Genomic DNA, 55,593 nt, shown 5'->3' with positions numbered 1-55,593 from the left:
CCTCTTGGCCGGGCGGGATTGCGACCTCGATCGAACGGACCGTACCCGCGGTTCAAGCAGCTGATCACCGTGCATGAGATGCATCTGTGGGAGACAAGACCGCACGGACCCCACTTCGTGATCACGCGCGAAGAACTCGTGCGGCTGTTGCCGCGTCACGGGCTGCCGCCGCCCACAGCCTCGTCGTCCTCGGCCTCGGCGCGCGAGCGCGTCCGCGGTGGCGCGGGTGAAGGCGTCCGCGTTCTCCAGCATGATGTTGTGTCCGCAGGCCGGGATCGGCGCCACGGCCACCCCCCGCCTCGGTGAGCGCGTCGGCGCCGGGGAGCGGCCCGTCGGCCTCCGGCAGCAGGTAGGTACGGGGAATCCTCAGGCCCAACAGGAGTTCACGCACGCTGATCCACCATGGATTACGGGACAGCCCTTACCGAGCGGCGACCACCCCCGACTTTCCGCTCCGCCTGTGGGCCGTTCCAGAAAACCAGCCAATTCGTACTGATCGGCGCGGCGAGGGAGGCTACCCTCGGGCTCGGGCTGTGCCCGGGGTGAGGTCGGGTGAGGTCAGGCCTGTGTGGAGGCGGCAGGAAGAGTGAGCGTCACTGAGAGCAACCACCCATCGTCGTACGTGGGTTCGAGCGTGCCGCCCATCGCCTCGGTGAGGTCTTGGGAGAGTCGCAGCGTCAGGCTGTCGGCGCGCGGGGCGCCGTCGGGGCCGCTGGTGAGGCGGATACGAAGCCTGCCGTCGAAGGCTTCGGCGGTCAGTGTCGGGGGCTGCCCGGCTGGGCTGTGGCATAGGGCGTCGGCCGCGAGGGCTGTCAGGACCCGGGTGAGCTGGGCGCCATCGGCGATCACGTCGGGCTCCTGCTCCGGTAGTCGGACCTGGATGGTGCGGCCACCGGGGCCCAGGTCGTCCAGCACCGCGGTCAGCACCTCGTCCAGGCCGACGGGGCGCAGGTAGAGGTCGAGGGCCCCGCCCTGGAGCCGGTCGAGGTCGGCGAGGTCGGTGACGACCTGGGCAGCGCGCCGGACCGCCGCCCAAGCCGCATCCGTGTCCTGGCGGGCGAGGGCTTGTTCCGCCTCGCGCAGCCGTTCCCGCAGGTCGCGATCAGCTGCTCGGATGAGGGAGGCGCGGGTGCGTTCGGCGGCGGTGAAGGTGTCCGTCTCGGCGGCATGCCGGGCGAGCTTGCCGTGCAGGTAGGCCATGCCGAGTTGGGCCGCGCACACGCTCAGAACCCGCTGGTCGTCGGTGGCCAGGACGCCACGGGCCGCCAGCGTGAGGGTGTCGCCGACCGGACTTTCGACATCGGCTGCGTACGGCTGCTCCGGCGGGTGCGCACCGGCGCTGGCGACCACGTACCAGCGTGGTGCCGGTGTTGCCTCGGGAGCGCGTTCGAGCAGGCTGACGGCGGTCAGGCCAAAACTCTCCCGTACCTGTTCGACAAGGCTGGGCAGGTCCTGGCCGTGCATCATGGCGGTCGCCAGCCGGCTCAGCACCCGCGCCTCCCATGTCGCGTGTACGGCCTGCCGGGTGCGCCGGGCGGCTGCGTCGGCGGCCCCTCCCACCACGGTGGCGGCGATGACGAAGCCCGCCAGCGCGAGGATGTCGCCGCCGTGCTCGACCCGCAGTGAGTGGACGGGCGCGACGAAGTAGTAGTCGGCGAGCAGCGCCGCCGCGAGGGCCGCGCCCAATGCGGGAACCAGCCCGCCGGCCAGGGCGACGCCCACGGCGGCGAGCAGGTAGACCACCAGCACCCCGGACAGGGTGAGCCGTGGGGCGGGCGCGGCCAGGAGCAGGGTCAGAACCGGCAGGAACAGTGCGGCACCCACCGTCGCCGACCACAAGCGGCGTGGCCCGGTGCCATGGCCGGGGCGTGGCCGCCGCGTCGTGAGGGCGGAGCTGGCGGCCGCCTCGTGGGTGACCACATGGACGTCGATGGGGCCCGAGCCGAGGATCGTGCGATGTCCCACCCCGGCGTCCAGCAGCAGTGACAGTCGGCCACGGCGGCTGGCGCCGAGCACGATCTGGGTGACGTTCTCGGCCCGGGCGAACTGCAGCAGTGCCCCGACCGCCGACTCGCCCGTCGTCTGGTGGTAGGTCCCGCCCAGGGACTCCACCAGGGTGCGCTGGGCTGCGAGGGCCGTCGGATCGGCGTGGGTGAGCCCGTCGGTCGGTACGACGTGGAGCGCCAGCAGTTCGCTGCCCGGAGTACGCGCGGCGATCCGGGCAGCGCGGCGGATCAGTGTCTCGCCTTCCGGACCGCCGGTCAGCCCCACCATGATCCGCTCACGGGTCTCCCAGGGGATGGCGATGCCGTGCTCCGCGCGGTAGCGCTGCAGTCCCTCCTCCACCCGGTCGGCGAGCCACAACAGCGCCAGCTCGCGCAGCGCGATGAGATTGCCCACCCGGAAGTAGTGGGTGAGAGCCGCCTCGATCCGATCCGGCGGGTAGATGTCGCCGTGCGCCAAGCGGCGGCGCAGCACCTCCGGCGGCAGATCGACCAGCTCGATCTGATCGGCTCGGCGGGCCACTTCGTCTGGCAGCGTCTCGCGCTGGAGCACCCCCGTGATCTGCCGGACGACATCGTTCAGGGACTCCAGGTGCTGGACGTTGAGTGTGGTGATGACATCGATCCCCGCCCCCAGCAGCTCCTCCACGTCCTGCCACCGCTTGGCGTTGCGAGTTCCCCTGCCGGGGGTATTGGTGTGGGCGAGCTCGTCCACCAGCGCGACCTGCGGGCGGCGGGCCAACACCGCGTCGAGGTCCATCTCGGTGACGCCGCTCCTCGGTGGGATACCGCGCGCCGCGGCACCGTCTCCAGACCCTCGGCCACGGCAGCGGTCGGCCGCCGACCGTGCGGCTCGATGAAACCCGCGACCACGTCGGCTCCGGCGGCACGCAGACGCTGGCCCTCTTCGAGCATGGTGTACGTCTTCCCCACACCCGGGGCTGCCCCCAGGTAGATCTGCAGCCGTCCACGCGCCATCCCCGGGCTCCCGTCGGCTCGTCGCACCGATCGCCGCGCACCTCCCTCCATGGTGTACCCGGAGGGACGGAGCGCAGCGAGGCACCACCTGCCCAGGTGACGGCGCAACAGCCCATACGGTGCGGTCTCCCGTTCTGGCCGGGGAGCGGAACCCGGTCCGGCACGTCTGTGGCGTCGCGGCAGCCGGTGTCATGCCCCGGTCTGCTCAGGGCGCAGAATCGGCACCCGGATCACCGCTGCCTGTTGTTCTGGCGGCGATGCACACCGCATCCGAGACGCGCTCCGGCCGCGCCTCGGATGCGGGTCGGGGCGACCGGCATAAAGATGGAGTACAGGCTCAGGACGTCCAGGAGGCGACGCGATGCCGGGGGGGCGTCCACGGATGGCCACCCCGAGAAGACGACCACCGGGGAACGCGCCGAGGAAAGAGCGTTCCCAGCGGAGAACCGTTCGGCGACCGCGGGCACGGACATCAAGCTGGTGCCGGAGGCGATGGAGGACTACCAGATCCATCGGCTGCCCATCGTCGACGAGGAAGAGTGACTGGTCGACATCACCAGCGAAGCCGAACCGGCATGTGTCCCCCACAGGGAGGGGGCCAACGGGGCTTGAGTACACCCGGGAAGGGAGCGGTGACATGCGGCATCACATGGTCGAAGATGTCATGACCACAGCCGTTGTGAGTGCGCGGCCGGATGCAGGCTTCAAGGACATCGCCCGGCACCTCGCGGAGCATGACATCACGGCGATGCCGGTCGTCGACGGCCAAGGCCGCCCAATCGGCGTGGTGTCGGAGGCGGACCTGCTACGCAAACAGGAGAGCCAGGCGGATCCGGGCGGACACCTGACCATCACCTACCAGCAGCCCGCGGAACGCGCCAAGGCGCACGCACTGACCGCCGAGGGGGTGATGACCAGCCCAGCCGTCACGGCGCGACTGCGGTGGTCGGTCGTAGAGGCGGCCCGTGCCATGGCTCGCCACCACGTCAAGCGGCTGCCCGTGGTGGACGACGCCGGCAGGCTGGTGGGCATCGTGAGCCGTGGTGACCTGCTGCGTGTCTTCCTGCGGCGCGACCCGGCGATCCGCGAGGAGATCGCGACGGATGTCCTGACCCGGACCCTCGGCGTGGCTCCCGGCGCGGTCACCGTCCAGGTCACCGACGGACGGGTGACGCTCAGCGGCACCATGCCGCAGAGCAGCCTCATCCCCATCGCCGTACGCCTGTGCCAGAGCGTCGACGGTGTCGTCGACGTCACCCACCACCTCCGCGCGGAGCCTGACACCGCAGTCGGCACACCGCCGCAGTGACCGGTCTTACGACCTGGGAGCAATAGGGGGTGGATCAGCGAGCGGCGTCATGCGGCTTCGAATCCAAGGCGGAGGAGGGAGGCGACGCGGCGCGTCGGTGACCGACGACAACGCGGGAGGCGGAGTCGCAGGGCGCCGGGAGCCCGCTCCCTATTGCTCCCCAGGTCGTTACTCCTGGCCATCGTCCACCTTCCGGCCCGGAGGGTTGCCGCCGGAGCATCGACGTCCCGCGCTGACCTGATCCGAGCGGGTCGCTGTGTCAGCGCCCTTACACGGCGGTGGGGCGAACGTTCACTGCCGTCGCCACCCGATGTCGGCCATCAGCCGAACCCGCGGGCCCAGCCGTCTCCGTGGGTGTGCGCCTGAGCAAACTGCAGCCTGCGGTCACTCACTGGTCTGCCGGCCCGATGCGGCGGCCGGTGAGGCGCGTGGGCTGGATGCATATCCACATCCCGCGCCCGCCCCCGGCCCACGGCTCGGTATGGGCTCGATCGGCCAGCCGCCGCATGGCGCCGGGCTCCGAAACGACGCGGGCCGGGCCGACGACGAGCACGCTCCAGCCCTGGCTCATGGCCTCGTCGATGTGGTCGACTTCGAAGGCGACGTTCGTTCCCACGGCTGCGGCGGGGGCTGAGCCAGGAGCGGTACGGAAGACGACAGCGTCGTCGACGACCTCGTAATTCACCGGGATGATCGCCGGGCCGTCCGGGGTGGGCACCGCGACGCGCCCCACGCCGTGAGTGGAGAGGCGGACGCGGCACTCGTCGCGGCTGAGAGCCTGCAGTCGGGGGTGGAGGAGCGCCTGCCCCTGGCCGGGCGGTGCCTCGATGCCGACTCCGCGCAGCGACGCGACGGTCGTGCCCAGGGCGTCGGCCAGCCTGATGAGCGTCGCCAGGCTCGGATCGGCCGGCCGTTCTTCGAGGTAGGCGAGGTATTCGCGCGCCATGCCGGCCCGGTCGGCGATTTCCTCGCGGGACAGTCCTTGCCGTGTACGTTCGGCGACCACGCGTCGGCCGATGTCACCAGGACTGGCGGTGCTGTCGGGCGGGGGCGCGGCGGATATGGCACTGGCCTCGTCCACACCAGGCCGGGAAGGCGCCTGGCGTCCGCCGGGCTCATGCGCGAGGTGACGGACGTGCGCGTCGGGCCCGGGGAACACGAGCGTCACCTCGCCCGTTTCCGACCAGCGCACGTCGTAGGGAGGTGTGCCGTCCTCATGGTGGAGTCCGATGATCTCGCCGTCGCGCCTGACAGCACCGGTCGCCGGGCTTTCGATCACGAGTTGGTCGCCGAGGTGCGCTTGCATGGTCACCACCGTCTCCTGCCGATGCCGCTGTAGCCAACATGTCACGTGTGGTGTGCCGCCGCATCGGATGTCGCCCGGGATCTGTGGCCATACGGACGTGGAGGCTCGCGCACCGGTGCCCCTCACGATCGCGCACCTCGGCCGACACAGGCACCATCCTGTCCCTGGGCCTCCGCTCGGACCGGTGCCCCGGACCGCCATCCCGCACACACGCCGCCCCGTCGCCGTCGTCCCGCACGGCCGAGCCCGGTCACCTGCGGATGGCCCGCCTCATCCGGCCCCGTGTCCTGGTGGGCCGGGAAGCTCTTCCAGGACGCTCCAGGCGATGGGGCCGCCGAGCAGGTCGGCCATCCGGCGGAAGACGTCCATGAGCATGTCGTCAACGGTCAGGACCCCGATGACCTGCTGTTCGTCAAGGACAGGCAGGCGGCGCACACCGCACCGGCGGAGGGTCCGGTACGCCTCCTGCGCCCCGTCGTTCACATCCACCGTGATCACCGGGCTCGACATCGCACCGCTCACAGGAGACTCCGGGTTCAGACCGCCGACCAGGACGCGCAGAGCGAGGTCGCGGTCGGTGACGATCCCGGCGGGGTACCCGCTCTCCGTCATCACCACGGCACCGACGCCGTACGTGTCCATCAACCGGCCCACATTCCGCAGAGACGTTGCAGGAGCGGCGGTCACCGCCGGCGAGCTCCGTTCTTCAGGGTGCCGCTGATCGCGCCTTTGTCGTTGACGTCGACCGTCTGCACCTGGCTGGTGCCGACCTTGCCGACGAAGTCGCTGTAGGACAGTGAGGCCGGATGTGGTCCGGAGCGGGCGCGGGCGAGCAGCAGGACGATGATGAGCGTCATCAGGATCCACCAGAAGAGCCACCGTCCGCCGACCGGCTGCGGTTGCCGGGGCCGGGGCGTGGGCGGCTCGCGCGGCGGCCCGGGTTTGGCGGGCGGTGTCAGGTGCCTGCGCGGCATCCGCACTCGTGTGATCACTGATCCCACGCCCTTCCGTCGGCATGAACCCCGCGAACGGCCCTGAGGGGGTCGTCCGGCAGAGTCCGCCCGGGCTCACGGCCGCCAGTCGGCGACCAGGCACCGATCGACAGACGTACACGCATCTCGCAGTCACATCAACACAGCGCGCTGCCGCGAGAGCGGGCACCCCTCTCGACGACTTCCTTCAGCCGATTTTCCAGCGAGGCGGTCGGCGCGCGGCACGGTCATCTCATATGCCCTTGTGCGGCCTTCTGGCGTCGTCGGTCCGATAGGCGATGTGCTCGTGCACGGACACCACGCCGTCAACGCTCTGGCACAGGCGTTCGATGATCGGAATCAGGCTCTTGAGCTCGACGCTTCCGCTGAGAGCCACCTCTCCCTGCCTGACCTCGGCCGTTACTGCCGACGGAGCGAGCCCCATCGTTTCTTGCAGTACGTCCCGGTGGATCTCTTCCTGGATGGCCTCGTCCCGGCGGAGGAAGATCCGCAGGAGGTCGCTGCGGCTGACGATGCCCAGCAGTTTGTCGGTCTGGTCCACGACGGGCAGGCGTTTCACGTTCTGTGCCTCCATGAGGCGGGCTGCCTCGACCACGGTCCATTCCGGACGCGCGCACACGGCGGGGGCCGACATCAGCTCCTCCGCCCTGGCCCCCTCCGCCTTGGCCCTTTCCCACGCCTTCAGATGCGGGACCGGGACCAGGCCGGACGGGTCGGCCCGGTCGGCGGACTTGCGCAACAGATCGGCCTCGGACACCACGCCGATGGGCCGGTCCTGATCGTCCACCACGGGCACCGCGGTGACATCATTCGCTGCCAGCAGCCTGGCGATCTCCTTGAACGGCAGATCGTGCCGCGCCCGGACGACATCGTGGGTCATGAGCTCTGCAACCGTGCGATGACGCATTTGACTTTCCCTTCCGGGCGTCTTGAACGCTGAGGCGGCGCCGCCTCGTCGGAAGCAGGAGACGGAATGACAAAGGGGCCCTGACGCCGAAATGGCCCCTCAGCACGTCGGCGCGGCGGTCGTTCAGCTGGTTCACCGCGCGACTGACGCCGGACAGCGACAGGGCTCTGTCGGTCAGCACGCCGTCGCCGACCGCCGGGCCGATGTCGTGCAGGCAGTGTCATCGCGGTTCGCCTCCGCGGAGCAGGGTTTTGAGGTCACTATCCATGGTGCGCGTCGCGCCGGAATCAGGCGACCGCTTCCCTGGGGGCTGCCCCGCCGGGTGGACGCGGCCGCGGAGGCGAGGGCCGCCGAGGGAAAGGAGGACATCGATGAAGCCGCTCACCCGTACGGCGGTCATCGGGATCGGGAACGAGTTCCGCCGCGACGACGGGGTGGGGTGGGCCGTGGTCGCGTTGCTGGGAGAGCAGAGCACGAGGCTGCCGTTGCCCGTGGACACCGTCCTCGCACAGTCCGACGGCGAACCGGGCCGATTGATCGCGCTGTGGGAGAACGTCGGTCTCGCGGTCGTCGTCGATGCCTGTTTTCCCCCTTCGGCCCGTCCCGGGCGGACGCACCGATGGTGCGACGACCCGGCCGGTGTTCTGCGTGCCGCCGCCGGACGGCACAGCACCCACGGACTCGGCCTCGCCGAAGCCCTGCGGCTCGGTGAGAGCCTCGGGAGCCTTCCGGACCGTCTCGTCCTGTACGCGGTGGAGGGAGCGGACCACTCACCGGGCCTCGGACTGACCCCGGAGGTGGCGCACGCGGTACCCCGTCTGGCCAGGCGGATCACGGTCGACATCGAGGAGCGCGGCAGACCGCCGTCGCGCGGCCACCGCGCCGGCTGAGTGGCGCACCGGCCGTTCGGGCGTGGGAGTACACCGGCCGACCGGACACGCCGTCCAGGTCCGGACCCGGATCACGGCCGCCTGACACGCTGTCCATGGACAGCCACACCCCGTGCGGCGACGCGATCGGGTCATGGTGGGCCCCGTCCCTTCGGCGAACGGCACGGTGACGCGGAGGCGCGGAGACGGAGACGAGGGACAGGCGGATGAACGACCTCGAAGACGACCGAGCGGACTCCGGCGACCGGGCGGAGGCGGTGCTCGACCGCGGCGGACTCGACGCGCTCGTGCGTGCCCTCAAGCGGCGCGGGCGTACCGTGATCGGCCCGACCGTGCGCGACGGGGCGATCGTCCTGGACGAACTGGCTTCCGCGGACGAGCTGCCCCACGGCTGGGGGGTCGAACTGGAGGCGGGGCAGTACCGGATCCGCCGCCGTCCGGACGGGGCGGCCTTCGCGCACAGCGCGGGGCCGCAGTCGTGGAAGACGTACCTGCACCCCGAACGGGTCCGGCAGTGGACCGTGGACCGCGATGCCGTGAACGGACCGGTCGTGCGCGCCGAGGAACCGAGGAGCGTCTCCTATGCGTTCCTCGGTGTACGGCCGTGCGATCTGCGGGCCATCCGAATTCTGGACCGGGTCATGGGCGGTGGCCGCTACCGGGACCCCGACTACCTGTCCCGGCGGACGGGCGCCTTCCTGGTCGCGGTCGAGTGCACCGAGCCGGGAGCCACCTGCTTCTGCGTGTCCATGGGAGCGGGACCGGGCGTGGACGCCGGGTACGATCTCGCGCTCACCGAGCTCGTGGACGCGTCCGGCCACCGCTTCCTGTGCCGCAGTGGGAGCGAGGAGGGCACCGAGTTGCTCGCGGAACTCCCGCGCCGTAGCACCGACGAGGCCGTGCGGGCGGCCGCGGCCGGGGCCGTGCGTGAGGCCGCGGAGCACATGGGCCGGTCCATGCCCCCGGTGGACCTGCGTTCCCTGATGCGGGACAGTCTCGAGGCGGAACGCTGGGACGACGTGACTTCCCGGTGCCTGAGCTGCGGCAACTGCACCATGGTCTGTCCCACCTGCTTCTGCACCACCACCGAGGACGTCACCGACCTCACGGGCGACCACGCCGAGCGGTGGCGCCGCTGGGACTCCTGTTACGACCTGGACTTCTCGTTCCTGCACGGCGGCCCGGTGCGGGCCACGCCGCGCAGCCGCTACCGCCAGTGGCTCACGCACAAACTGGGGACCTGGCACGACCAGTTCGACAGCTCCGGCTGTGTCGGCTGCGGTCGCTGCATCGTCTGGTGTCCCACCGGCATCGACCTCACCGAGGAGGCCGGTGCCCTGCACCGGGAGGCGTCGCGGAAGGAGGCCGCGCCGTGATCCGGACGGCCGGCGACGTCCCCGGCTCGGGCATGCTCGCCGCGCTGCCCGCGGAGCACCGCGGGCCCATGATGGACCTCGCCCGCGGCGCCACGTTCCCCGGTGCCACGCGGATCTTCGAGGAGGGCGGCAGGGCCGACCACTTCTGGATCATCCGTTCCGGCACGGTCGCGCTCGACATCCACGTGCCCGGTCGCGGACGCGCGGTCGTCGAGACCATCGGCGCGGGCGATCTGCTCGGCTGGTCATGGCTGTGCCCGCCCCGGCAGTGGCACCTCGGTGCCGAGGCCAGGGACCCCGTTCTGGCCTGGGAGTTCGACGCCTCCTCGGTACGCGCGCTGTGCGCCGAACGCCCGGCGCTGGGCCTGGCACTGGTCACCCTTGTCGCCGAGACCATCGGGGACCGGCTCCGCGCCACCCGCACCCGGCTGCTCGACCTGTACGGGCCGCACGAGTGCGGACCGGCGCCATGTCCCTGATCCCCCGTCCCTACCGGGTGGTGGACCGCCGGGAGGAAACCCACGACACGGTCACACTCGTGCTGGATCCCGCCGGGGAGCCGCTGGAACTCTTCGCACCGGGCCAGTTCGCGATGCTGTACGCGTTCGGCGTCGGCGAGATTCCCGTGTCCCTGTCCAGGGCCCCGGGCGGCCACCGGCTCATGCACACGGTACGCGCCGTCGGAGCCGTCTCGCGCGCCCTGTGCGGGCTCATGGCCGGCGCGTTCGTCGGAGTGCGCGGACCCTTCGGTACGCCTTGGGACATCGAGGCCGCCCGCGGCCGCGACCTGCTCGCCATCGGCGGCGGCATCGGCCTGGCACCCCTGCGGCCCCTGGTCGACACGGTTCTGGCCCAGCCGCACCGGTTCGGGCGGCTGAACGTCCTCGCCGGCGCCCGGACGCCCGGCGACCTTCTGTACCAGGACGAGTTCCCCGCCTGGGGGAAGCCGTTCAGCGCCGTCACCGTCGACCGGCCGTCCGGCGACTGGGGCGGCCGGGTCGGAGTCGTCACGACGCTCCTGCGTGAGGCCCGGTTCCGGCCGGGAAGGACCATTGCCTTCCTCTGCGGCCCGGAGGTCATGATCCGTGCGACCGCCCGCGAGCTGATCCACCGAGGCGTGCGCCCGGGCCATGTACAGGTCTCCCTCGAACGCACCATGCACTGCGCCACCGGCCACTGCGGACACTGCCAGCTCGGGCCCCTGCTGCTCTGCCGGGACGGCCCGGTCGTCGGCTACGACCTGGCCGAACCCCTGCTCACCGTGAGGGAACTGTGAGATGAGCGCTTCCACCGCCACATCCCGACCGCCGTCCCGCCCCCGGCTCGGCGTGTTCAAGTTCGCCTCGTGCGACGGCTGCCAGCTCACCCTCCTCGACTGCGAGGACGAACTGCTCGGCCTCGGGCACGAGTGGGAGATCGCCCACTTCCTGGAGGCATCCAGCGCGGTCGCCTCCGGCCCGTACGACCTGTCCCTCGTCGAGGGATCGGTCAGCACGCCCGAACACCTGGAACGCGTGCGGCGCGTCCGCGCCGAATCCCGGTACCTCGTCACCATCGGCGCCTGCGCCACCGCAGGCGGTGTGCAGGCACTGCGCAACTACGCCGGAATCGAGGAATACCTCGCGACCGTCTACGCCCGCCCCGACTACATCCAGAGCCTCGCGACCTCCACGCCCATCGCCGCACACGTGCCCGTCGACTTCGAGCTGCAGGGCTGCCCCATCGACCGCGGCCAGCTCCTGGAGGTCATCACAGCCTTCCTCGCCGGCCGGAAACCCGGAATCCCGAACCACTCCGTCTGCTTCTCCTGCAAGCGGCGGGGCAATGTCTGCGTCACCGTCGCCCACGGGGTGCCCTGCCTCGGGCCCGTCACCCACGCGGGTTGCGGAGCCCTGTGCCCGACCTACGGACGTGGTTGCTACGGCTGTTTCGGACCGGCCGACACCACGAACCTCCCCGCGCTCGTCCCACTGATGCACCGCGACGGCATGGACGACACGGACATCGCCAGGTACCTGCACACCTTCAACGTGACCGCCTTCACCGCCGTGGAGGAGGAGGGACCCGGATGAACCAGCTCTCGGACCGCTCCCGGATCCTGCGCGTTCCCGCGCTCACGCGTGTCGAGGGAGAAACCGCGCTGCGCCTGCGGGTCCACGACGGGACCGTCACCGAGGCCCGGCTCGGCATCTACGAGGCCCCCCGGTTCTTCGAAGCCCTTCTCCGGGGCCGGGCCCACACCGAACCCCCCGACCTCACCTCCCGCATCTGCGGTATCTGCCCGGTCGCCTACCAGCTGAGCGCCTGCCGGGCCGTCGAGGACGCGTGCGGTGTCGGCGTCGACGGCCCGCTCGCCTCCCTGAGACGCCTGCTGTACTGCGGAGAATGGATCGAGAGCCAGACGCTTCACATCTACCTGCTGCACGCGCCCGACTTCCTCGGCCACGACGACGTGATCGGCATGTCCCGCTCCCACCCGGCCCACGTCAGGCGCGGACTGCGGCTGAAGCAGACCGGTAACGCCGTCATCGAGCTGCTCGGGGGACGCGCCGTCCACCCCGTCGGCGTGCGCCTCGGCGGCTTCCACCGCGCCCCCACCCGCACCGAACTCCGCCCCCTGGCGGAGCGACTGCGCCTGGCTCTCGACGATGCCTGGGAGACCGTCCACTGGGTCGCGGGTTTCGACTTCCCCGAGACCGAGTGCGAGGCCGACCTGCTCGCCCTGGCCGAGCCGGGCACCTACGCCATCGAGTCCGGTGTGCCCACCGTCGTCCCGTACGACGCCACACGCCCGTCATGGAGCTTCCCCCTCCGGACCTTCTCCGACCACGTCACGGAAGCGCAGGTGCCCCATTCCACCGCTCTCCACTCCCGTCTCGACGGACGACGGCACCTCACCGGCGCCCTTGCCCGCTACGCCGTGAGCGGACACCTGCTCTCCCCGACCGCGCTCGAAGCGGCAGCGGCGGCCGGACTGGACAATCCGCCGCTGCGTGCGGTCACCGACGGCACCGGCCCGGGTGCGGTCTGCAGGAACCCCTTCCGGAGCATCCTGGTCCGCGCCGTAGAGGTCTTCTACGCCGTGGAAGAAGCCCTCCGAATCATCGCGGAGTACGAACGGCCGACCCGCCCGTACGTGCCCGTGCCTGCCCGCAGCGGCATCGGCCACGGCGCCACCGAGGCACCCCGGGGCCTGCTCTACCACCGCTACGCACTCGACGACGAGGGCCGCGTCACCGACGCCCGCATCGTTCCACCGACCGCGCAGAATCAGGGGGCCATCGAGGAGGACCTGCGCCGGAGCGTCCAGGCCGCACTCGCTCGCGGGCAGGATTCCGAGGCGGAGCTCACCCGGCTGTGCGAACGCGTCATCCGCAACCACGACCCGTGCATCTCGTGCTCGGCCCACTTCCTGGACCTGGAGATCGAGTGCCCACACATGACAGGCCATGCATGACACGCATGGCCCCACACCGGACCGGCCTTCTGGTCTTCCGCCCCCCGACGGCGCCCTCCTCGTCGCGGTGACGCTCACCGGCGTTCCGCCGCCCGTCCGTGTCCGGGGACGGTCCTGCGGTCCGGTGTCACGCCGGACTGCGGGACGGTCGCGCCTTCGTCGCCGTTCGTGTGCGATTCAGCGGCGTACACGTGCTGCTTCACCGCGGCGAAGCTGTCCGGTGCCACCGAGATCGAGTCGATGCCGGTCCGCACCAGGAACTCGGTGAACGAGGGGTCGTCGCTGGGGCGCTGGCCGCACAGGCCGACCGGCCGCCCGGCGGAGTGGGCACGGGCGATGAGTGACCGGACGCTGCGCGCGACCGCGGGATCGGTCTCGTCGAAGACATGGGCGAGCAGTTCGGAGTCGCGGTCGACGCCCAGGGTGAGCTGGGTGAGATCGTTGCTCCCGATCGAGAAGCCGTCGAACCGCTCGGCGAAGTCCTCGGCCAGAATGATGTTGGAGGGAATCTCCGCCATCACGTACACCTTCAGACCGTGCTCGCCCCTGCGCAGCCCCTGTTCCGCCATGCCGTCGAGAACGCGGTCCGCCTCTTCGATGGTCCGGCAGAAGGGGATCATCACGATCACGTTCGTCAGCCCCATCTCGTTACGCACCCGGTGCAGCGCCCTACACTCCAGCGCGAAGCCCTCGCGGTATCCGTCGCTGTAGTAGCGGCTCGCGCCGCGCCAGCCGATCATGGGATTCGCCTCGGCCGGTTCGAAGGGCCGGCCGCCCAGCAGGCGCGCGTACTCGTTGGTCTTGAAGTCGCTGGTGCGCACGACCACCGGTTCGGGCCAGCGGGACGCCGCGATGCGTGCCACGCCGAAGGCCAGCCTGTCGACGAAGTACTGGCCGCGGTCCGGGTATCCCTCGGTGAGCTGCTCGACGGCGCAACGGTCGTGCCGGTCCAGCCGCTCGGGGTGAAGCAGTGCCATCGGGTGGATCTTGACCTGGTGGGCGACGATGAACTCCAGGCGTGCGAGTCCGACGCCGTCGGCGGGCAGGCGCCACCAGCGGAAGGAGGCGGACGGGTCGGCCAGGTTGAGCATCACGCGCGTCCGGGTGGCGGGAAGCCCGGAGAGGTCGGTCTCCTCTTCCTCGTAGGGCAGTAGCCCCGCGTAGACGTGGCCGCGGGCGCCCTCGGCGCACGACACCGTCGCATCGACGCCGTCGTACAGGGCTTCGGTGGCCCGCCCCGTGCCGACGACCGCCGGGACGCCCAGTTCGCGGCTGACGATGGCGGCGCGCGAGGTCCGGCCGCCGTGGTCGGTGACGACCGCGGCGGCCCGTTTCATGAGGGGTTCCCAGTCCGGGTCGGTGATGCCGGTGACGAGCACTCCGCCGGTCGGGAACCGGTCGAGTTCCACGGGCGAGTCGAGGACGACTGCCGGACCCTCGCCAATGGCCTCGCCGACCGCGATGCCCTCGACGAGACTCCGTCCGGGAGTGGCCGTGAGACGGCAACGGCGGAGCGTCGTCGCACGGCGCCGGGACTGCACGGTCTCGGGACGTGCCTGGACCAGCGCCAGTTCACCGGTCACGCCGTCCTTGGCCCATTCCAGGTCCATGGGGTACCCGTAGTGCTCCTCGACGGCCGCCGCCCATGCGGCGAGCAGGCGGACCTCTGTGTCCGAGAGGACCCTGTGGGCGCGTTCGGCCGTGGTGGTGTCGACGGTCCTGGTGAGTTCGTGTTCGCCGTAGACGGCCTTCTGCCGCTTCGCTCCGATCCGGACGTCGATCACGGGGTCGAGTGCCGGATCTTTCAGACTCGGTTTGAAGACCGTGTACTCGTCGGGGTCGGTCCGGCCGCTGACGACCGTCTCTCCCAGTCCCCATGCCGCGCTGACCACGACGACCCCGGGAAAGCCACTCTCCGGGTCGAGGGTGAAGATCACGCCGGCCCCCGCGAGGTCCGAACGGACCATGACCTGAACGCCGATGGAGAGCGCGACCGCGAGGTGGTCGAAGCCCATGCGTTCCCGGTAGTCGATCGCCCTGTCGGTGAAGAGGGAGGCGTAGCACCGGTGGCAGCACTCCAGCAGCCGGGCCGCTCCGCGCACGTTCAGGTAGGTCTCCTGCTGCCCGGCGAAACTCGCCTCGGGGAGGTCTTCCGCGGTGGCGCTGCTGCGCACGGCGACGTCGGGGTCCTCGCGGCTCTGCTCGTGCGCGAGCCGTTCGTAGGCGGCGACGACTTCGGTGCGCAGTCCGTTCGGCAGCGGTTCCGCCATGATCATCGTGCGGACGGCCGCCCCCACCTCGTCCAGCGCCGCCCCGTCGTGCAGGCGTGCGATCTGTTCCTCGATGCGTTCCCGCAGGCCGTGCCCGGCCAGCAGTTCCCAGTACGCGTCCGCGGTCGTCGCGAACCCGGGCGGTACCCGCACTCCGGCCGACGTCAGATGCGCGGTCATCTCCCCCAGGGAGGCGTTCTTCCCCCCGACGAGGGGGACGTCTTCGCGGCGGATCTCTCCGAACGGCAGGATGCGTGGCGTGGTGGGCATGCTGTCCTCCGCTGTGCGCACGGGATGGGCGGGTTCAGTAGGGCACCGGGTGGCCGGAAGGGGTGCGCAGGTCCGGCGGGAAGGGCTTGCGGGGTTTCGGTGGCCTGATCCGGATCCGTACGGACCACATCGCTCTCTCCTCTTCTAGGGGGCGGGCCTCTCCAGAGCTCTGGGAAAGCGTGGGCTCCCGGTGTGCCGAGTGGACCCTGTGCGGAGGGCCGAAATCGGCTCCTGCCGATCGCCGGCGCTGGAATCGCCGTCAGGTGCCCTGGTAGAGACGTTCGAGATCGACGAGCATGACCTCACCTCGCGCTTGGGCGGAGTGCAGTTCCGGGCTGAATCCGGAGGCGCCGTAGAGCGTCAGGCGGACGGGGCCGACTCTGTCGCGGGGATCGAGGCGGTCCAGGATGCGTCGTAGGTGCCGCAGATGGTGCGTGTCCATTCCGGTGTCCCGGCGGGCGAGGCCCAACGACACCAGCGGCCCGCTCAGGAGACCGTCCGTTCGCCGGACCACCACTTCGGCGTCGAGACCGGGCTTCGCCGAGGGATCGGTGAGGGAACCCTGCGATGCGGTGACGCGCTCGGCCCCCAGGCCCCAGTCGGCGAAGGAGACGGCCCAGTCCCGGCAGACCTGGGCGAATCCGCGCCCGGCGACCAGCGTGTCGAAGTCGGGGCGTGCCTCCTCCCACACGGTCCGAACGTCGCTCTGTTCCAGAGCGGCCCTGCGCGGGCGTGCCACGACGTGTTCGAAGGAGAGGAGCGGGTCGGCGATGTGGTGGCGCGTGATTCCCGGCTGCAGCCCGTCCGGCTGGGACCGGAGCAGACCACGGTCGCGGAGCACGGCCAGGGCACGTGAGGTGTCGGTGAGTTGCTGTCCGAGGAAGCCGGCTATCTCCCCGTGGGTCGTGCGGCCTGTGGCCAGCGCGGTGAGCACGGAGTGGAGGACACCGCGGTTCCACGGTCCGGTCTCCTCGTCGAGCAGACGGCGGGCCTCGTAGTACAGGGGCGTGCGTGGGTTCAGGACGGTGCGGCATACCCAGGCGTCGAAGTCGTCCCGGTCGGCCGGGACGTCGTCATTCACGTAGTCGTGCCGGTAGGCGGGGGTGCCCCCGACCACCGTGTGGACGAGGAGGGCCAGCCCGGGGTCGTCGAGCCCCCACAGGCGCGCCGCTCCCCGGAAGTCCACGGGTTGCACGTCGAGTATCAGCCCGGTGCGGGCACGCAGAGGTGAGGACGAGGCGAACAGCCGGGTCATCACGGGGGCGGTCTCGCCTCCGAGCAGCAGCCGCGCGCGGTTGTCCGGAGGCGGCCGGTCGAGGCGCCGCAGGGCCCCGTGGATGATGGACGGCAGGGCCGGGCTCGCCGCGACGAGGTCGGGGAACGAGTCGATGACGACGGGCACGGGGCGCTCGTCTCCCAACGCCAGCAGTGCGTCGAGACACTCCTTCCAGCCGCGCCAGCGAACGGGCCGTGCGAGTCGTCGATGGCGCGCGTATTCTTCCCCCGCCCTGCGCAGGGCTTCGGCCTCGGTGGCTTGCTGACCGCAGAAATAGAATCCGCCCGTCGCCTGTGCCAGCGATTCCAGTAGGAGCGTCTTGCCCTGGCGGTGACGTCCCATGACGACGCCCAGATCCGTCCCCGGGTGCGGGTCGCCGGCGAAGGTCCCGAGGGCCGCCCATTCGCTTTCCCTGTCGAAGAGGCGGTCGGGTTTGGCCAGGCATCCGGGTGCCACGACCGCGGTCGGGTGCTGTCCGTGTATGGCATTCACGCCGGGCACCTCCGGACATCTCTGAGGGCGTATCCATTCTCGGACGGGCGGGCGGCGGGCGCCCGTCGACCGGTCGTCCCGTCGCGGGCACCGCTTCGGATCTTCCGCATGTCCGGGCCCGGGGCGGAGAGTCTGTCGGGGCTGTCCGGGCCGGACGGCCGATTCGTGCCGGCCGGCCATCCGCGCCACTCTGAAGAAGTCGGCGCTGTCCGAAGACGTCAGCACGCCGCACCGCGTGGGATGCCGCATGCCGCACCGCGCGGTGGCGAATCGTCCAGGGCGCGGATCCCCGGCCGCGCGCATCCAGTGCCGTGACCGGCACGAGGCGGGCGGCACCCGAGCATGAAAGGCGGTGGGGGTGATGGGGCTCCCGATCGTCGTGGGAGTGGACGGATCCGAGGGCAGTCTGCGTGCCCTCGACTGGGCGGCGGGGGAAGCCTCCCGTTCGTCGCTTCCCTTGCGCGTCGTCCACGCGTCGCTGTGGGAACTCTACGAGGGAGTACGCCCCACTTTCGACACCGGTCGTCCCGCCGAGCAGGTCCTCGCCGAACATCTCACCGCGTCCGCAGAGGAGCGCGCACGCCTCCTCCACGCGACGGTGCGCGTGGCCGCGGAGGTCGTGCCCGAGAGCGCGGTGAGCGCCCTGGAACGCGAGAGTGGTCGGGCGGCCATGGTCGTTCTCGGTTCAAGGGGACGGGGCCGGATCGCGGGGATGCTCCTGGGATCGGTCAGCCTCGGCCTCGCAGGCCGGTCGCACTGCCCGGTCGTCGTGATCCCGGCGGCCGGGCCGGGTGTTCGGCCGGAACCGGGGCGTGTGGTCGTGGGCATCGGCGACTTCGGGAGGCCCACCGCGGCCGCCAGGTTCGCGTTCGCCCGGGTGACGGCGCGCGGTGGTGAACTCGTCGCCGTACGAGCCTGGCGCTGCCCGGCCCGCGAAACCTCGGGCCGTCGGCGCTCGATGGAGTCCCCGGTCGCCGCACACCGTCGACGGGCTGAACGCCACCTCGACGACGTCTTGGCGGTCCTGGAAGCGACCGGCTCCGGTCCCGTCGTCAGCCGCCACGTGGTGCAGGGTCCCGCACATCAGGTGCTCATCGAAGCGGCGACCGGGGCGGAGCTCCTGGTCGTCGGAGCGCACCGGAGCGACGGGCGCCCCGGCCCGCATCTGGGGCCCGTGAATCACGCTGTGCTGCACTATGCCTCGTGCCCGGTGGCCGTGGTCCCGGACACCCGCTGAGCAGAGCCGCAGCTCTCGGGACCGTCACACGCCGGGATTTGCTGCGTCTCTTCCTGCACCCGACGCGGAGATACGTCGAGGACGTGCTCGAAGACACCATGGGCATCGGATCCGCCGCGGTCACCATCCATGTGGTGGACGGCATCGTCACCCATGTCGCTCACGGTGCCCTCGTCGTGACTTCCGCGGAGCCCCCGGCGGGCCACACACGCCCACGGTAATGGGCGCACGCCGAGCGGCACCACGTGGACCGCAATCGGCTCAGCCCATACAGTCGGGCGTTTCCTCCAGACCGGTGACCACAGTCCGCAGGCAGTCGGGATCGGTCATCCCGTCACGGTCCACCAGCCGGCCTTCGACGAGATCGCTCGGTGGCAAGGCGGATCTCCAGGTCAGTCACGGGAGGAGCTTTCGGTGATCAGCCCGGCAGCCACTGGATGAGCCGCGAAGAGGCATGCCTCGGTGCGGGCCGATCGGCCCAGTCCAAGGCGACAGCGGCCCCGCAGCCATGGAGACTGTAGAGGGGACGCGGCTTGAGGAGCTTTCGTGACGGCGTTCCGGGACTTCCTGATGCGGTTCCGTCCGGCCGGTTCGCCGGGCCCGGCGGCCACAATGGGTGTGCCCGCAGATCGTTCAGCGGACCTCGCGGCCGAACTGGACCCAGTGCTCTCGTGCTTGGAACAGGCCGAGACAGAGGCACAGCAGATCCGCGAAGCGGCCGCTCAGTTGGCGGAACAGAACCGACGGGCCGCTGCCGACAAAGCCGCGGAGATCGTGGGGCTGGCCCGGACCCGCGCACGTGAGGTGCGGATGGAGAGCGCCGCGAATACCTACGGCCTGGCCAAGACCGAGGCAGCGGAGTGTCTTGCGGAGTCGGAGCGCAAAGCTGTCCTGCTGAAGCGCCGAGCGCAGCACCGCATGGCTTCCCTCGTTGAGCACGCGCTGGCGGACATCGGACAGATCAGCGCCTCGGCGGTGCACGCAGGGGAACACGCCGAGGGGAGGTCTCGGTGGGAGCGCAATGGGTCGCGGGGGTGACCCGGGCCAGAGCCATGGCGTCGCACCGTCCGGGAATCCGCGCGGCCCGTGAAGTGGCGGCCGCAGCCACGCTCGATGATGCCCTCGGACAGCTGGCAGCTACGCCGTACCGGCGCATGCTCGACACAGAGGCCGGGCTGGCGGCCGCACAGCGGTCCGTAGCAGCGACCCTGCTGTGGCATCTGCGGGTGGTCGCGGGTTGGCTGCCGCGTCAAGGGGCAGGCACGGTCCGCCTCCTGGCGGCGGGCTTCGAGATCTCCAACGTGGAGGAGCACCTGCGGGTGCTGTCAGGCGCGGCCGCCGACAGGCCGTGCCCGTACAGGCTCGGCGGGTTGGCGACGGCCTGGCCTCGGTTGGCCGAAAGCCGGTCCCCGGCCGAACTCCGGGCCGCGTTGGCCTCCTGCGCATGGGGGGATCCGGGGGACGAATCGGCGGCTGCGGTGGGCATCGGCATGCGGGTCTCTGCCACCACCCGCACAGCGGGGGCCGTGCCGGAGGCAGTGTCCTGGGCAGCAGGACGTCTTGCCCTGCTGGTCGCCCGTGAGCTGTTCGTTCACGGGCGTCGGCTGACGGAACCGTCGGGTCGGCGCGCTGCCCGGGTCCTCGGCCCCGGAGTCCTGCGCGCCGCCTCCTTCGTCGACTTCCGTCGGCAGCTGCCGGGCACGGCGCGCTGGGCGGTGGACGGCATCGACGAGTCGGCCGACCTCTGGCGAGCCGAGGCGCGCTGGTGGAATCGGGTCGAAAAGGAAGGCTCCGAGCTGCTGCGCGGCTCGCGCCTGGACGCCGCCCCGGTCGTCGGTGCTGTCGCATTGCTCTCGACGGACGCCTGGCGGGTACGGGCGGCGCTGGAGTCGGCCTCACGGGGCGGCACGCTGGAGGCATTCGATGCGCTGGGCTGAGGCCATGACACCGGTCCGCATGCAGCGGGTGGCGATCGTCGCGCCGCGTGAGGCACTCCGGGAGACGCTGGTGCGGCTCGCGGACGCCGGATGCGTCGAGATCGACCGGACCGAAGGCCCCGGGCAGGGCGAGCGTGGACCGGCAGCGCGTCGGTTGAAGCTTCTGCGCGCCGAGCCGCCGAGAGCGATGCTCTCCGCCGATCCTCCCGACCTCGACGCCCTCGAACGCGAGGGCCACGCGAGTTTGCTGGCGGGCGAGGCACAGCTTGAGGAGCGTTCCGCCAGCGCTGTGCGGCGCGGAAGCGTGGTGGCGCTGGCCGGCTGGTGCCCAGCCGACGAGGTACCGGCGACGGCCGGGCGGGTGGCCGAACTCGGCGGCGCGCTCGTGGCGTTGAAAGCGCCGCGGGGTGTCGACCCGCCGACTCTGTTGCGCAGCACCGGACCGGTGCACCGTTCGTTCACTTCGCTGGTGCGCACCTACGGGACAGTGCCGTACGTCGATGTCGACCCGACGTGGCCCTCCGGGATCGCGTACGTGGTGATGTTCGGCATGATGTTCGGCGACGCGGGGCACGGCGCACTGCTGCTCCTGATGGCGCTCCTGCTGCGGACCGGCCGCCCCCGCAGGCTGGTACGGCTCCGTGCGATGTGGCCCTTCTTCGCAGGCGCTGGGGGCACAAGCATTGCGTTCGGCTTCGCCTACGGCGAGTTCTTGGGTCCTACGAAGGTCCTCCCCGTACTGTGGCTGGCCCCTCTGGACCACCCCGAACGGCTGCTCGCGGCCGCCGGCGGAGTCGGCGTAGTGCTGCTCGCGTGGGCATATGGCGCAGGCATCGTCAATCGCTGGCGGGAGGGCGGCCCGGCGCGGGCTTTGTATGCGGTCTCCGGCATCGCGGGTTCAGCCCTGTTCGTCGGCTTCGTCGGCCTCGCCGCAGGTGGGTATCTGCACGACACGTACCTCACCCTCACGGGAGCCGGGATCGCGGCCAGCGGTCTCATGTTGGCCGCCTCGGGACTGTTCACCGCTTCGGGGGGCGGTGTCGCCGGGGTGATGCAGACCGCGGTTCAGCTCTTCGACTCGGTGGTACGGATCTTCTCGAACACCGTCTCCTTCGCACGGCTGGCCGCCTTCGGGCTGACGCACGCAGCGCTCGGCGCTGTCGTGTGGAGGGGAACGACCGCACTTGCGCACATGGGTCCGGGCGGGCTGATAGCAGCGGCGGCGGTCTTCACCATCGGTAATACCTTGGCGTTCTCACTGGAGGCGCTGGTCGCCGGGGTACAGGCCCTGCGGCTGGAGTTCTACGAGCTGTTCTCCCGGGTCTTCGAAACCTGGGGCCGTCCCTTCCACCCCTGGCATGTACCCACGCAACACACGGAGGTGGCACCGTGATCGCCTGGCTCATCGCCCTTCCCTCCCTCGCGGTCATCTTTGCTGTCACCCGCCAGTTGGCACGTCGGCACGGACGAGCCGCCCTCCGGTTGATCATCGCGGCTGACGTCCTGCTGCTCGGCGGCGCGCTCGCTGTGCTGATCGTCGCGCTCAGTGGCGGCGCGGCGCGGGCGGCATCCAGCACGGCCGCTGCCGGGTCCGGTGCCGGGTCCGCCGCTCTGATCGGCGCCGCGATCGCGGTGGCAGGGGCCTCGATCGGTGCGTCGATCGCCGTCGCCTACACCGGGGCTGCGGCACTGGCCGCCATGAGCGAGCGTCCCGAGCTGTTCGGCAGGGCGATGGTCATCGTCGGACTCGCCGAAGGAATCGCCATCTACGGGCTGGTCGTCGCGGTCCTGTTGCTGGGGAAGGCCTGATCATGGGACGGGTGGTGGCCATCGGCGCACGGGAACGGGTGGCCGGGCTGTCGCTGGCGGGGGTGGGCGTCCTCGTCGCAGAAGACCCCGAGGCGGTATGCCGGGCCTGGCAGAGCGTGTCGGACGAGGTCACGCTGGTGATCGTCACCCCGGCAGCGGCCGAGGTGCTCAGCCAGACGCAGTTGCAGGGCACGCGGCCCCTGGTCGCGGTGATGCCGGAATGACGACACCGGGCGCTGACCGGACAGACACCCTCGCGGCGGTACGGGCCGAATTGCTGCGCTCGGCCCGGGCCGACGCCGAAGCACTGATCGTCCAGGCTGCATGCGATGCCGAGGCGGTGCTCGAACGCGCCAGGAACGAGGCCGAGGAGATCGTGGAACAGGCCCGTCGCGAGGGTGTGGCAGAGGGCACTGCCGCCGGAGCGGCGGAGCTGCTGCGGGCCCGCCGCACTGCCAGGGCCCGCGAGCAGGCCGCCCGCCTGGAAGCTTACGAGGAGCTCCGGCGCCAGGTGACGGAACGCTTCCGGGCCCTGCGGTGCACGGCGGACTACCCCGGCCTGCGAGACAGGTTGGAACGGCGGGCGCGGCAGCTCCTCGGTCCCGACGCCACCGTTACGGAACAGCCCGGTGGCGGGGTGGCCGCTCACGCTGCCGGCCGTCGGGCCGACTTCACTTTGGACGCTCTGGCCGGCCGCGCACTCGACCGCCTGGGCGCGGACACGGAAGCCTTGTGGGCGCCATGACCGGCTCGCCCCGAGCCGGTCCCGCGATCCTGCGGGTCACGGGACCGCTGGTCGAGTTGGAGTACACCGGAGACATCGCTATGAACGACCTGGTCTCCCTCGGAGAGGCCGGGCTGCCCGGAGAGGTGGTGGCGATCACTGACACGGTGGTGACCGTCCAGGCGTACGAGTACACCGGTGGCCTGGCACCCGGAGACCGCGCCCGCCCCCGGGGCAGCCCGCTGTCGGCCCGGCTGGGCCCCGGTCTGCTCGGCGGGATCTTCGATGGCCTCCTCCGCCCACTGTCCGGCTCTGGCGACTGGCTGCTGCCCGGAAGCGGGGGGAGCGAGGACGAGGCGCGTGCCTGGGGATTCACCCCTGCCGTGGACGTCGGCGATCGGGTGACAGGGGGGCAAACACTCGGCGAGGTCCGGGAGACGGGCCCTGTGCAGACGCAGATCCTGTCACCGCCCGGCTGCACCGGCCCGGTGGAGGAGATCGTCCCGGAAGGGGACTACACCCACAACTCGCTGCTGGCTGTCGTCGGCGGCGCCGAGGTCCGGATGACCGCCGACTGGCCGATCCGCCGGCCGCGCCCCGTGCGTGAACGCCTTGACGCCCGCCAGCCGCTGCACACCGGTCAGCGTGCGATCGACCTGCTCTTCCCTGTCGCCCGGGGCAGCACGGTAGCCGTCCCCGGCGGATTCGGGACCGGCAAGACCCTGCTGCTCCAGCAGATCGCCAAGTGGTGCGAAGCCGATGTCATCGTCTATGTCGGCTGCGGCGAGCGCGGCAACGAGATGGCCGATGTCATCGCCGAACTTTCCGATCTCGCGGACCCGCGCACCGGAGGCCGGCTGGTCGAGCGCACGGTGGTCATCGCCAACACCTCCAACATGCCGATGATGGCCCGGGAGGCCAGCATCTACACCGGTGCGACGGTCGCCGAGTACTTCCGGGACATGGGGCGCGACGTAGTGGTCATCGCCGACTCCACGTCGCGGTGGGCCGAAGCGCTGCGCGAATTCGCCTCCCGCACCGGCGCACTGCCGGCCGAGGAGGGCTATCCGGCGGGTCTCGCCTCGGCGATCGCCGCGTTCTACGAGCGCGCCGGTGCGGTGACCACCCTCGGGGGTGACCGGGGCTCGGTCACCGTGATCGGTGCGGTCTCCCCACCCGGGGCGGACATGGCCGAGCCGGTGACCGCCCACACCGAGCGCTTCGTACGCTGCCTGTGGACGCTCGACCGCGAGCTCGCCTATGCCCGCCGCTACCCGGCCATTTCCTGGGCGGGCTCCTTCTCGCGCGACGCCGACGCCCTCGCGGCCGGGCACGCGGAGGCCGGCGACCCAGCGTGGCCGGGCAGGCAGGCAGAGATCAGCTCCCTGCTGGCGGAGGCCGACCGGCTCACCGATCTCGTCGACCTGGTCGGCATCACCGCACTCCCCAGCCAGGAACGTGTCAGCGTGCTCGGCGGCCGACTGGTGCGCGAAGGGGTTCTCCAACAGAGTGCCCTGTCCGACCGGGACGCCTACTGCGGTCCGGAGAAGACCGCTGCGCTGGCCGAGGCGGTCCTCACGGTCATCGCGCAATGCCGGGAGCTGGCCGAGGCCGGTGTGCCGGCAGGCTCCATCGAGGAGGCAGACTTCGGCCCCCTGCTGCGCGCCCGCGAGGAAGTCGGCCCGCACGATACTGCGGGCGTGGCCCTCCGGCGGGACTCCGTGCTCGCCGCACTGCGGGAGCTGATGTGACCGCCTGGGGCGAGGTCGAATACACGGCCATCCGTGAGCTGCGCGGCCCGCTCGCCGTCGTGGACGGGGTGAGCGGAGTCGGCTGGGACGAGTTCGTCCTGGTCACCCTGGAGTCCGGCGAGCAACGGCACGGCCTCGTGCTGGAAGTGGACCGCGAGGTCGCTGTGGTGCAGGTCCTGGAAGACACCGCCGGCATGGATCCCGCACGCGTGCGCATGGCGTTCGCCGGAGGGCCGCTTCGCATCCCTGTCGGCCCCGGCTGGCTGGGCCGCGTCTGCAATGGCCGCGGCGAGCCGGCCGACGGCGGTCCCCCGGTCTTCGGGCCAACCACCGCGGCCGTCGGTGGCACCCCGATCAACCCGGTGCGCCGACAGCCACCCGGAGAGCCCGTACTCACCGGTGTCGCCGCCATCGACGGGCTCACCACACTGGTACGCGGGCAGAAGCTGCCGGTCTTCTCCGTCGCGGGTCTGCCCCATCTGGAGCTGGCCGTCCAGATCGCCGCTCAGTCCACCACTGCTGGCGAGCCCTTCTGCGTGGTCTTTGCCGGTATGGGGCTCACGCACGCCGATGCCTCCTTCGTCCGGGACGCCCTGGAAGGACGCTCCGCCGCCCACGAGCTGGTGCTGCTGCTCAATACTGCTGACGAACCGGTCATCGAGCGGATCCTCACCCCGCGTCTGGCACTCACCGTCGCCGAGAACCTCGCGTTCGACGGTGGCAGGCACGTCCTCGTGGTGATGACGGACATGACCAGCTATGCGGAGGCGTTGCGCGAGGTATCCGCGGCGCGCGGCGAGATCCCGGCGCGTCGCGCCTACCCCGGCTACCTCTACAGCGACCTCGCTTCCCTCTACGAGCGCTGCGGGCGGATCCAGGACCGGCCGGGCTCCGTCACGGTCCTGCCCGTGCTGACCATGCCCGCGGGCGACATCACCCACCCGGTTCCCGATCTGACCGGGTACATCACCGAAGGCCAGGTCGTCCTCTCCCGCGAGACCCACACCCAGGGCGTGTACCCTCCCGTGGACGCGCTTTCCTCGCTTTCCCGGCTGATGCGCAAGGGCGCCGGGCCCGGCCGCACCCGCGACGACCACCTCGATGTCGCGGCGCAACTGCTGGCCTCGCTCGCCCGCGCCCGCCAGGTCCGCGAGCTCTCCGATCTGGTCGGGGAGACGTCCCTGAGCCCGGCCGACCGCCGGTACCTGGAGTTCGACCGGGCCTTCCTGCGCCGCTTCGTGGATCAGCGACCCGACGAGCTGCGCACCCTGGACCAGACCCTGGACCACGCCTGGCAGGTGCTCCTCACCTTGCCCCGCAGCCAGCTCGCCATGCTGCCGACCGCCCTGCTCGATGCGCATGGGGCAGGGCCGTGAGCACGCTTCACGTCCCGCCCGGACGTGCCGGACGCCTCCGTCTTCGGCACAGCCTGGACGTCGCCGAGCGCGGCGCGGACCTCCTCGAACAGAAGCTCCGCATCCTGCGCGCCGAGCACCAGCGTCTGCAACAGGCCCAGGAAGCCGCCGCGCACGTCTGGCACGAGCGGGTGAAGGAGGCCGAAACCTGGCTGGTACGCGGTCTTCTGCTGAGCGGGGAGGGGGCCCTGGAGGCGGCGGCGCAAGCGCTGGACCGAACCGATGCAACGGCCCGCTGGACCAGCTCGATGGGCGCCCGATACCCGGCGAACGTCTCCTGCACCATGCCCACGCGCCCGCCTGCCGCTGCCGCACCGGCCAACACCGCCTTGGTGCACGCGGAGGCCGCGTACCGAGAGGTGGTCCGGGCGGCCGCCGAGCACGCCGTTGCCGCAGCCGCCGCCCGCATCATCGGCGCGGAGGTGCTGAGCACCCGCCAACGGGTTCGCGCCCTGCAACGCCACTGGATCCCGAATCTGCGCGAAAGACTCGCCCAGACCGAGCTCGCCCTGGAAGAGAGCGAACACGAGGATGCCGTCCGACGGCGCTGGGCCTCTGGCGTGCGTCGGGAAGAAGGACCGCCCTCCCGATGAAACGCCGACCACCGCGGATACGAAACTCAGTGTGCGCCACCGGCCTCCGGGCTTGCGCCCACAGGATGCAGTACCGGCGCCGACAGGCCGCGAGGCGTACCGGGCGGACCCGTCCGGCACACCTTGCGGTTCCAATAGGCCCAAGCCGGGGACGCCCCGCACAGCACAGTCTGGAGTCCTGAGCAGGTCGAGGAGACGGTTGCCGCTTCGTCGGCGGGGAGAGGCACGGTGCCGCCGAGTGGCACGCCTTCCAGTCAGCCTGCAGCATTCAGCGGAAGGACCCGACCATGCCCCGGCACACCAGCACCGAGAAATCACGCACCAAGCAGTGGAGCGTGCGTCTGGACCTCTTCGAGGAAGGTGACCTCACCAAGGCTCATGCCGTACTCGACACCGATGACACCACGCTTCAGAGCCGCACCTCCGCACAACGCAACCCTCACGACGTACCCGTCCCCGAGATAGGCGACGAGTACGCTGCCGGCCGGGCCCTGATCGACCTCGGCAATCAGCTGCTCCGCGCCGGAAGCAAGGACGCCGCGCGGAGCGACCTCGCCGCCCCCGAGTGAGGAAGAGCACGATTGGGAGCCGCCCGCGAAGCGGGCGGGCGGCCTCCTGCCAGGCGTCGCGGTCGTCGCGGAGCCACCGTCCGTACTCCAGGACGACGTCGTCGCCGACCGGCGCTGGTCCCAGCGCTTTGCCAGTTCGATCAAGTCGCCCCGGGAAAGCTGCCCGTCGGCGATCGACAAGCCTCCGATGTTGGCGCCATTGATGTCGCTCTCGTAACCGAGGAACTGCGCATCGAGCGCGCACGCGCCACAGCGGGCGCCCGCTCGGGGACTGCTTGGGGCAGAGGGCCCGGCGACGGGCGGCCGGTCTCAGGCATTGTGTGTTCCTTCTCATGCGGCGGCACGCCAGGCGTGGCAGTTTGAGTACAGCGGAACCATGAGGAAGCGGTGACTGCCGTACGAGCCCGTCCCGGCGATCGCCTTGTCGTTGGGGCGTCGGCTGGAAGCCGCCGAACGGGTCGCGGTCCTGACCCGACTCGCCGAGCAGATCAACGGGTGGTCTCGGTGGTCAACCGTGTGACCGTGCACCCGGCGTGTCCCGGCACCACCGTTCCCGGGGCGGCCGCCGCACCCGGAGACCACCGGCTGCCGCCCGCAACAGGCACGACGACACGTCCCGCACTGCTCCGGGAGTGCGGACCGAGGACGAGGACCCGGTCATGGACAAGCGTGTCATCCACCAACGGCCGACCCCCGGGTTCGCCATCGAGCTCCAGGATTATGAACAGGCCCGTGCCGAATTCACCTGGGAAGAGGCCCGGTCGCGGCTGGCCGGACTCCCCGGCGGGGGGCTCAACATGGGTTACGAAGCCGTGGACCGTCAGGTCGCGGCGGGTCTGGGCGGGCGCGAGGCCCTACGGTGCGTCACCGCCGGGGACAGGGTCTCTCGCGTCAGTTACGGCGAGCTCGCCCGCCTCACCGGGCGATTCGCCAACGCGCTCACGTTCATGGGGGTGGCCCGTCAGGAGAGGGTGTTCACGCTGCTGGGCCGCTGCCCGGAGCTCTACACGACGGTTCTGGGCACGCTGCGCGGGGCGAGGGTGCTGTGCCCGTTGTTCTCGGCGTTCGGACCGGAGCCCGTCCGGCAGCGGCTGGCGCTGGGCGACGCGCGCGTTCTCGTCACCACCGAGGAGCTGTACCGGCGCAAAGTGGCGGACAACCGGCACCGCCTGCCTTCCCTGGAACACGTCCTGCTCGTCGGTGCCGTCGAGGATCCGCCACCCGGAACGGCGTCGTTCGACGAGATGCTGAGACGGGCTTCGCCCGAGTACACCGTTTTGCCCACCTCGCCGGAGGACATGGCGCTGCTGCACTTCACGAGCGGTACCACCGGCGCGCCCAAAGGAGCGGTTCACGTCCACGAAGCGGTCGTTGCCCACCACGCCACGGCAAAGTTCGCGCTCGATCTGGGCCCGGGTGACGTCTACTGGTGCACGGCGGACCCCGGTTGGGTGACCGGTACCTCGTACGGGATCATCGCTCCGCTCACGCACGGGGTCACCGTGGTGGTGGACGAGGGCGAGTTCGACGTGCACCGCTGGTACCGCATCCTGGACGGCCAGAGGGTCTCGGTCTGGTACACGGCACCGACGGCGATCCGCATGCTGATGCGTGCCTCCCCCAGTAGCGCGCCGAATGGGCTCCCTGGGCCGTACGACCTCTCGGCCCTGCGTTTCATCGCCAGCGTGGGAGAACCGCTCAACCCGGAAGCGGTCCTGTGGGGGCAGGACGTCCTCGGGCTGCCGATCCATGACAACTGGTGGCAGACGGAGACGGGCGCAATCATGATCGCCAACTTCGCCTCCGGCGACATCCGTCCGGGGTCCATGGGGCGTCCCCTGCCCGGTGTGGAAGCCGGTCTGCTCGAACGCGGCAAGGACGGGCGCGCCGAGGTCACTGCGGGGCACGTGCGTGTGATCGGTGAATCGGGCCGGGTGGGGGAGCTCGCACTGCGTCCGGGCTGGCCTTCCATGTTCCGTGGCTACCTGCATGACGAAGCCCGCTACGCGGCGTGTTTCGCCGACGGCTGGTATCTCACGGGCGATCTCGCCAGTCGGGACCAAGACGGCTGGTATTGGTTCGTGGGCCGTGCCGACGACGTCATCAAGTCGGCGGGGCATCTGATCGGACCGTTCGAAGTGGAGAGCGCGCTCATGGAGCACCCGGCCGTCGCGGAGGCCGGGGTCGTCGGCCGTCCGGACCCCGTGGCCGGTTCGGTCGTCAAGGCATTCGTGTCACTGCGACCAGGGTGCACACCCGGACTGCCGCTGAAACGCGAGCTCCTGGCGTTCGCACGCCGACGTCTGGGGCCGGCCGTGGCCCCCCGGGAGATCGAGTTCGAGCAGGACCTCCCCAGGACACGGAGCGGCAAGGTGATGCGCCGGGTCCTGCGCGCCCGGGAGACCGGACTGCCCGAAGGAGACCTGTCCACGATCGAGAAGCCGGAGTGAACCGCCCGCGAACGGAGGCACGACGATGAGCGGCACCACCGCACGCACCGACCGACCTGCCCAGCCGCCGGTGCGCAGAAGTACACGCAAGAAGGCCGGCGCCACGACGACGGGGCGGATCACTTCCGATTCCGGGCACCGCCTGTCGCTGCTGCGGGACATGCTCACCATCCGCCGGTTCGAGGAACGCTGCGTCGAGCTGTACAGCAGCACGAAGATCCGGGGGTTCGTCCACCTCTACATCGGCGAGGAGGCCGTCGCCGTAGGCGTCAACGCCGCCCTGCGCCAGGAGGACGCGGTCGTGTCGACCTACCGGGAACACGGACACGCGCTGGCCCGCGGGGTGCCCGCAGACGCGGTGATGGCCGAGATGTACGGAAAGGCCACCGGTTGCAGCCGCGGGCACGGAGGCTCCATGCACCTGTTCGACGCGGAGCGCCGCTTCTACGGCGGCAACGCGATCGTGGCCGGCGGACTGCCCCTGGCCGCCGGGCTCGCGCTCGCCGACCGGATGCGTGGAAGCGCACGTGTCACCTGCTGCTTCTTCGGCGACGGAGCCTTCGCCGAAGGCGAGTTCCACGAGACGGCCAATCTCGCGGCGCTGTGGCAGCTGCCCCTGCTGCTGGTGTGCGAGAACAACCTGTACGCAATGGGGACGAGCCTGGCCCGCGAACACGCGCAGACCAACCTCGCGATGCGTGCCGCGTCCTACGGCATGCCCGCCTGGACCGTCGACGGCATGGACGTGCTCGCCGTCGAATCGGCCGCCGGCCGGGCCGCGGAATCCGTGCGCGGGGGCGGCGGTCCGCACTTCCTCGAAGCGCAGACGTACCGGTTCCGCGCCCATTCCATGTACGACCCGGACCGCTACCGGCCCAAGTCCGAGATCGAGCAGTGGAAGAAGCGGGATCCGATCCAGGAGCTCGCCGACCGGATGCGCTCCGCAGAACATCTCGACGACAGCACGATGCGGCAGATGGAACAGGATGTGCTCGACGTGATCGAGCGCGCCGTCCAGTCGGCGGAGGACGGACCGACAGAGCCCGTCGCGGACCTGCTCCGCAGCGTGACAAGCGCAGCAAGGGACACCTCATGACCACACGCCGGACATCCACGAACACCCCACCGCCCACGACATACCGGGAAGCGCTCCGTGAAGCACTACGCGAAGCGCTGCGGGACGAACGGGTGTTCCTCATGGGTGAGGACGTCGGTAGATACGGCGGCTGCTTCGGGGTCAGTCTCGGACTTCTGGAGGAGTTCGGCCCCGACCGCGTCCGCGACACTCCGCTCTCGGAGTCCGCTTTCGTGGGCGCGGGCATCGGTGCCGCGATCGGGGGGATGCGGCCGGTGGTCGAGATCATGACGGTCAATTTCAGCCTGCTCGCTCTGGACCAGATCCTCAACAACGCGGCCACCCTGCTGCACATGTCCGGCGGGCAACTGAACGTGCCCGTGGTGATCCGCATGACCACGGGGGCCGGGCGGCAGCTCGGCGCACAGCACTCGCACAGTCTGGAAGGCTGGTACGCCCACATCCCGGGCATCCGCGTCCTCGCCCCGGCGACCCTGGAGGACGCACGGCACATGCTGGCGGCCGCGCTCGCCGACCCGGACCCGGTGCTGATCTTCGAGCACGGCAGTCTCTACAACGCCGCAGGCGTTCTCGACCCCGCGGTCGAGGCCGTCGACCTCGACCGCGCGGCGGTGCGCAGGCCCGGCACGGACGTCTCCGTCGTCACCTACGGCGGCTCGCTGCCGAAGGCCCTGGCCGCCGCGGACATCCTCTCCGGCGAGGGGGTCAGCGCGGAAGTCCTCGACCTGCGCGTCCTGCGCCCGCTGGACGACGCCACGATCATGGAGTCCGTGGGCCGCACCCACCGGGCCGTGATCGTGGACGAGGCATGGCGCAGCGGAAGCCTCGCCGCCGAGATCTCCGCACGCATCACCGAGCAGGTGTTCTTCGAGCTCGACGCCCCGGTGCAGCGCGTGTGCAGCGCGGAAGTGCCCATCCCGTACGCCCGGCAGCTCGAGGAGGCGGCGCTGCCCCAACCGGCCTCCATCGTCGACGCGGTCCGCCAGGTGGTGAGCTGACATGCCCGAGTTCACCATGCCTTCCCTGGGCGCCGACATGGACGAGGGAAGACTGCTGGAGTGGCTGGTCGGCGAGGGCGACACGGTGTCGAGGGGCGACGTCGTAGCAGTCGTCGAGACCTCCAAGTCCACCATCGAGGTCGAGTGCTTCGACTCGGGAACCGTCAGCCGCCTCCTGGTCACCCCGGGTACCACCGTGCCGGTCGGCGCCCCCCTGGCGGTCATCGACACGGCGGCCGAGCCAGTCGCCCCTGTCGCCGCGCGGGGCTCGTCGGTTCGGCGGGGCGAGACCGGCCCGGCTCCTCTGGGCCTCGACGCCGACTCCGTGTCGACGCCCCTGACGCGACGCCTGGCGCGGGAGAAGAACGTCAACCTGGCCACCGTGCGCGGCTCGGGCAGTGGAGGGCGCGTCACCCGCGCCGACGTGGAACGGGCGGCGTCCCGGCCGCGAGGCCGCGTCCCGGCGTCGCCGCTGGCCCGTCGGCTGGCGGAGTCGCTGGACGTGGACCTCGGCCGGGTCCGGGGAACGGGACGCCATGGTGCCATCAGGGCCGACGACGTGCGTACCGCAGCGGAGGAACGCACTGCGCGTTCCCACGCCCGCCGCCCCACAGCGGAGAAGCATCCGGGGCCGGTTCCCCCGCGGCCGGCCGGGCCCGCTATGGAGGAACCAGCCCCGCGTGCGGCGATCTCCGCTCTGATGTCGCGCGCCAACCGCGAGATACCGCACTACTACCTGTCCACGACGATCGACCTCGCGGCCGCCATGGCATGGATGCGCGACCGGAACGCGTGCAGCCCCGTGCAAGAACGCCTGGTACCCGCAGCCCTGCTTCTGAAGTCCGTCGCTCTCGCAGCACGCCAGGTACCCCAGATGAACGGCTACTGGAAGGACGACAGCTTCGCGGAGGCCGCGACCGTGCGGCTCGGCGTCGCGGTCTCGCTGCGCGGTGACGGCCTCGCGGCACCGGCGCTCGCGAACGCCGACACCATGCCCCTGCCGGAACTCATGGCGGCACTCAGGGACCTGGTCTCACGAGCCCGTGGAGGGCACCTGCGCGCCTCGGAGACGGCTGATCCCACGCTCACGGTGACGAATCTCGGCGACCAGGGAGTCGAAACCGTCTTCGGGGTGATCTACCCGCCCCAGGTGGCGCTCGTGGGCCTCGGGTGTGTCGTCGAGCGCCCCGTGGCCGTGCACGGGATGCTCACGGTGCACCCGACCGTGACAGCCACGCTCTCCGCCGACCACCGGGCGAGCGACGGCGCGACCGGCGCCCGCTTCCTGACAGCACTCGACCGACTGCTCCAACGACCGGAGGAACTGTGAACCGGGACAAGGCCCTCGAACTGATCAAACAGATCCTGACGGATGTGGTGCCCGGTGCCGACGTCTCCGCGCTCTCACCCGACGAGGACTTCCGGGCCGCACTGGAAATGGATTCGCTGGACTTCCTCAACTTCGTCGAGGGCCTGAGCGGACAAACGGGCCTTCCGCTCCCGGAGAAGGACTACCCCTCACTGACCACGCTCAGCGGCTGCGCGGACTACGTCGCATCGCGGACGTCAACCGCGTAGGTGCTGGCCGACGGTCTGGCCGGAAGTCTCAAGGCACTTCACTCGCGTCTCCGGTCGCGGCATGCCACGGAAACATGACATCCTCAGTAGAGTTCCGCCCGCCGACGGCCACGTTGCTCCGTGTCCGGACCCGTATGGGCGGCTCCGGACACGCGGGGCGGAAGGAGCCAACCGCTTCTCGCGGTTCCCGATTGTGCGGTGCGCGGCCGTGAGCCGCTTCTCCGCATCCTCGAATCAGGCTCCCTCCGCACATTTCATTGAAACACGGTTCCCGCCGTTCGGCCGGGCCGAATGGTCGCTTCCGATGCGTCAGGTCCTGGCATCGAGCGGACGCTGCCTGCGTCGGAGCGGGACGAAGCCGCGTATGCTCCGGACAATCGGCGCGGGCCCGGCCGTGCCGGCACAGGGTCGGCACGGCCGGGCCCGCAAACCGTGGCCGACACGAGCGGCGTCCACTGGGATCACGCGTCCAACGTGATCGGGCCGTCCGGAATCCATCCTTCGACATAGCTGGTCATCAGCGCACCGAGTTCCGACGGGAACACATCCCGGCTCCCGCGTTCCGTGATGGGCTACCAACGGGCAGTGGGGCGGGTGGTTTGTCTGGTCCGATCCGTTCATTGCTTACAGGTGATTCGTGCACTGGACCTTGAAGGACTGGGTACATTCGCGTGCCTGTCGGGGATGGGGGCGTGCAGGCCGAGACGACTTGCCGCTTACACGCGGGTCGCGAGGACCTGGCCCAGACCGATGCCGCCGCAGCCGCCCACGACGGACGCGTCGGCGGCCGGAGTGGTGCCCAGACGGGCCTGTCCGGATTCACACCGTCGTACGCGGCGGTCGTGCTGAGAGACGCCGACTCCCCCACCGGTCTGCCTGAGCTGTACTGAGATTGGGGGGCGGCCTGCGGTCAGGTCGGCGAGTGTGCCACGGTGAACGCATGACGTGGAACGGTGACGAGTATCAGGCCCGGTTCGACCGCATCGCCGCCGAGGGGGGAGACGTTCACGGTGAAGCCGCGCTGGTCCGCTCCTTCGAGCCCGCCACCGTCCTCGACGCGGGTTGCGGTACTGGCCGGGTGGCCATTGAGTTGGCTCTCCGTGGGATCGCCGTGGTCGGCGTGGACGTCGACGAGTCGATGCTTGCCACCGCCCGGCGCTTGGCGCCGGAGATCCGCTGGCACCAGCAGGATCTGGTCGGCCTCGACCTGGGGCTGTCGTTCGATGTCGTGGTGATGGCGGGCAACGTCCCCCTGTTCACCCCGCCGGGAACGGAACCGGCCCTGGTGGCCGGGGTAGCGGGCCACGTCCGTCCGGGCGGTCGCCTCGTTGCGGGGTTCTCCCTCGACCGCGGTTACACGCTGGACGACTATGACGCTCACTGCTGTGCGGCGGGACTCACCCTCGAAGCCAGATACGCGACCTGGTCCCGAGACCCTTATATCGGCGGAGAGTACGCCGTTTCGGTGCACCGCAGGTCCTGACCGTCCGCGGTCGAGCCGACGGTCGGCGGGGCAGTGCGCGCCGGAGGGCCTCGGCCAACTCCGCCGGACACGACGAGCAGACCCAGCGGGCCGTCAAGGGCGGGAAGGCGAAGAACGTCATCCTGCTGATCGGCGACGGCATGGGCGACTCGGAGATCACCCTCGCCCGTGACTGCACCGTGGGCGCGGCCGGTCGTCTGAACATGGACAAGTACCCGCTGACCGGCGCCTGCACGACGTACGCCGTGCACGCCGACGGCACCCCGGACTACGTCACCGACTCCGCCGCCAGCGGTACGGGCTGGGCGACCGGTATGAAGACCGTCGACGGTCGGATCTCCAAGACCCCGGGCAGCGACAAGGCCGTCCCGACCATCCTGGAGCTGGCACGGAAGGGCGGGTACGCCACCGGCTCGGTGACCACCGCCGAACTCACCGACGCCACCCCGGCCATCCTCGCCTCGCACACCACCGACCGCTCCTGCCAGGGCCCCGCCGACATGGCCAAGTGCCCCACCGACGCCCTCGCCAAGGGCGGCCCCGGCTCGATCGCCGAGCAGAGCGTCAACCACAGGGTCGACGTACTCCTCGGCGGCGGCAAGCAGCGCTTCGACCAGAAGGTGACCGACGGCAGGTACGAGGGCCTGACCGTCACCGAGCAGGCCCGGAAGCTGGGCTACCAGGTCGTCGCCGACGACCGGTCCCTGAAGGCGGCCAAGGGCGACAAGCCCGTACTGGGCCTCTTCGCGCCGGGCAACGTGCCCACCGAGTGGAGCGGCAAGCCCGCTGCGCTGGGCGGCACCGCCCCGCGGCGCTGCGTCACCGACCATCCGAACCGGCCCGCCGGCACCCCGAACCTCGCCGACCAGACCACCAAGGCCATGCAGCTCCTGGAGGCCAAGCAGAAGGGGAAGCACAGCAAGAACGGCTTCTTCCTCCAGATCGAGGGCGCCTCGATCGACAAGCAGGACCACGCGGCCGACCCGTGCGGCCAGATCGGTGAGACGGCCGCGTTCGACCGGGCCGTGAAGGTGGCGCGCGCTTACGCCACCAAGCATCCCGACACCCTGGTCGTCACCACAGCCGACCACGGCCACAGCAGCCAGATCGTGCCGCTGGAGGCCCAGCCGCCCGGCCTGTCCTCCACGCTGATCACCGACGAGGGCCAGCAGCTGAAGGTCAACTACTCGACCCCACCCGCCCGGCCAGTCGCAGGAGCACGCCGGCATCCAGGTCCGCATCGCCGCGCAGGGCCCGCAGGCGTACCGGGTCCTCGGCGTCACCGACCAGACCGAACTGTTCACGACGCTTCGCGAGGCGCTTCGGCTGCGCTGACCGGGCCGACAGACGGTGTCACGTGTACCAGTCGTCACGTGTATGTGGACCGGTCATCACGTGCACCGGGCATGACGCGTACGCGGTGAGGGGCCGTCCGGGACACCGGCGTCCCTCGCCGCCGTCTCTTCGCCGGTGCACGTAGCTCTCCGCAGGTGCGCGTGACGGTGATGCCGTGGATCCGGCAGGGCCGCGGCCTCGTCTCACTACGATGGGGTGCTCACCCGTCGGGGAGGGCGCACGGGCAGGGAGACGACGGCATGACGGATCAGGATCAGGATCAAGGTCTGGACCGGGACCGGGACCGAGGACGCGACGAGGGCGGCGGCGGGAGCGGCGGCGCGGAGTGGGGTGCGCGAGGTCGCCGTCGCGGGCAGGGAGAACTGGAGGTGCAGGTACTGTCCGCGCTGCGGGCCGCACCCGGTCCGGAGACGGCCGCCTGGGTACGGGCGTACCTGGGAGGCACGCTCGCCTATACGACGGTGATGACGATCCTGACCCGGCTGCACGCGAAGCGGGTGGTCACCCGGGAACGGGTGGGCCGCTCGTTCCTGTGGACGGCGGCCGCGGACGAGGCCGGGCTCGCCGCGCACCGCATGCGGCGGGTGCTGGACGGCGAGACGGACCGCGAGGCCGTGCTGATGAGCTTTGTGTCGGGCCTGTCCGCGCGGGACGAGGAACTTCTCCGCGCGCTTCTCAACGAGGCCCGCGAAAGCGATGCCCACGAAAGCGATGCTCACGACGACGCCCACGGCGGGGAACCGGGGGGCCGTGACGAGGACCGGGACGGCCGGGAGAACTGAAACCATGGGCGTCTTCGTCTTCCTGCCGCTCGTTCTGCCCCTGACCGCCTGGCCGATCGCACGCCTGGCGGAACTTCACCTCCATCCCCGGGCCGCCACCAGGCTCCTGTCCGCGGCGAGCGCCGTCCTCGGGTTGTGCAGCACCCTCTGCCTGGTCCTGCTCGCGATCGTCGGCACCGCCCAGCTTCCGGGGAACCCGCTGCCCGACGGCTGGTCCGACCCCGAGGTACGGGCGGCCGTGCCGCGCCACGAACTGGTCGGGAAGGCGGCCATCGGCGCCCTCGCGGTGGTGGCCGCGGCCTGTGCGGGGCTCCTCCTGCGCCACTACCGGGTGCGGCGCCATACCGAGCGGGCGCTGCGGGGGCTGCGCGCCACCCGCGTCGCCGTGCTGCCGGACGCCACACCGTACGCCCATACGCTGCCCGGCAGCGGGGGAGCGGGCCGGATCGTGGTCTCCAGGGGGATGCTGGCCGGCCTGGGCTCCCGGGAGCGCCGCGCCCTGTTCGCCCACGAGCGTGCCCACCTCGACGGGCGTCACCACCGTTTCCTCCTGGTGGCGGGGCTTGCGGCGCGGGCCAACCCGTTCCTGCGGCCGCTGCGCACGTCCGTGGCGTACACAGTGGAACGCTGGGCGGACGAGGAGGCGGCCCGCGTGGTCGGCGACCGGCGGGTGACGGCCCGCGCGGTGGGCAAGGCCGCGCTGATCTCGCCCCCGCCGCCCGCCTCGACGCTGGCGGCCTTCGCCGCTCCTGGCCCGGTGCCGCGCAGAGTGGCGGCGCTGCTCGGCCCCGCTCCGGCGGCCCGCACCTGGCCGCCCACGTTCACCGCGGTCGGCGCGGCGGCCTGGTACGCCGTGGCCGGTGCCGCCCTGTCGGCCATGTCGTCCGCGAACTCCGCGGTCACGATGATCGTGATCCTGCGGGCGGCCACACCGCTGTAGTGCCTGTCTGGTGCCTGTGTAGTGGCTGGTGGGGCCGTGGCCCGTCACCGGCGCCGCGCGTTCCCGAAGGCCGTCGGCGCCGCGCGTTCCCGAAGACCGTCAGTCCCGCGAATTCCCGAAGAGGATGCGGTAGCCGATGAGCAGGACGAGGGAGCCGCCGATCGCCGCCCCCCACGTGGGCAGGTCGAAGAGGTCCTTCTCCACGGGCCGATCAAGAAGTCGCGACGACAGCCAGCCGCCGATGAAGGCACCCGCGATGCCGATGAGAGTGGTGCCGATCAGGCCGCCCGGATCACGACCGGGCAGCAGGACCTTGGCGATGACTCCGGCGACCAGCCCGAGGATGATCCAGCTGATGATGCCCACGTTCTCGTTCCCCTCGTCGGGCCGTACCGGACGGAGCAAGTCCCGGCCGGCGACAGTGCGTTGCTTGATTGCGCAACTGTACGGACGATGGTGAAGACGCCGCCCGGGCGGCGCTGGTTGCACGGCCCTCCGGGCCGGGGCGCGACCGGTCGCCACCCGGCGTGCCAGGCTGCCAGGAGGGTTGGCTCGGCCGCCACCCCGCCAGCCCTGCTGCTGGGAGGGGCGGACCGGCTGCCGCCCCGCGCGGCCGGTCTGCCGGGAGAGAACGGGATCGCGGGCCGGGGGTGGTGCCGGACTGCCGGGAGGACGGGGCCGGGGTGCCGGACTGCCGGGAGGACGGGGCCGGGTGTCGGCAGGACGGGACCGGGTGCCCGGCGGCCTGGGCCGGGCGGGTGCTCGGGGCGCGCCCTAGACTGGGCAGGTTCGCAAGCGACCCCGCGGAAAGGGAGGGACGACGGTGGCGAAAGGCGCCGACGGCTTCGAGGACCCGCCTGCGGAGGTGCTCGCGGAGGCCGCCGCGTCCTTCGGACTGCTGGCGTCTTCGGCGCGGCTGCACATCGTATGGGCGCTGGCCCAGGGCGAGAGAGATGTCACCGGACTCGCGGAGCGGGTGGGCGGCGCGCTGCCCGCTGTCAGCCAGCACCTGACGAAGCTGAAGCTCGCGGGCCTCGTGCGCTCCCGGCGTGAGGGCCGACGCATGGTGTATTTCGTGGACGACCCCGATGTCGTGACCGTCGTACGGCTGATGGTCGGGCAGTTGGCCGCGCGTGCCGAGGGCGCGTCCGCGCCGGTGCGCGCGCCCCGCAGGACCGGTGCCTGAGACCTCCGAGGCCGAGGAGTCAGGTCGCACGGCACCCGGACCACCGGCCCCTCCGTCGTCGGCCTCCCCGGTGCCGGACGGAGCCGCCGTCATCGCCCTCGTCGTCAAGGGTGCCGTCGAGAACGTGCTGGAACGATGCGCCTTCGACGACGCCGAGCGACAGCGACTGCTCGCACTCGCCGCCGACCGGGCGGACGACGGACTGCGCCTCCTCGCCGTCGCCACCGCCGAACGCCTCGCACGCAGCGCGTGTACACGCCCGCCGACGAACGCGGCCTGACGTTCACCGGCTTCGTCGCGCTGCGCGAGGAACTCGTCCCTTCCGCCTCAGGCGCCCTGCGCGTCCTCGCCGACCGCGGCGTCACGGTCAAGGTGCTCACCGGCGAGCACCCCGGCACCGTGGCCCGGGCCTGCCGCGATCTGGGCCTCGATCCGGGCGAGGTGCGCACGGCGGACGGCATCGACCGGCTCACGGACCGGGAACTGGCCCAACTCGCCGACCGGACCACCGTCTTCGCCCGATGCACTCCCGAGCACAAGGCCCGGATCGTCACCACGCTGCGGGCCGCGGGCCACGCCACCGGCTTCCTCGGAGACGGCGTGAACGACCTGCCCGCGCTGCACGCCGCCGATGTCGGGGTCTGCCCGCGCGACGCCGTCGACGTGGTCCGGGAAGGCGCGGGCTGGTGCTCGCCGGTCACGGCAAGGACCTGACCGCGATCGACCACGCGATCACGGCGGGCCGACACAGCAGCGTCACCATCGCGACGTACCTGCGCCTCACGCTTGCCTCGAACCTCGGCAACGTCATCGCCATGCTCGCCGCCGGTCTCCTGCTGCCGTTCCTGCCGTTCCTGCCGATGCTCCCGGCCCAAGCCCTCGTCCAGAACCTCTGCTTCGACGCGGCCCAGCTCACCTTCGCCTACGACAGGGTGGCCCCGGCCGCGCTCAGGCGGCCGACCATGCTGCGGCCGCGCGACTTCCTCCGCTTCATCACCGCCTTCGGCGCACTCAACGCCTTCGCCGACCTGGCCACCTTCGCGGTGCTCGCGCTCGCCCTGCGCGGCCCGAGCGGTAGGGACGACGAGGCGCTGTTCCATTCCGGCTGGTTCACGGAGAACCTCCTCACCCAGGCCCTGGCGAGGGTGCTCCTGCGGACCGACCGCCGTGCCGCCGAGCCACGCGGTGTCACCGGGGCCCGGGCATGGGCATGGCGCCCAGGGCGTAGGAGTGATCGGCGGCACGGGTTCGGGGCCTTCGGTGGGAGGAACTGAGCGCCTCCACCTTCATGTCGCCCGGCGGGGCGTCCAGTTGGCACGGGTACGTCACCTGAAGCACCCCGGGGCGTTCGGTGACCCGCATCCGTAGCCCGTCGGCGGGGCCGCCATCGAGAATCGCGTTCTCCCAGCCTGGCATGTCGTTCGTATCCGCGGTCATAGTTTAAATTGCGCAATCCCTTAAGTTTTGGCCAGCGCGCAGCGCGCAGACCCCCCTGTGCGACCGCATGTGTGTCGCCGTAGCCGTAGCCAGCCGTAACCGTTCACGGGCTGCTTACCCGTACCCGGTAACTCCCCCCGTCCTCCTTGTCCACCACGGATATGCGTATCCCGGTCGCCCGGTCGGTGAAGGTCTGGCCGGGGCGGAAGGTGGCGTCGGAGAGTTCGGCGTGAACATTGGGCAGCCGGGTGCAGCCGCCGCTCTTCTTGGTGCTGTCCACGACCGACACCGGCCCCTGCCCGGTGTCGACGTTCGAGCTCACCTTGTAGATCAGCACGCCGGGGCGGCAGACCTCCTCGTCGTTGCCTGCCTTGGTGCGGACCTCCACCGCGTAGCCGGACTCGGCGCTCGACGGCACGAACGCCAGCTTCGTACCGCCCCGGGTGCCCAGTGGTTCGAGCACGTGGTCGCTGGTGCCGGATCCGGCGACGCAGTCGACCTGGCTGTTGTCGAGCCAGCCGAGCTTCCACTTGTGCCAGCCCAGCAGGTCGTTGTCGGCCCCCCAGTCCTCGGACATGATGTCCCAGTGTCCGACCGCCCCGCCGCCCTCCATGGTGTACAGGTCGGGGAGGCCGAAGACATGGCCGTTCTCGTGCGGCAGGACGCGGAATCCGGTCCGTTCGTAGGACCCCGAGCCGTCGTCCTGGCGGCTGTAGATGAAGGACGTGTTGGCGAGCGGGACACCGTCCGCGTGCGGGGCGTTGGCGTTGCTGGCGAAGGTCACGGACAGGACCGTTTCGAGCGCGGGCGGACCGGCGTTCGGTGTGACCAGGACGTTGACCAGGTCGTACGCGCTGAAGTTCACGCTCGGGTCGGCGGCGGCGACGATGTCCTGGACGAGGTGGCGGTATCCCGGCTCGTAGGGTGCCCCCCGGCCTATTCCGTACTCGGCGAACGGCAGCGGCATCCGCAGCCAGGTCTTCACGGGTGCGTCGGGAATGTAGGTGAGCCGCCCGTACGAAGCGGTCCGGAACCAGGCGACGGTCTGCGGGAAGAACTCCGCGAACCGGTCCATCGCAGGTTCGGCGCCCCGCGCGTCAGGAAAGTCGATCATCAGGTTGAGAGCGCGGACCTTGCCCGTGGAACGGGCGTACCCCTGCGGGGTCGGCATGCCCTCCGACATCTGCACGCCCATGGTCGCCGGTATCCGGCAGGCGGCTATGTCCGCCGCCCGGGGCTCGGCCACCGGACCGGCCGAGGCCGGGCTGGGTATCGGAAGGCTGCTGCTGCCCGAGGCGACTGCGGCGATGACCAGGGCCGTTGCCGAGGTGAGCGCGATCGGGCGATGCCCGCGTATCCGGTGGCGGGGACGTTCCATAGAGGCGCCTCCGGGTCCGCGGCAGCCGGCCGGACCCGACTGCGCTCTTCGATCAGCCTGTGACGGGAGCCGCGGCACCGCTCGCTGAGTGGGCCGATCGGCTGGTTTTCCGGCTAGGAGGTGTGCTTCGGGTCACGGCGCACTGAGGAGTGGGCATCGCCTCCCTGTTTGACCTGTGCCTCCTGAAACGGGGAGACGTTCCCCGGTGGCGGGAGTGGGGGCAAAGAAGCCGCAGGGCAAAGAAGCCGCGGCGCAAGGAACACGCGGCGCAAGGAACACGGGGACGAGGAACACGGGGACGAGGAAGGGCGGCGGCCGATGAACGCATCGGAGTGCTGGGCCCGATGCTCTTGGGCGGCTTCGACAAGGACCACCCGGAACTGCTCACCGAGCGCCGACGCCTCGAAGGCGCCGTCGAGGGGCTCGTGGCGCGCGCCATGTCCGCCGGGCGCCTGCACCCCGACATCGCCGTCGGCATGCTGCTGACGCGACTGGGCTCAACGCAGCCAGGGCAGGTCCGCGTCCACGTCCTCCGGCTGCAGTCCGGTGGCGATGACCTGCATGATCTCGCCGAGCGCACGCGCCTGTTCGGGCGTGAGCCGGTCGAACATCGCCTGCCGGACGGCGTCGACATGGCCCGGCGCGGACCGGGTGAGCATCTCGTGGCCCTGGTCGGTCAGGACCGCGTTCTGGCCGCGCTTGTCGGACGGACAGTCCTCGCGGCGCACCCAGCCGTTGTTCTCCAACCGCGCGACGGCGTGCGAGAGCCGCGAGCGGGTGATCTTGGCGTCCTTGGCCAGTTCGGTCATCCGCTTCCGGTGGCGCGGCGCCTGGGAGAGCTGGACGAGCAGCCCGTAATAGATGTGCGGCATGCCGGCGTCGCGCTGCAACTGGCGGTCGAGGTGGTCCTCAAGAAGGGTGGTGGCGTGGAGATACGCACGCCACGTGCTCTGCTCTTCGTCCGAGAGCCAGCGCGGTTCGCCGGGGTGTGCCGTGGTCATGTACTCCACTGTAGCTTTTCTTGAAAGTTTAACTAGATGAAGCTAAGGTCTCGACAGGTGTGAGCTTGAACGTTAAAGAATCCTGCCTCCTCAAAGGGACCTCTGGAAGGCATGCCTTGAGCAGTAGCGGATGGAGAGTGCCATGACCGTCATCGCGGAGCGGATGCCCGCCCTCTACCTCTCCCACGGTGCGCCACCGCTGGCCGACGACCCGGTCTGGCCCGGCGAACTGGCGGCCTGGTCGGCCGGATTGCCCCGGCCTCGCGCGATCCTGATGGTCTCCGCGCACTGGGAGGAGGCGCCGCTCGCCCTCGGTGCCACGGAGACGGTCCCGCTCGTCTACGACTTCTGGGGCTTCCCGGAGCGCTACTACCAGGTGCGGTACGTCGCCCCGGGCGCGCCGGAACTGGCGGAGGACGTGCGCAAGCTGCTGCGACGCGCCGGTACGCCGGTCCAGGACATGCCCGACCGCGGGCTCGACCATGGCGCGTACGTACCGCTGGTCGAGATGTTCCCGGACGCCGACATCCCCGTGCTCCAGGTCTCGATGCCGACGCTGGACCCGCGCAAGCTGATGGACATCGGGCGCAGACTGGCGCCCCTGCGCGACCAGGGTGTCCTGATCGTCGGTAGCGGCTTCTTCACCCACAACCTCGCCGCGCTACGCCACGCGGGCGGCGTCCCCGGCTGGTCGGCGGAGTTCGACGACTGGGGGGACCGTGCGCTCCGGGCGCAGGACATCGACGCGCTGCTGGACTTCGAGCACAAGTCCCCGGCCGGGCAGTTGGCGCACCCGCGCACCGAGCACTTCGCGCCCCTCTTCGTGACGCTGGGCGCCGCGGAGAGCGAGCTGGACGGGGGTCGCAGCGTCATCGACGGGTTCTGGATGGGGCTCGCGAAGCGCTCGGTGCAGTTCGGCTGAGGACGTGGGGGGCTGTAGGGGTCGTGAGGAGGGTGGCGGTCGTGGGCGGGTTCGGGCCGGGGCGGGGTCGGGGGTTCGGTCGGGGTGTACGCGGCGGTGACTCGGTGACCGCGGCGCTCGCCGCCCAGGCTGCCTCCAGGCTCGGTCCCCACGGCGTGCAGGGGAACGCGGGCAGGTGCGCAGCACGGCATTGGGTGCGGTCGCGGCGGGCGCGAGCGTGATCGGTTCGCCGGACCCGTACCCGTACCCGTACGCGGCGCAGCGGTGGGTTCGCGGCCCGCACCAGCTCCTCCGGGCAATCTCGCACGTGCGTGCGAACCTGGGGTGGAAGGCGGCCCTGAGGCATGGCCCAGGATCGAGGGGGCGCGACGAGGCGAGCCTGGCCATGCGGGCATCCCGAGCAACCAGAAGGTGGAACGGGCCGTCTTCCGGATGGGCCGGATGGGCCGGATGGGCCGGATGGGCCGGATAGGCCAGATAGGCCGGATGGGAACGAAACAGCAGCAGCCTCTGTTCGGGTGTGAAAAGGGCCGCATCGAATGTGACCGCGGTCTCACGTACGTAAGAGTTGGAGATGTCCGTGAGTGTCGCCGGATCGTCTTCCAGACCGGGTCTGACCTGCGCTTCTTTTTGATCGTCCGGCATGCTCGCGACCCTCGCGGCGGACAGGGTACTGCATGATCCCGAAATGGATGCCAGGCATGGGAATTCTGTCCGGATTCCAGTCGTTGTTTCCATTGGATGCAGGGCACCCGAGAGGGTGTCGCGACCTACTCAGCAAGGGAGCTCGCATGGCAACCCGTGCCGTCGCCCGTCGTTCGTCCTCCACCGGTGGGGCCAACCGGGCAAGCAGTGTTCGCGCGGCGGGCGGAGAGATCGCCGATCGCGACCTGGTCGGCATGTACCTGGACGAGATCGCGCGTACGCCGCTGCTCGACGCCGCCAGGGAGGTCGAGCTGTCCCAGGCCGTCGAGGCCGGTGTCTACGCCCGGCAGATACTCGACGGCGGGGTGGAGAGCGAAGCCGGCGGGGCGACGCGCGAGGAGTTGGAGGCGCTGGTCGCCGAGGGTGAGCGGGCCAAGGACATATTCATCCGTTCCAACCTCCGCCTGGTGGTCGCCGTCGCCCGCCGCTATCCGCGGGCCGGGCTGCCCCTGCTCGACCTGATCCAGGAGGGGAACGCGGGCCTTGTGCGTGCGGTCGAGAAGTTCGACTACGCCAAGGGCTTCAAGTTCTCCACGTACGCGACGTGGTGGATCCGCCAGGCCATCACTCGTTCCATAGCCGACCAGTCCCGCACGATCCGGCTCCCCGTCCACCTGGTGGAGGAGCTCGGCCGGATCCGCCGCGTGCAGCGCGAATTCAACCGCGAGCACGGGCGTGAGCCGGAGCACGCGGAGATAGCCGCGGAGCTGGACTCCACGCCAGAGCGCGTGAGCGATGTCCTGGACTGGGCCCGTGACCCGGTCAGCCTCAACATGTCCGTGGACGACGAGGGCGAGACGCAGTTCGGTGATCTGCTGGAGGACACCTCCGCGGTATCGCCCGAGCAGTCGGTCATGACGCTGCTGCGCAGCGAGGAACTGGAGGATCTGATCGGCAAGCTCGATCACCGCACCGCCTCCATCATCCGCATGCGGTACGGCATCGAGGACGGCCGCGAGCGGACGCTCACGGAGGTGGGTAAGCAGCACGGCCTGACCCGCGAGCGGATCCGCCAGATCGAGAAGCACGCGTTGCTCGAACTGAAGCGAATGGCCCGCGACACGGGTTTTGACGCCGCGGCGTGAACGGTTGTCCAGTAACCTCCGGAACAGGTCGTTTCGCGCGCACCCGACGTCGCCTCGCGCGACGCCTCGGTTCCTGCCTCGCGTGACGTCCTGAGCGTCGCTCCGTGCGACGCCCCCCGAGCTGAGCCCCGGCGCCCACCCCCCCCCTGGCGCCGGGGCTCATTCTTCCTTTCCTTTCCTTCCTTTGCTTCGGCTGGCCGGGCTGTTCGAGCTGTTCGGGTTGGCCCGGCCGCTCCGGTTGCTCTGGCGCTCTCTGCGCTCTCTGCGCTCTCCGGGCTTTCCTCGGTCGTCGCGGGCCTTATGGGTATGACGGGCATCGCGGGCATCGCGGGCATCACGGCTGTCTCTGTTGCGCTGTCTCTGTTGTCGTGGGTGCGGCGGTGACCGTCGCGGCGTGTGTGGCGCGGTTCAGCCGGGCGCTCAGATCGCCCAGGTATGTCACCAGTGCCGCAGGTTCATGCACGGTGAACTCGCAGTCGGCCAGGGCTAGTCGGAGTGCCACCCACTCCAGCGAGTCCGTCAGCGTCGCTCGCAGTCGGCACCCGTTCCCGGCGGTCGGCTCCAGCGGGCGGAACGAGGCTGGCAGCCGGGCTGCCACGAACTCCGCCGGGGCCCCGAAGCTCACCTCGACCGCCAGCTCCGGCTGCCGCCTGGTGATGGAGCCGCTGAGGAATTCCGCCGCGTCCCCCGTCGGCAGCTCGCGCGGGGCGAACCGGGCTCCGGTCGCGAACGGCTCGCTGACCCGGTCGACCCGGAACGTACGCCAGTCCGCGCGCCCCACGTCGTATGCGACGAGGTACCAGCGCCACCCCGCGCTCACCAACCGGTAGGGCTCGGCCTCGCGTCGCGTCTCGGCGCCGTCGCCCGCGCGGTAGGCGAACCGGAGCCGTTCCCGCCCGGTGACCGCCGACGCCATCACGGTCAGCGTGCGCGGATCGATCGTCGAGCCGTCGCCGCGGGTCAGCGGCACCGTGGCGTTCTGCAGGGTCGAGACCCGGTGCCGCAGCCGTGAGGGCAGCACCTGTTCCAGCTTCGCCAGCGCCCGTACGGACGCCTCGTCGACCCCCTCGATGGCGTGCCCGGCACCCGCCCGCAGACCCACCGCGATGGCCACGGCCTCCTCGTCGTCGAGCAGCAGCGGCGGCATGGCGGTGCCCGCGACCAGGCGGTAGCCGCCGACCGAACCGCGCGTCGCTTCGACCGGATAGCCGAGCTCGCGAAGGCGGTCGATGTCGCGGCGGATGGTGCGCGGGCTGACGGCGAGCCGCTCGGCGAGTTCGCTGCCCGGCCACTCGCGAGGCGTCTGGAGGAGCGACAGCAGATTCAGCAGTCGTGCCGGAGTGCTGGTCATGGGCTCATCCTCGTGTCGGAGTTCGGTCCGGGACAGTCGGTCACCTGATCAGGATGGCCACTCATTGGGTCAATAGCTGACCTAATAGGCACCTAGCTTCTTCCCATGCCTTCTTCCGCAACACCGCCGACCCCGGCGTCCGGTCCCTCGGCCGCTCCGGCGTCCGCGGCCTCGGCCGTTCCGGGCTCTCCGGCTTCTCTGGATTCTCCGCGCTCCCCGGATTCCCCGGATTCCCCGGATTCCCCGGATTCCCCGGATTCCCCGGATTCCCCGGATTCCCCGCACTCCCTGGGCTCTCCGAACGCTCAGGTCGCTCAGGTCGCTCCGGCCCCGTCCAGTACTTCGATCGCGCCCAGTACTTCGATCGCGCCCAGCACTTCGGTCCCTCCGGCCTCGTCGAGTGCTCCGGCCTCGTCGGATCGGCGACGCTGGTTCGCGCTTGCCATCGTGATGACCGCAGCCTTCATGGACCTGGTCGACGTCACGATCGTCAACGTCGCCATCCCGAGCATCCGGCAAGACACCGGTGCCTCGTTCAGCTCGATCCAGTGGATCACCGCCGGATACTCCCTGGCCTTCGCAGCCGGGCTGATCACCGGCGGCCGACTGGGCGACATACATGGCCGCAAGCGGCTGTTCCTCATCGGCATCGGCGGTTTCACGCTGGCCTCCGCGCTGTGTGGCTTCGCCGTGAGCCCGGAAATGCTGGTCGTCTCGCGCCTCCTCCAGGGCGGCACCGCCGCGCTGATGGTCCCGCAGGTGCTGTCGCTCGTGCACGCCACCTTTCCGGCACACGAACGCGGCAAGGTCTTCGGTCTCTTCGGCGCGATCGTCGGGCTCGGTGCGATCACGGGGCCGCTGCTGGGCGCGCTGCTCACCCAGTGGAACATCGCCGGCCTCGAATGGCGACCGATCTTCCTGATCAATCTGCCGGTCGGTGTCGCCGCCCTGGTCCTGGGCAACAGGTTCATCACCGAGTCCAAGGCGCCGAAGGCGCTCCGGCTCGATCTGGTCGGTGTCGTCCTCGTCACGTTGGGGATGCTGATGCTGATCTACCCGCTGACCCGTGGGCGGGAGCTGGGCTGGCCGTTGTGGGGCCATCTGTCGATGGTCGGCAGTCTGCTGGTGTTCCTGACGTTGGTGCTGTTCGAGCGGGCGAAGGCGCGCAAGGGTGGTTCGCCGCTGGTCGAGCTCTCGCTGTTCCGGTTCAAGAGCTTCGCGGCCGGTATCGCCGTGCAGCTGACTTTCGGTATCGGGCTCGGCATCTTCTTCCTGGTCTGGACGCTGTACATGCAGATGGGCCTCGGCTGGAGCGCGCTGCGGGCGGGGCTGACCGGTGTCCCGTTCTCGATCGCCGTCTCGTGCGCCGCCGGGATCTCCGTACAGAAGCTGGTGCCCCGGTTCGGCCGCAAGGTCCTCCAGGCGGGCGCGCTGCTGATGATCGCCGGTCTGCTGCTTTACGTAGTGGAGTCCGAACGGTACGGGATGGGCATCACGTCCTGGCAGATGGTGCCGCCGCTGGTGGTCATGGGCCTCGGCATGGGTTTGATCGTCGCCCCGCTGACGGATGCGGTGCTGTCCGAGGTGCCGAGGGAGCACTCCGGTTCGGCCTCCGGCCTCATCAGCACCGTTCAGCAGATGGGCAACGCGCTCGGGCTCGGGCTGGTCGCGGTCGTCTTCTTCGGGGCGATGGGGGACCGGTTGGCTCCGCAGGAGGTGGGACCGGCCTTCGCGGAGGCGTTCCGGCACTCGCTGTGGTGGGTGATCGGCGTGCTCGCGTTGATCGTCCTGGTGATGTTCGCGCTGCCCGCGCGCCCGAAGCAGCACCTGGAAGGCGGCGGCGATGAGGTCGAAGGCGGCGGTGACGGGACCATGGACGACGACGTCGTGGACGGTGGCTTCGTGGGCCGGGAAGTCGTCGGCGGGGGAGCTGTGGACCGCGCCGCCGACCCGGCCGTGCCGGGCACGCCCGGGACCGGTGCTGGTAGCGGAGCCCGCGCCGACGCCGACACCGGAGCCCGGACCGATGCCGGTGCCGCGCCCGGGACCGGTGATGCGCCGGGGGCCGACGCCGCGTCGGGCAGGAAGCCCGCGCTGCTGCCGTGAGGTCGTGAAGCCGTGAGAGAGGCCCTGGAACTGTGGGACCGGATGGTGCGCGCGCCCTACAGGGTGCGCGCACCATCCCGTGTGTCTCGTCCGGCTTCGGAGGCTTGTCTGGGGCAGCGGGCTCGTCCGGGCCCGGCGGCTCGTCCGGGGCTGGGAGCCGGGGGATTCCACGAGGCGTTCGGGCCCATGGCGGCGGGCTCGGGCCTCCTGTCCCTCCGTCCTCCTGTCGCCCCAGTCCTCTTGTTTCCAGTCCTCCTGTTTCCCTGTTCCGTCAGCAGATGCGCGTGCGGCTCTCCATGGCGCCACGCGCGGTGTCCTCGTCGGTGTACACCTCGCACATGTGGCGGCCATCGGGTGTCGCCGTGTGTTCGACCTCCCACAGGCTCGTCTCGCTGCCGTCCAGGAGGAGGAAGGCGTGTTCGTACAACGTGAACCCCGCGTTCCGCCCGTCCACTTGGCACTGGCGGCCGAAGACCTGGGTGATGTGGTGGGCGAAGGCGGCACGCAGCAGCCGGGCAGTCTCCTCGCCCGGGCCGTCGCTGTTCTCCGCGCGGCGCAGCACGCGGCGGGCGTGGTCGGCGGAGTTGTCCGGGGCGTACGTCCGGGGCATAGGGGCCGGGGAAGCCGCCATCAGGACCGTGAGCGTGTCCAGATCGACCTGCGGACCGTCGTCCCCGAACAACGGGACCTCCCCCAACGGGACGTCCCCGAGACCGTCGGCCAGCCGGGCGGCGGCGACCCGGGCATCGGCCTCGTCGTCGTACAACTCGTGGTGCCGGAACTCGGTTTCCGTCCGGGACCGCGGGTCCTTCGCGTCGCACGGACCGCTGTGCACCAGCTCCCACAAGGAGACTGTGGTGCCGTCGGACAGCAGATACGTGTGCCGGTAGGTCTCCCGGTGGAGCACGGAACTGTGGTGCGAGGAGTGCAGTGAACTGCTGTGGGCGAGCGCGGTACCGAGTCTCTCGACCGTACTGTCGGGCAGGTCGAAAGAGTTGAGTGCCCGTCGCAGGAGTCGCTCGAGGTGTTGCTCGGTTGTCTCGTACGGATCGCTCAAGGTGCTGTCTCCAGGCCGTTGCCGCGTGTTACTTGGTGCGTGCTTAACGTAGTCCCTGGGTCGGACATCGTGACCGGGGTTCAGGAAAACGATTGGCGCGCGGGGATGGTTCCTGATGGTTCGTCCGAACTTCCCTTCCCCAGAGGGGAGTCGGGGCCGGGCGCATGTGCGACGACGGCGGACGCGCCGCGACGGACATGCGGGACGGCCATGGGACGGCGGACGCGGGGCGGGCGGACGCGGGGCGGCGGACCCGGGGCGGCCACGAGGCGGTCGTCCGGCGGTCATACGGGCGGCCGGGGCCTGCCGTAGAGATCGGCGTACGAGGGATGGCCGGTGCCACGGTGGCGACCCATGGTCCCCCGCGCCGCCCGGACGGCCTTCACGACGGCCCGCGTCAGACAGTCCGCGCCGGCCGCCAGCAGGTCGTTGAGGGCGACGGGGTTCTGCGGGTCCAGCGGCCGGGCGCCGGTGGCCAGCGCGAAGACAGTGTCCCCGTCGGTCAGCAGGTGTACGGGGCGTATGGCGCGAGCCAGCCCGTCGTGCGCCGTACCCGCCAGCTTCTGCGCCTGGGCCCGGGTGAGCTCGGCGTCCGTGCCGACGACCGCGAGCGTGGTGTTGAGCGGAGGAGCCGCATCGGCCTCCCGAGTCTCGGCCAGGCGCCGTAGCGCTGCGCGGTGGACCTCGGGCGCGGGGATCAGCGGCGGAACGTCGGCGCCGTACTCTCCGTACAGCACACCCGTACGCGGATCGACCACCGAACCCGCGGCGTTCACCACGACGAGCGCGCCCACCGTGATCCCGGACCCCAACCGCACGCTCGCCGTGCCCACTCCGCCCTTGAGCTGCCCGGCGACCGCGCCCGTACCGGCGCCGACGCCCCCTTCGAGGACCGGCGCCCCCGGCTCGGTACCGGCCGCGTCCTCCACCGCCGCGCGCCCGGTCGAGGCGTCCGGGCGGGCCCGCCAGTCGCCTCCCCGCCCCAGATCGAAGAGGCACGCGGCCGGTACCACCGGCACCACCTGTGCCGGATCAGGGCCTACGCGCACCCCGCGTCCCCGTTCCTCGAGCCAGGCCATTACGCCGGACGCCGCGTCCAGCCCGAACGCGCTGCCTCCCGTCAGGACGACGGCGTCGACGCGTTGCACCAGATTGCGCGGATCGAGCGCGTCCGTCTCCCGGGTGCCGGGACCGCCGCCGCGCACGTCGACGGCCGCGATCGCGCCACCCTCGGGGGCGAGGACGACCGTGGTGCCGCTCAGCGCGCCCGCGCCCGCCACCCGTGCATGGCCGACGCGCAGCCCGGCGACATCGGTCAGCGCGTCGAGCGGCCCGCTACTGGCAGGCCCGCTTTCGCCCGGTCCGATTCCTACGGGCCCGGTCTCGACCGGGCCGGTCTCGAAGACGTTGGTCCCCGCCGGGCCGGTCGGGGCGGTGCCCGGCAGCCGGGGGCCGGCGGCCGTGGTTTCCCGTCGCTCCTGTGGATCTTCCCTCGTCACCGCACGCTCCTTGTTCTCGGCCAGACCGATAGTCCCCTGATGGTCCCCTGCCCCCGTCGCTCCACACCCGCCCACCGCCTCGTCCACTGCCCGCCCGCCGCCTTGTTCGGATGCCGTCAAACTCACACGCGTGCTCACGCGTGCTCACGCGTGCTCACGTGTATTGACGCGTAACCACTCGCCCCGCCGGAGCGGCCCACCTGGACCACAACTCTCCCGCGACCACGGTTGTCGCCGCCACCAGCACCGCCGCGAGCGCCGCCCAGGCCCCGGTAAACGTGCAGGCCAGGACCGCCAGCGCGGCCACGGGGAGGGACAACTGCTCCGCGAGATCACGCTTGAAGTGACGGGTGTGCAGGTCCCACACCGCCTGGAGGAAGATCGCGGCCGGTACGGTGACCGCGTCGACGGCCAGGCATGCGTCTCTGCCTGCCGGGACTGCGACTCGCGCAGGGGCAAGTCGGTGATCCACCTCGACTACCCCGACCTCGACTACCCCGACCTCGACTACCCCGACGAGGGCAGGTTCGTCGCCTCCCTTCCCACGGTCTGCATGCACTGCGAGGATCCCGTCGCCCCGTGCGCCGAGGTCTGCCCCGCCGACGCGACCTGGTGACCTCCGACGCTCCTCGGCCTGTGGCGGCTCGACCCGGAGGATCGCTGACCACCGCCGTACCCTGGAGACATGAGCACCGCCCCCGCCCCCGGCCCGCGCGATTCGAAGCCGTCGCAGCCGGATCAGCCGAAACCGAGACCGAGGCCGGCTCTGGTCTTCGACGATCCGTTGGATCAGCAGTCCGCGGACGATACGGACCGAGGTTGGGGTGAGCGGGCCCCGGCCGGTGGCAGCGCCGCCGATCTGGCGCGCTTCCTGGAAGAGAAGCCGCCCCACCACGTCTGAGCCCCCCGCTCGGGCGTGGACCGGCGACGCTGCCGCTGGTGCTTCTGCCGTGCGGCACGCTACCGGCTCTGATTCCCGTCGGAATCCTCGCCATGAGCCCCGCCCGTCGGCCTGCCGCGCTGCGAGACGAGGGCGTCGCGGATCTCCTTCAGGACCCTCCAGTTCGCTCACCTCCGGCGTTTCCTGCACACCCTCCTTCGCCGCCTGCATGGCTGCTCGCCTGGCCAGGTACTTGGCCATGGGCAACACCATCAGGAAGTAGACGGCCGCCGCGGTGAGGTGATCAAGAAGCTGAGGGTGGCGCTCAGCACCGAACCCCACAGGATCCGGATGCCTTGACGGCCTCGCCCGTCTTCGAGTCCGTGACACGGGCCCTTTGGGGCAGGAGCTGTAGCTCTCCAGGTCCTTGGTGCCGAACGCGCCGACCAGTGGGTTGATGACCCCCTTGGTGACCGAGTTCACGATCTGGGTGAACGCTGCACCGATGACCACGGCGACCGCCAGGTCGATCACATTGCCACGCAGCAGGAAGGCTTTGAACCCTTCCAGCATGCCGCCTTCTTCTTCTCGCTCACGGGTGAGCCTTCCTTCGCGTGTGCCGTCGATGGGGCAGACTCCTCCGAAATTCACGACAGTACGCACAAGAAACACCCGATTGGCGTCTTTAGTCCGGCTGTGGTGTCGATGATCCGCGCGAATCAGCACAGGATCACCGCCAGCCTGGTCGAGATTCCGGCGCCAGCCAGCGACGCGGCCGTGCCCCGGGGGACGGACAGCACGACCAACGCACCGTCCTCCGCGAGACCTTCGGCCGGTCCTTGTGGCACGTCCGCCACGAGCGCGCCCTTCGCCAGGACCCGGGCCCCGTCTCGGCCTCCGGCTTCGGCTCCGTCCCCGTCTCTGCCGGCGGCGATGACATCGACGCGGTCCCCCGGTCGTAACAGCCGCACCGCCCCCGCGTCCGCGATCCGCACCGGAGCGGACACCAGCGGCGCCGGCCTGCGTACTCGCTCCGTCGCGGTCCCTGCCGTGCCTACCGCGCCCGTTCCTACGCCGTGCGCGGCTTCGCCGCCCATGTCGCCTCCGCCCAGTCCCGTCGCCGCCAACGCGGCAGCTGTCACGGCGAGCCCGGCGGCCATGGTGCGACGTTGCCGCCACAACATCCGTCGCAGTCGATACGCAGCGCCTCCGCCCACCCGCAACGGCTCGAACGCGGGCACGCCGCAGGGCGGGGGAGCGGACGCCGGAGCCCCCGGAACGGGAGCGGCCGGGGAAACCTGGGACGGCGTGAGCGGTCCGGAGGACGAAGCTGTTGCGAACGGCCCGGACGGCCTGGACGAGGCGGATGACCGTAGCAACGTGGATGGCTCGGTCGGCCTGGACGGCCCGGCGGAGGCCGCCGACCCGAGCGAGGTGGATGACCTGAGCCGTGAGGACGACGAGGACGGCCCGGGCGATGAGGGCGATGCGGACGACCCGAGCGAAGGCCAGGGATGGAGGGCCTGGGGTGCCGGGAGATTCCGTGACGAGGGGAACGACGACGGGAACGAGGACGGAAACGATGAGGGGAACGACGAAGGCGACGACGAGGGGAGTGACGAAGGCGACGAGGACGGGAACGACGACCGGAACGAGGATCGGGACATGGCCAGCACCACCTGCTGTGAGGAGTTTCGGACGAGCACCCCTCACGATCCACAGTCCGCGGACTTCTCGCTGAGGCATGTGGACAGCCCTGGCGTTGTGGACAACTCGGTCCCCCACACGCGCCGCGACAGTCACACCGCGCCGCCCCCGGTCACCTCAACCCCGCCTGCCCACCCACCCCGCTACGGAAGATGCGAGCGGCTACCTGGCGCAAGAGCAGCTACCGGGTTTATTCGCAGTGCACCGGGCTTCAGTCCGGTGGTGAAGCGAATCTGAGAACTGTTCTGAGCTCAGCTGTGTGCATGGGTCTGCACTGTTGGCCTCAGCCCGGGTCAGAGCGGCCGGTTCTGCTGCTCGATGTACTGCTTGACGGTGCTGAGGGGCGTGCCGCCGAGGGACCTGGCGAAGTAGGACTCGGACCACAGGCTTGCGCGCGCCGGTAGTGGCGGGCGAGGTCGGGGAGCTCCTGGCGGAGTCTGCGTGAGGAGACGCCCTTGAGGGAGTTCACCAGCCTGGACACGGCGACCTTCGGAGGGAAGTTCACGCGTAGGTGGACGTGGTTGGCCTCGCCGTTGAACTCGACCAGCTCGGCCTCGAAGTCCTCGCACACGCTCCGCGTGATCTCTTCGCACCGCGTCAGGTGCCGGTCGGCGAAGACGGAGTGCCGGTACTTGGTCACGAAAACCACATGGACGTGAAGGCGGAAGACGCAGTGACTGTTTATCGTGATTGGCGTGCAGCTTCGGTACAGCTTCCGCCTGTACCCGAGCGCCGGTCAGCGCACGGCGTTGGCGCGGGCGTTCGGGTGCGCGCGGGTGGTCTGCAACGACGCCCTCAGGGCGCGGGAGACCGCCCGCAGCCAGGGGCTGCCCTTCCCGAAGACCGGCGACCTGTCCAAGGCGCTGATCACCGGTGCGAAGAACACCCCGGAGCGGGCCTGGCTCGGCGAGGTCTGCGCTGTCGTGTTGCAGCAGTCCCTGCGGGACCTGGATGCGGCGTACCGGAACTTCTTCGACGGCCTGAAGGGCAAGCGCCCCCGCATGGGCGCGCCCCGGTACAAGTCACGGAAGGACA

At 70.7% G+C, this 55,593-nt stretch carries 52 protein-coding genes and 8 pseudogenes; 40 read left to right on the top strand and 20 right to left on the bottom strand.

What is annotated here, in order from left to right:
* Positions 1–195: 195 nt before the first annotated feature.
* The 3 genes and pseudogenes from ACGF2V_RS14660 to ACGF2V_RS14650 form a co-directional block, all read right to left on the bottom strand.
* Positions 196–394 (bottom strand): annotated as a pseudogene (locus tag ACGF2V_RS14660) (alpha/beta hydrolase); the annotation flags it as partial.
* A gap of 164 nt (positions 395–558) precedes the next feature.
* Complete coding sequence (locus tag ACGF2V_RS14655; RefSeq protein ID WP_362706288.1) at positions 559–2,274, bottom strand: DUF4118 domain-containing protein; 1,716 nt, start codon at positions 2,272–2,274, stop codon at positions 559–561.
* 129 nt (positions 2,275–2,403) lie between these two features.
* Positions 2,404–2,918 (bottom strand): annotated as a pseudogene (locus tag ACGF2V_RS14650) (sensor histidine kinase KdpD); the annotation flags it as partial.
* A gap of 387 nt (positions 2,919–3,305) precedes the next feature.
* Between ACGF2V_RS14650 and ACGF2V_RS14645 the strand changes: the two are divergent.
* Positions 3,306–3,524, top strand: a complete 219-nt coding sequence (locus tag ACGF2V_RS14645; protein ID WP_362626289.1) for a hypothetical protein — start codon at positions 3,306–3,308, stop codon at positions 3,522–3,524.
* A gap of 94 nt (positions 3,525–3,618) precedes the next feature.
* Entirely contained in the window at positions 3,619–4,290 is a 672-nt protein-coding gene (locus ACGF2V_RS14640) for a CBS domain-containing protein (RefSeq protein ID WP_362626286.1), read from the top strand.
* 388 nt (positions 4,291–4,678) lie between these two features.
* Here ACGF2V_RS14640 and ACGF2V_RS14635 read toward each other — a convergent pair whose 3' ends face one another.
* From ACGF2V_RS14635 to ACGF2V_RS14620, 4 genes are all read right to left on the bottom strand, one after another.
* Positions 4,679–5,596 carry a pyridoxamine 5'-phosphate oxidase family protein gene (locus tag ACGF2V_RS14635; RefSeq protein WP_362626311.1) on the bottom strand — a complete coding sequence of 306 codons (918 nt, stop codon included), beginning with the start codon at positions 5,594–5,596 and terminating at the stop codon, positions 4,679–4,681.
* Positions 5,597–5,866: 270 nt separating this feature from the next.
* Positions 5,867–6,238, bottom strand: coding sequence for a CBS domain-containing protein (locus ACGF2V_RS14630; RefSeq protein ID WP_362626284.1), 372 nt, complete (start codon positions 6,236–6,238; stop codon positions 5,867–5,869).
* 41 nt (positions 6,239–6,279) lie between these two features.
* Complete coding sequence (locus tag ACGF2V_RS14625; RefSeq protein WP_362626281.1) at positions 6,280–6,570, bottom strand: ATP-dependent metallopeptidase FtsH/Yme1/Tma family protein; 291 nt, start codon at positions 6,568–6,570, stop codon at positions 6,280–6,282.
* A 250-nt stretch (positions 6,571–6,820) separates the two neighbouring features.
* Entirely contained in the window at positions 6,821–7,495 is a 675-nt protein-coding gene (locus ACGF2V_RS14620; RefSeq protein ID WP_362626278.1) for a CBS domain-containing protein, read from the bottom strand.
* Between the two features lie 371 nt (positions 7,496–7,866).
* Between ACGF2V_RS14620 and ACGF2V_RS14615 the strand changes: the two genes are divergently transcribed.
* From ACGF2V_RS14615 to ACGF2V_RS14590, 6 genes are all read left to right on the top strand, one after another.
* Positions 7,867–8,385 carry a hydrogenase maturation protease gene (locus ACGF2V_RS14615; protein ID WP_362626275.1) on the top strand — a complete coding sequence of 173 codons (519 nt, stop codon included), beginning with the start codon at positions 7,867–7,869 and terminating at the stop codon, positions 8,383–8,385.
* 206 nt (positions 8,386–8,591) lie between these two features.
* Positions 8,592–9,761 (top strand): 4Fe-4S dicluster domain-containing protein, encoded by a 1,170-nt coding sequence (locus ACGF2V_RS14610; protein WP_362626273.1) that lies wholly within the window; start codon positions 8,592–8,594, stop codon positions 9,759–9,761.
* Positions 9,762–9,793: 32 nt separating this feature from the next.
* Positions 9,794–10,240, top strand: a complete 447-nt coding sequence (locus ACGF2V_RS14605) for a cyclic nucleotide-binding domain-containing protein (RefSeq protein ID WP_362626308.1) — start codon at positions 9,794–9,796, stop codon at positions 10,238–10,240.
* The gene (locus tag ACGF2V_RS14600) at positions 10,231–11,037 is read left to right on the top strand and encodes an FAD/NAD(P)-binding protein (protein WP_362626270.1); all 807 of its coding nucleotides are present in this window, start codon (positions 10,231–10,233) and stop codon (positions 11,035–11,037) included. The genes ACGF2V_RS14605 and ACGF2V_RS14600 overlap by 10 nt, the downstream gene beginning before the upstream one ends.
* Position 11,038: 1 nt before the next feature.
* Positions 11,039–11,833, top strand: a complete 795-nt coding sequence (locus ACGF2V_RS14595) for an oxidoreductase (RefSeq protein ID WP_362626268.1) — start codon at positions 11,039–11,041, stop codon at positions 11,831–11,833.
* Positions 11,830–13,218: a nickel-dependent hydrogenase large subunit gene (locus ACGF2V_RS14590; protein ID WP_362626265.1), complete on the top strand. Its 1,389-nt coding sequence runs from the start codon at positions 11,830–11,832 to the stop codon at positions 13,216–13,218. Before ACGF2V_RS14595 ends, ACGF2V_RS14590 begins: the two co-directional genes overlap by 4 nt.
* Before the next feature lie 74 nt (positions 13,219–13,292).
* Here the strand turns inward: ACGF2V_RS14590 and ppsA are convergent, their stop codons facing one another.
* Positions 13,293–15,758 carry a phosphoenolpyruvate synthase gene (ppsA, locus tag ACGF2V_RS14585; RefSeq protein ID WP_362706239.1) on the bottom strand — a complete coding sequence of 822 codons (2,466 nt, stop codon included), beginning with the start codon at positions 15,756–15,758 and terminating at the stop codon, positions 13,293–13,295.
* 259 nt (positions 15,759–16,017) lie between these two features.
* A complete protein-coding gene (locus tag ACGF2V_RS14580) occupies positions 16,018–17,526 on the bottom strand; it encodes an ArsR family transcriptional regulator (RefSeq protein WP_362626259.1) in 1,509 nt (502 codons plus the stop codon).
* 361 nt (positions 17,527–17,887) lie between these two features.
* On the opposite strand from ACGF2V_RS14580, the gene ACGF2V_RS14575 reads away from it, so the two are divergent.
* From ACGF2V_RS14575 to ACGF2V_RS14470, 22 genes and pseudogenes are all read left to right on the top strand, one after another.
* Positions 17,888–18,763 carry a universal stress protein gene (locus ACGF2V_RS14575; RefSeq protein WP_362706241.1) on the top strand — a complete coding sequence of 292 codons (876 nt, stop codon included), beginning with the start codon at positions 17,888–17,890 and terminating at the stop codon, positions 18,761–18,763.
* Between the two features lie 83 nt (positions 18,764–18,846).
* Entirely contained in the window at positions 18,847–18,984 is a 138-nt protein-coding gene (locus ACGF2V_RS14570) for a hypothetical protein (protein WP_362706244.1), read from the top strand.
* A gap of 325 nt (positions 18,985–19,309) precedes the next feature.
* The gene (locus ACGF2V_RS14565) at positions 19,310–19,801 is read left to right on the top strand and encodes a hypothetical protein (protein ID WP_362626252.1); all 492 of its coding nucleotides are present in this window, start codon (positions 19,310–19,312) and stop codon (positions 19,799–19,801) included.
* 116 nt (positions 19,802–19,917) lie between these two features.
* Positions 19,918–20,700, top strand: a complete 783-nt coding sequence (locus ACGF2V_RS14560; protein ID WP_362706246.1) for a hypothetical protein — start codon at positions 19,918–19,920, stop codon at positions 20,698–20,700.
* Positions 20,687–22,093 carry a V-type ATPase 116kDa subunit family protein gene (locus tag ACGF2V_RS14555; RefSeq protein ID WP_362626246.1) on the top strand — a complete coding sequence of 469 codons (1,407 nt, stop codon included), beginning with the start codon at positions 20,687–20,689 and terminating at the stop codon, positions 22,091–22,093. Before ACGF2V_RS14560 ends, ACGF2V_RS14555 begins: the two co-directional genes overlap by 14 nt.
* A complete protein-coding gene (locus ACGF2V_RS14550; RefSeq protein ID WP_362626243.1) occupies positions 22,090–22,509 on the top strand; it encodes an ATP synthase subunit C in 420 nt (139 codons plus the stop codon). Before ACGF2V_RS14555 ends, ACGF2V_RS14550 begins: the two co-directional genes overlap by 4 nt.
* Positions 22,510–22,511: 2 nt before the next feature.
* Positions 22,512–22,733 (top strand): V-type ATP synthase subunit F, encoded by a 222-nt coding sequence (locus ACGF2V_RS14545; RefSeq protein WP_362626241.1) that lies wholly within the window; start codon positions 22,512–22,514, stop codon positions 22,731–22,733.
* Positions 22,730–23,254: a hypothetical protein gene (locus ACGF2V_RS14540; protein ID WP_362706249.1), complete on the top strand. Its 525-nt coding sequence runs from the start codon at positions 22,730–22,732 to the stop codon at positions 23,252–23,254. Before ACGF2V_RS14545 ends, ACGF2V_RS14540 begins: the two co-directional genes overlap by 4 nt.
* Positions 23,251–24,984 carry a V-type ATP synthase subunit A gene (locus ACGF2V_RS14535; protein ID WP_362706252.1) on the top strand — a complete coding sequence of 578 codons (1,734 nt, stop codon included), beginning with the start codon at positions 23,251–23,253 and terminating at the stop codon, positions 24,982–24,984. The genes ACGF2V_RS14540 and ACGF2V_RS14535 overlap by 4 nt, the downstream gene beginning before the upstream one ends.
* On the top strand, positions 24,981–26,360 hold the full coding sequence (locus ACGF2V_RS14530; protein WP_362706255.1) for a V-type ATP synthase subunit B: 1,380 nt from the start codon (positions 24,981–24,983) through the stop codon (positions 26,358–26,360). Before ACGF2V_RS14535 ends, ACGF2V_RS14530 begins: the two co-directional genes overlap by 4 nt.
* A complete protein-coding gene (locus tag ACGF2V_RS14525; RefSeq protein ID WP_362626230.1) occupies positions 26,357–26,992 on the top strand; it encodes a V-type ATP synthase subunit D in 636 nt (211 codons plus the stop codon). Before ACGF2V_RS14530 ends, ACGF2V_RS14525 begins: the two co-directional genes overlap by 4 nt.
* A gap of 287 nt (positions 26,993–27,279) precedes the next feature.
* Positions 27,280–27,561: a dsRBD fold-containing protein gene (locus ACGF2V_RS14520; protein WP_351633444.1), complete on the top strand. Its 282-nt coding sequence runs from the start codon at positions 27,280–27,282 to the stop codon at positions 27,559–27,561.
* A 659-nt stretch (positions 27,562–28,220) separates the two neighbouring features.
* Entirely contained in the window at positions 28,221–30,011 is a 1,791-nt protein-coding gene (acsA, locus tag ACGF2V_RS14515) for an acetate--CoA ligase (protein WP_362626226.1), read from the top strand.
* A gap of 25 nt (positions 30,012–30,036) precedes the next feature.
* Positions 30,037–31,107, top strand: coding sequence for a pyruvate dehydrogenase (acetyl-transferring) E1 component subunit alpha (gene pdhA / locus ACGF2V_RS14510; RefSeq protein ID WP_362626223.1), 1,071 nt, complete (start codon positions 30,037–30,039; stop codon positions 31,105–31,107).
* Entirely contained in the window at positions 31,104–32,105 is a 1,002-nt protein-coding gene (locus ACGF2V_RS14505) for an alpha-ketoacid dehydrogenase subunit beta (RefSeq protein WP_362626220.1), read from the top strand. The genes pdhA and ACGF2V_RS14505 overlap by 4 nt, the downstream gene beginning before the upstream one ends.
* 1 nt (position 32,106) lies before the next feature.
* Positions 32,107–33,435, top strand: coding sequence for a dihydrolipoamide acetyltransferase family protein (locus tag ACGF2V_RS14500; RefSeq protein ID WP_362706257.1), 1,329 nt, complete (start codon positions 32,107–32,109; stop codon positions 33,433–33,435).
* The gene (locus ACGF2V_RS14495; protein WP_362626214.1) at positions 33,432–33,683 is read left to right on the top strand and encodes an acyl carrier protein; all 252 of its coding nucleotides are present in this window, start codon (positions 33,432–33,434) and stop codon (positions 33,681–33,683) included. The genes ACGF2V_RS14500 and ACGF2V_RS14495 overlap by 4 nt, the downstream gene beginning before the upstream one ends.
* 671 nt (positions 33,684–34,354) lie before the next feature.
* Positions 34,355–34,573, top strand: coding sequence for a hypothetical protein (locus ACGF2V_RS14490; RefSeq protein WP_392912130.1), 219 nt, complete (start codon positions 34,355–34,357; stop codon positions 34,571–34,573).
* Between the two features lie 50 nt (positions 34,574–34,623).
* The gene (locus ACGF2V_RS14485) at positions 34,624–35,166 is read left to right on the top strand and encodes a class I SAM-dependent methyltransferase (RefSeq protein WP_362626208.1); all 543 of its coding nucleotides are present in this window, start codon (positions 34,624–34,626) and stop codon (positions 35,164–35,166) included.
* Positions 35,163–36,501: pseudogene (locus tag ACGF2V_RS14480) on the top strand (alkaline phosphatase). The gene ACGF2V_RS14485 and the pseudogene ACGF2V_RS14480 overlap by 4 nt, the downstream one beginning before the upstream one ends.
* Before the next feature lie 260 nt (positions 36,502–36,761).
* The gene (locus ACGF2V_RS14475) at positions 36,762–37,304 is read left to right on the top strand and encodes a BlaI/MecI/CopY family transcriptional regulator (protein WP_362706262.1); all 543 of its coding nucleotides are present in this window, start codon (positions 36,762–36,764) and stop codon (positions 37,302–37,304) included.
* Between the two features lie 4 nt (positions 37,305–37,308).
* Positions 37,309–38,244 carry a M56 family metallopeptidase gene (locus tag ACGF2V_RS14470; protein WP_362626205.1) on the top strand — a complete coding sequence of 312 codons (936 nt, stop codon included), beginning with the start codon at positions 37,309–37,311 and terminating at the stop codon, positions 38,242–38,244.
* 99 nt (positions 38,245–38,343) lie between these two features.
* Here ACGF2V_RS14470 and ACGF2V_RS14465 read toward each other — a convergent pair whose 3' ends face one another.
* Entirely contained in the window at positions 38,344–38,610 is a 267-nt protein-coding gene (locus tag ACGF2V_RS14465) for a GlsB/YeaQ/YmgE family stress response membrane protein (protein ID WP_362626202.1), read from the bottom strand.
* Positions 38,611–39,067: 457 nt separating this feature from the next.
* Here ACGF2V_RS14465 and ACGF2V_RS14460 point away from each other — a divergent pair, with 457 nt between their 5' ends.
* Together ACGF2V_RS14460 and ACGF2V_RS14455 are read left to right on the top strand one after the other, a co-directional pair.
* Positions 39,068–39,430: a metalloregulator ArsR/SmtB family transcription factor gene (locus ACGF2V_RS14460; protein ID WP_362706265.1), complete on the top strand. Its 363-nt coding sequence runs from the start codon at positions 39,068–39,070 to the stop codon at positions 39,428–39,430.
* An 88-nt stretch (positions 39,431–39,518) separates the two neighbouring features.
* Positions 39,519–40,641: pseudogene (locus ACGF2V_RS14455) on the top strand (HAD-IC family P-type ATPase); the annotation flags it as partial.
* 329 nt (positions 40,642–40,970) lie between these two features.
* Here the strand turns inward: ACGF2V_RS14455 and ACGF2V_RS14450 are convergent.
* Complete coding sequence (locus ACGF2V_RS14450; RefSeq protein ID WP_362626196.1) at positions 40,971–42,245, bottom strand: M6 family metalloprotease domain-containing protein; 1,275 nt, start codon at positions 42,243–42,245, stop codon at positions 40,971–40,973.
* A gap of 308 nt (positions 42,246–42,553) precedes the next feature.
* Between ACGF2V_RS14450 and ACGF2V_RS14445 the strand changes: the two are divergent.
* Positions 42,554–42,754, top strand: a pseudogene (locus ACGF2V_RS14445) (TetR/AcrR family transcriptional regulator); the annotation flags it as partial.
* Here the strand turns inward: ACGF2V_RS14445 and ACGF2V_RS14440 are convergent.
* Positions 42,743–43,255 carry a MarR family transcriptional regulator gene (locus tag ACGF2V_RS14440; protein ID WP_362706267.1) on the bottom strand — a complete coding sequence of 171 codons (513 nt, stop codon included), beginning with the start codon at positions 43,253–43,255 and terminating at the stop codon, positions 42,743–42,745. The pseudogene ACGF2V_RS14445 and the gene ACGF2V_RS14440 sit on opposite strands and share 12 nt — an antisense overlap.
* 133 nt (positions 43,256–43,388) lie before the next feature.
* Between ACGF2V_RS14440 and ACGF2V_RS14435 the strand changes: the two genes are divergently transcribed.
* Positions 43,389–44,168 carry a class III extradiol ring-cleavage dioxygenase gene (locus ACGF2V_RS14435; protein ID WP_362706270.1) on the top strand — a complete coding sequence of 260 codons (780 nt, stop codon included), beginning with the start codon at positions 43,389–43,391 and terminating at the stop codon, positions 44,166–44,168.
* Positions 44,169–44,959: 791 nt separating this feature from the next.
* Positions 44,960–45,958, top strand: a complete 999-nt coding sequence (locus ACGF2V_RS14430) for a sigma-70 family RNA polymerase sigma factor (protein ID WP_362626187.1) — start codon at positions 44,960–44,962, stop codon at positions 45,956–45,958.
* 334 nt (positions 45,959–46,292) lie between these two features.
* Here ACGF2V_RS14430 and ACGF2V_RS14425 read toward each other — a convergent pair whose 3' ends face one another.
* Both ACGF2V_RS14425 and ACGF2V_RS14420 read right to left on the bottom strand, forming a co-directional pair.
* Entirely contained in the window at positions 46,293–47,309 is a 1,017-nt protein-coding gene (locus ACGF2V_RS14425) for a YafY family protein (RefSeq protein ID WP_362626184.1), read from the bottom strand.
* Positions 47,310–47,623: 314 nt separating this feature from the next.
* Complete coding sequence (locus ACGF2V_RS14420) at positions 47,624–47,755, bottom strand: hypothetical protein (RefSeq protein WP_362626182.1); 132 nt, start codon at positions 47,753–47,755, stop codon at positions 47,624–47,626.
* A gap of 4 nt (positions 47,756–47,759) precedes the next feature.
* Between ACGF2V_RS14420 and ACGF2V_RS14415 the strand changes: the two genes are divergently transcribed.
* The gene (locus ACGF2V_RS14415; protein ID WP_362626303.1) at positions 47,760–49,415 is read left to right on the top strand and encodes a DHA2 family efflux MFS transporter permease subunit; all 1,656 of its coding nucleotides are present in this window, start codon (positions 47,760–47,762) and stop codon (positions 49,413–49,415) included.
* A 271-nt stretch (positions 49,416–49,686) separates the two neighbouring features.
* Here the strand turns inward: ACGF2V_RS14415 and ACGF2V_RS14410 are convergent, their stop codons facing one another.
* The 3 genes from ACGF2V_RS14410 to ACGF2V_RS14400 all read right to left on the bottom strand — a co-directional run bounded on the left by ACGF2V_RS14410 (position 49,687) and on the right by ACGF2V_RS14400 (position 52,443).
* Positions 49,687–50,472: a DUF6227 family protein gene (locus ACGF2V_RS14410; protein ID WP_362626179.1), complete on the bottom strand. Its 786-nt coding sequence runs from the start codon at positions 50,470–50,472 to the stop codon at positions 49,687–49,689.
* A 284-nt stretch (positions 50,473–50,756) separates the two neighbouring features.
* Positions 50,757–51,839 (bottom strand): P1 family peptidase, encoded by a 1,083-nt coding sequence (locus ACGF2V_RS14405; protein WP_362706291.1) that lies wholly within the window; start codon positions 51,837–51,839, stop codon positions 50,757–50,759.
* Positions 51,840–52,125: 286 nt separating this feature from the next.
* Complete coding sequence (locus ACGF2V_RS14400; RefSeq protein WP_362706297.1) at positions 52,126–52,443, bottom strand: hypothetical protein; 318 nt, start codon at positions 52,441–52,443, stop codon at positions 52,126–52,128.
* On the opposite strand from ACGF2V_RS14400, the pseudogene ACGF2V_RS14395 reads away from it, so the two are divergent.
* Positions 52,342–52,578 (top strand): annotated as a pseudogene (locus tag ACGF2V_RS14395) (hypothetical protein); the annotation flags it as partial. The gene ACGF2V_RS14400 and the pseudogene ACGF2V_RS14395 sit on opposite strands and share 102 nt — an antisense overlap.
* 78 nt (positions 52,579–52,656) lie before the next feature.
* Positions 52,657–52,872, top strand: coding sequence for a hypothetical protein (locus ACGF2V_RS14390; protein ID WP_362706272.1), 216 nt, complete (start codon positions 52,657–52,659; stop codon positions 52,870–52,872).
* Between the two features lie 258 nt (positions 52,873–53,130).
* Here ACGF2V_RS14390 and ACGF2V_RS14385 read toward each other — a convergent pair.
* Positions 53,131–53,424, bottom strand: a pseudogene (locus ACGF2V_RS14385) (MscL family protein); the annotation flags it as partial.
* Positions 53,425–53,570: 146 nt separating this feature from the next.
* On the bottom strand, positions 53,571–54,011 hold the full coding sequence (locus tag ACGF2V_RS14380) for a hypothetical protein (RefSeq protein WP_392912117.1): 441 nt from the start codon (positions 54,009–54,011) through the stop codon (positions 53,571–53,573).
* Between the two features lie 148 nt (positions 54,012–54,159).
* On the opposite strand from ACGF2V_RS14380, the gene ACGF2V_RS14375 reads away from it, so the two are divergent.
* A complete protein-coding gene (locus ACGF2V_RS14375) occupies positions 54,160–54,795 on the top strand; it encodes a hypothetical protein (RefSeq protein WP_362626172.1) in 636 nt (211 codons plus the stop codon).
* A gap of 56 nt (positions 54,796–54,851) precedes the next feature.
* Here the strand turns inward: ACGF2V_RS14375 and tnpA are convergent.
* A pseudogene (tnpA, locus tag ACGF2V_RS14370) lies at positions 54,852–55,270 on the bottom strand (IS200/IS605 family transposase).
* On the opposite strand from tnpA, the gene ACGF2V_RS14365 reads away from it, so the two are divergent.
* Positions 55,254–55,593 (top strand): helix-turn-helix domain-containing protein (locus ACGF2V_RS14365; RefSeq protein ID WP_392912114.1); only part of this gene is annotated, 340 nt, incomplete at its 3' end. The pseudogene tnpA and the gene ACGF2V_RS14365 sit on opposite strands and share 17 nt — an antisense overlap.

The sequence above is a fragment of the Streptomyces sp. NPDC047982 genome, assembly GCF_043204165.1.
Classification (GTDB): Bacteria; Actinomycetota; Actinomycetes; order Streptomycetales; family Streptomycetaceae; genus Streptomyces.
This window is presented reverse-complemented; position numbering and strand designations above follow the sequence as displayed.

What these genes read in the sequence shown, in the direction of transcription:
- ACGF2V_RS14655 (WP_362706288.1), bottom strand. Translation starts at nt 2,274, where the DNA reads ATGGTGGGGCTGACCGGCGGTCCGGAAGGCGAGACACTGATCCGCCGC.
- ACGF2V_RS14645 (WP_362626289.1), top strand. Translation starts at nt 3,306, where the DNA reads ATGGAGTACAGGCTCAGGACGTCCAGGAGGCGACGCGATGCCGGGGGG.
- ACGF2V_RS14640 (WP_362626286.1), top strand. Translation starts at nt 3,619, where the DNA reads ATGCGGCATCACATGGTCGAAGATGTCATGACCACAGCCGTTGTGAGT.
- ACGF2V_RS14635 (WP_362626311.1), bottom strand. Translation starts at nt 5,596, where the DNA reads ATGCAAGCGCACCTCGGCGACCAACTCGTGATCGAAAGCCCGGCGACC.
- ACGF2V_RS14630 (WP_362626284.1), bottom strand. Translation starts at nt 6,238, where the DNA reads ATGGACACGTACGGCGTCGGTGCCGTGGTGATGACGGAGAGCGGGTAC.
- ACGF2V_RS14625 (WP_362626281.1), bottom strand. Translation starts at nt 6,570, where the DNA reads ATGCCGCGCAGGCACCTGACACCGCCCGCCAAACCCGGGCCGCCGCGC.
- ACGF2V_RS14620 (WP_362626278.1), bottom strand. Translation starts at nt 7,495, where the DNA reads ATGCGTCATCGCACGGTTGCAGAGCTCATGACCCACGATGTCGTCCGG.
- ACGF2V_RS14615 (WP_362626275.1), top strand. Translation starts at nt 7,867, where the DNA reads ATGAAGCCGCTCACCCGTACGGCGGTCATCGGGATCGGGAACGAGTTC.
- ACGF2V_RS14610 (WP_362626273.1), top strand. Translation starts at nt 8,592, where the DNA reads ATGAACGACCTCGAAGACGACCGAGCGGACTCCGGCGACCGGGCGGAG.
- ACGF2V_RS14605 (WP_362626308.1), top strand. Translation starts at nt 9,794, where the DNA reads ATGCTCGCCGCGCTGCCCGCGGAGCACCGCGGGCCCATGATGGACCTC.
- ACGF2V_RS14600 (WP_362626270.1), top strand. Translation starts at nt 10,231, where the DNA reads ATGTCCCTGATCCCCCGTCCCTACCGGGTGGTGGACCGCCGGGAGGAA.
- ACGF2V_RS14595 (WP_362626268.1), top strand. Translation starts at nt 11,039, where the DNA reads ATGAGCGCTTCCACCGCCACATCCCGACCGCCGTCCCGCCCCCGGCTC.
- ACGF2V_RS14590 (WP_362626265.1), top strand. Translation starts at nt 11,830, where the DNA reads ATGAACCAGCTCTCGGACCGCTCCCGGATCCTGCGCGTTCCCGCGCTC.
- ppsA (WP_362706239.1), bottom strand. Translation starts at nt 15,758, where the DNA reads ATGCCCACCACGCCACGCATCCTGCCGTTCGGAGAGATCCGCCGCGAA.
- ACGF2V_RS14575 (WP_362706241.1), top strand. Translation starts at nt 17,888, where the DNA reads ATGGGGCTCCCGATCGTCGTGGGAGTGGACGGATCCGAGGGCAGTCTG.
- ACGF2V_RS14560 (WP_362706246.1), top strand. Translation starts at nt 19,918, where the DNA reads ATGCTCGACACAGAGGCCGGGCTGGCGGCCGCACAGCGGTCCGTAGCA.
- ACGF2V_RS14555 (WP_362626246.1), top strand. Translation starts at nt 20,687, where the DNA reads ATGCGCTGGGCTGAGGCCATGACACCGGTCCGCATGCAGCGGGTGGCG.
- ACGF2V_RS14545 (WP_362626241.1), top strand. Translation starts at nt 22,512, where the DNA reads ATGGGACGGGTGGTGGCCATCGGCGCACGGGAACGGGTGGCCGGGCTG.
- ACGF2V_RS14540 (WP_362706249.1), top strand. Translation starts at nt 22,730, where the DNA reads ATGACGACACCGGGCGCTGACCGGACAGACACCCTCGCGGCGGTACGG.
- ACGF2V_RS14535 (WP_362706252.1), top strand. Translation starts at nt 23,251, where the DNA reads ATGACCGGCTCGCCCCGAGCCGGTCCCGCGATCCTGCGGGTCACGGGA.
- ACGF2V_RS14520 (WP_351633444.1), top strand. Translation starts at nt 27,280, where the DNA reads ATGCCCCGGCACACCAGCACCGAGAAATCACGCACCAAGCAGTGGAGC.
- acsA (WP_362626226.1), top strand. Translation starts at nt 28,221, where the DNA reads ATGGACAAGCGTGTCATCCACCAACGGCCGACCCCCGGGTTCGCCATC.
- pdhA (WP_362626223.1), top strand. Translation starts at nt 30,037, where the DNA reads ATGAGCGGCACCACCGCACGCACCGACCGACCTGCCCAGCCGCCGGTG.
- ACGF2V_RS14505 (WP_362626220.1), top strand. Translation starts at nt 31,104, where the DNA reads ATGACCACACGCCGGACATCCACGAACACCCCACCGCCCACGACATAC.
- ACGF2V_RS14500 (WP_362706257.1), top strand. Translation starts at nt 32,107, where the DNA reads ATGCCCGAGTTCACCATGCCTTCCCTGGGCGCCGACATGGACGAGGGA.
- ACGF2V_RS14485 (WP_362626208.1), top strand. Translation starts at nt 34,624, where the DNA reads ATGACGTGGAACGGTGACGAGTATCAGGCCCGGTTCGACCGCATCGCC.
- ACGF2V_RS14475 (WP_362706262.1), top strand. Translation starts at nt 36,762, where the DNA reads ATGACGGATCAGGATCAGGATCAAGGTCTGGACCGGGACCGGGACCGA.
- ACGF2V_RS14470 (WP_362626205.1), top strand. Translation starts at nt 37,309, where the DNA reads ATGGGCGTCTTCGTCTTCCTGCCGCTCGTTCTGCCCCTGACCGCCTGG.
- ACGF2V_RS14450 (WP_362626196.1), bottom strand. Translation starts at nt 42,245, where the DNA reads ATGGAACGTCCCCGCCACCGGATACGCGGGCATCGCCCGATCGCGCTC.
- ACGF2V_RS14435 (WP_362706270.1), top strand. Translation starts at nt 43,389, where the DNA reads ATGACCGTCATCGCGGAGCGGATGCCCGCCCTCTACCTCTCCCACGGT.
- ACGF2V_RS14430 (WP_362626187.1), top strand. Translation starts at nt 44,960, where the DNA reads ATGGCAACCCGTGCCGTCGCCCGTCGTTCGTCCTCCACCGGTGGGGCC.
- ACGF2V_RS14425 (WP_362626184.1), bottom strand. Translation starts at nt 47,309, where the DNA reads ATGACCAGCACTCCGGCACGACTGCTGAATCTGCTGTCGCTCCTCCAG.
- ACGF2V_RS14420 (WP_362626182.1), bottom strand. Translation starts at nt 47,755, where the DNA reads ATGGCAAGCGCGAACCAGCGTCGCCGATCCGACGAGGCCGGAGCACTC.
- ACGF2V_RS14415 (WP_362626303.1), top strand. Translation starts at nt 47,760, where the DNA reads ATGACCGCAGCCTTCATGGACCTGGTCGACGTCACGATCGTCAACGTC.
- ACGF2V_RS14390 (WP_362706272.1), top strand. Translation starts at nt 52,657, where the DNA reads ATGAGCACCGCCCCCGCCCCCGGCCCGCGCGATTCGAAGCCGTCGCAG.
- ACGF2V_RS14380 (WP_392912117.1), bottom strand. Translation starts at nt 54,011, where the DNA reads ATGGCCGCCGGGCTCGCCGTGACAGCTGCCGCGTTGGCGGCGACGGGA.